This is a genomic window from Paenibacillus sp. SAFN-054 (assembly GCF_051966755.1).
Lineage (GTDB): Bacteria > Bacillota > Bacilli > Paenibacillales > Paenibacillaceae > Paenibacillus_AQ.
On the sequence record NZ_JBQCKS010000002.1, the window covers coordinates 173,015 to 230,685 of the forward strand.

Consider the following 57,671-nt stretch of genomic DNA (forward strand, 5'->3'; position numbering starts at 1 on the left):
ACCTCCTTTTCGGTCATGAAAGAAGAGAACACCGTAAAGATCAGCGGGTACAGGACCACCAGCGCCAAAACAGCCAGAAAGAAATAGGTGAGCGCAGCCGTTGTTCGTTTCGCCATCATTGATAGTGCACCTTCTTTTCCAGAACTTTAAACTGCACCACGGTCAGAACCAGAATAATGAAGAATAGAATGAGCGCCTGTGCGCTGCCGATGCCGAAACGGAAATTCACGAACGCATCCTGATAGATCGAATAAACGATGACGTTCGTCGAGTTGATCGGTCCACCCTTCGTCAGGATATGGATTTGACCGAAAGCCTGGAAAGCCCCAATCACCGACACGATCAAAGCGAAGAAAATCGTCGGCGACAGCAGAGGCAGCACAATTCGCACAAACGTGCGGACAGGCCCGGACCCATCGATTTTCGCGCTTTCATAAAGCTCCTCCGGGATCCCCTGAAGACCGCTGGACAACACAATGTACAGGAAGCCCATGTTCATCCATATGGTCATGAGGGAGATGGAGATCAAGGCCCAAGCCGGATCCGTCAACCAAGGAATCGGTTGGATATGTATCAAACTCAGAAAATAATTCAGCATTCCCGCCGTCGGGTGAAACAGCAAAAACCAGATGATCGAACCCGTACCGACAGATATCACGATCGGAAGCGAGAAAATAAACTGGAACACCTTCATGCCCCGCAGCTTGTTATGGGTAATGGCAGCAAGGAGCAGCGACCATATCAGAGATGTCGGCACCGTGTACAAGATGAACAGCAGGGTAACGCTCAGATTGGAATACAGCTGATGAGACTTCAGGAGCGTGACGAAGTTCTCGAACCAGACAAATTCGGCAACCTGCCCCCGCGGATCCGTAATGGTCATGCTCAGGTAGACCGACTTCAGCATCGGATAAAACAAGAACGTGAAAAACAAGACAATCGAGGGGGCCAAAAAAGCGTACGCCAAAAGATGTTCTTTCCAAATGCCCTGCTTCGCCATCCTTGTTTTAGTCTTTTTTACATTTAAAACGCTTTCATAACTAGGCAAACGATGACCTCCTCTTCCTTTTCCTTGCTGTTCAGTAAGTATATGCATGAAGATCCTGCAGTTGCTATTATCTTACAATCGTCATTTCTTCGTTGTCAACAAAAATTCACATTTAAATTTCAAACTTCCTTGACAAAATTAAATTAAATTTCAGAACTTCACAACGTCACTTGAATGAAGTATTTGAAAAATAACAAAAGGACCCCTGCGTAAAGTCTCTTGTTAAAGACTTTAGTGCAGGCGCCCTTTCATGGTTCTCCGGCGGTAATTGCAGCACTTCGAATTCTGACAAAAGAGAATCACCCCTTTGCATCGCCAAAAAGGCTGTCTCCTCAGCGTGTCGGACCTTCCGATTTCAGTCCAAGGAATCCGGCATCGTATTTTTGGATAGCAGACCTTTGAGCTCTTTCATGAACATGTTAATATCTTTGAACTGCCGATACACGGAAGCGAACCGCACATAAGCGACCTCATCCACCGGATACAGCTGTTCCATCACGAGCTCGCCGATCTGGCGGCTTTCCACTTCGGCCACGGCGGTATTACGCAGCGATTTCTCCACCTCGGAGACCATAACTTCAAGCTGCTCGACGGATACGGGGCGCTTCTCGCAGGCACGGATCAAACCGCGCAAAATCTTGTCCCGGCTGAACTCCTCGCGGCTTCCGTCTTTTTTGATAACAATGAGCGGCGTCTCCTCCACCATCTCAAATGTCGTAAATCGACGGCTGCATTTCTCGCATTCGCGTCTGCGGCGGATCGACTTGTTGTCATTGGCCGGACGGGAATCCAGCACCTTGGTGCCTGCGTAATCACAGTACGGACATTTCATGCAAACTCACTTCCTTTATCGTTCATGATGGTATTTGCGCTTGTACATTCCCGGTTTCCGAAAGTACTTACAGACGATGAGCCCAGTCCTGATACGGCTTCCGGGAAATAACTTATATTTCCAGTAAGAAAAATATAAAAAAAGTTATGAAGATTCGATCTTTGAGACATAATACTTTTACCAACAGCGAGGAGGTGAACATCAATGGCTCAAAACAACAGTTCGAACAACCTGGTAGTATCCAAAGCTACTGCAGCCCTCAACCAAATGAAATATGAAGTTGCTCAAGAGCTGGGTATCTCCATTCCACAGGACGGATACCAAGGTAACATGACTTCCTATGAGAACGGTTCGATCGGGGGACTCATCACAAAGCGTCTTGTAACCCTGGCTGAACAACAACTGGCTGGTCAATTCAAATAATACATGTGAACAACGAGAAAGTATTGGGGCAGCCCGTAAGCTGTTTCAATACTTTTTTGCTTGTCCGCTCAAAAATCGCTGTAAATGCGCGTGTATTGATTATAGTAGTAAATCACCCGCTGGATATAGTGCCTCGTTTCGCCGATCGGGATATCCTTTACGGATTCCAGCTTCCCGTCCCATACGCCTTTTTTGAGCCATCCGTCGACTTTGCCGGGGCCTGCGTTATACGCGGCAATGACCACGATCCGGTTCCCTTTGAACTGGCTCGCCAGGTTCTTCAGATACCAGGTTCCAATCTCAATGCTGGCTTCAGGCTTATGCTTGAGGTGGTCCATCGTAACCTCAGGAATTTTGGCCTGCTCCATGGCCCATTGCGCCGTGTCGGGCATCAGCTGCATCAGACCCAGCGCGCCCTTCTTCGATTCCTTGCCCAGCTTATAGTTGGACTCCACGCGGATGATGGATGCGATCAGGAAGGGATCCACGTCGTATCGCTCCGATTGCTCCCTGATATTCTCCTTGTAATAAATCGGATAGAACCATGACATCCAGTTCGTGCTGAAAAAAAGAACGACGACAAACCCGAGAAAGAGTACCAGAAGGACTCTTTTTTTGCGTAATAACTGTAAAAGCTTCATACGCATCCCGACTGAAGCCAGAATGCATCCAATTGGCGCTTGGTCTCTTCAGCATCTCCGCTGTTGTCGATCACGATATCCGCCCTCTGCTTCTTTTCTTCAATATCCATCTGCGACCCGATTCGGGCCAATGCCTCGTCTTCGGTTAATCCGTTGCGCATCATCAAACGCTCAATCTGAATCTCTCTTGGCGTGTAAACGACCATCACACGTTCAAACATGCCTTCAAGTCCTGACTCGAACAAGAGCGGAATGTCCACCACGACGAGCCGGTCCGGGTGCTCCCGCTCCAGGGACTCCATCTGCTGACGGATTTCCCGGCGGATCGCCGGATGGGTAATCTCATTCAGGGCTTGACGCTGGGAGGGATCGCGGAATACAATCTCGCCCAGCTTTTTCCGGTCTACATGGCCGTCTTCAAGCATCACGGCTTGTCCAAAATGATCGGAAACTGCCGCCAGAACGGGATGACCCGGGAGCATCACTTCCCGGGCAATGACATCGGCATCGACAAGCAGAGCCCCCTTGCTTACCAAGAGGGCGGACACCGTGCTTTTTCCAGATGCTATACCTCCGGTTAACCCGATATTCATATAGAAAAATCACCTCATAACAGCTTTATTATTCCCATGGCGATTAATAATAACGCCGGCAACGCGGTAAAATGCCGCATCCATGACCGGGACGAAAACCGGAACCCTGTCTTCATTCCGATGACCAGGAACGTCCCGCTGAATAACGCAATCACGAGAGCCGTCCAAACCGGGGAAAATCCAAGCAGGGCAGCTCCAAGCCCCGCCCCAAACGCATCCAGCGAGAGTGCAATGCCGAGCCACATCGCTTCCATGCCCGATATGCTTCCCGATTTGTCGATATCGGCAGACGACGGCGTCCGCAGAATGCGGATCACGAGGCCAAGCTTCCGGATTTCCAGCGAAAATACCGTTTGCTCGGGCCCCCCCGCCGGAGCCGTTGTCTGCGTCGCGCGGATCATAGCGGTATCCTTGTCGTCGTCACGGCTCTTTTCTTTTTGAATCAGAATTTGAATCAAGGACCAGGAGCCCATAATAATCAATATAACAGCCCCGACGATGGACGCAGCTTCTGGCGACACGACCTTGGCCAAAAGGACGCCCACCTGCATCGATATATAAATGATGATCCCGGAGCATAATGAAATGATCACTACGGACAGCGCTGAAATCCTCATTTGCCTGAGTCCATATGTAATCCCGACACCAAAACTGTCCAAACTTAAAGCAAAAGCAAGCAGGAGCAGTGAAAAGACATGACTGAGCACCCCCGGTTTCCCTCCCCTTGATGAAACGGTACGATCTCGGAGCCTGATAGGAAAGAAAGCCCCTTACGATCCGCTTCCCCTGATATGCGATACCGTATCAGTATATGGGAGGGACGAACAAGGGGTGCACGCCCATGCTTTTATTTACTTTTTCTTCTGCTTCACTTGATCGTTCTGGCATACCGGGCAGAAATGTGTTCCGCGGCCGCCCACCACCGATTTCTCGATCAGAGTTCCGCAGTTCACGCACGGCTGGTTTTGGCGTCCGTAAATTTTGAGCTGATGCTGGAACATCCCCATCTCACCCTGTCCGTTGACATAAGATTTAATGGAAGAGCCTCCAACCTCAACTGATTCCGACAGCGTCGCGATCACCGCCTGATGCAGTGCTTCGAACTGCTCGTCCGTCAGCGTATTGGCCAGCTGCTCGGGATGGATGCCGGCTCTGAACAGAGACTCATCCACATAAATATTCCCGATACCGACGATATATGCCTGGTTTAGCAGAACTGCCTTGATTTTTGACGTTTTCCCCGCAAGCGCCGCCTTGAAATTCGCAAGCGTAAACTCGGCGTCAAGCGGTTCAATACCCAGTTTGGATAAAGGCGGCATGCTCAATTCTTCTCCCGGCTGGAACAAATGCATTGTTCCGAATTGACGCACGTCCTTATAACGCAGCTCGGTTCCATCATTGAAATGGAAAATGACATGCGTATGCTTTTCCACCGGCTCAGAGCTATCGTACAGGCCATAGCGTCCCTCCATCCGCAGATGGGAAACCAGGACCAAATCATCCAGCAAAATGCGCAGAAACTTTCCGCGGCGCTCTACGCTTTGAATGGTATGCCCCGCGAGCAAAAATGCAAACTGATCTATATCGTCAGGACGCTGGATAATCCGCGCCAAATTTACGGTAACATGGTCAATGAATTTTCCTTTGACCAGCTGATTCAATGTTCTTTTGACTGTTTCGACTTCCGGTAGTTCCGGCATGATGACTTCACCTCATCCCCATTATAACGGAAGTTCGCCCTTTTTGGGGCATTATTTAGCCTCATACCAATTGGTACCATAGCTGACATCGGCTTTCAGAGGCACGGACAATGCAAGCGCCTTTTCCATCGTTTCAGGCACCAGCTTTTTCATGATCTCAAGCTCGTCCGCAGGCACTTCGAATACAAGTTCGTCATGTACCTGAAGCAGCATGCGGCTCTTCAGCTTTTTCTCCGCCAAAGCGGCGTCCATGTGAACCATGGCCAGCTTGATTATGTCCGCGGCCGTCCCCTGAATCGGCGTATTCATCGCGGTACGCTCGGCAAAGGAACGCAAGTTGAAATTGCTTGCGTTGATCTCCGGCAGGTAGCGTCTTCTTTCCAGCAGCGTCGTGACGTAACCGTCCCGCTTCGCGTCCCTCACGATGTCGTCCATGTAGCGGCGAACGCCGCCGAACGCATCGAAGTACTGGTCGATAAACCGCGCGGCTTCCTTCCGGGTAATGTTCAGGTTCTGCGACAAGCCGTAATCGCTGATTCCGTAGACGATGCCGAAATTGACCGCTTTGGCTGAACGCCGCATGTTCGAGTCCACTTCATCCGCTTGAACGCCGAATACGTCCATAGCCGTCTTGGTATGAATGTCCATATCATGGAGGAAGGCTTCCTTGAGCCCGGTATCGTCCGAAATGTGCGCAAGCACCCGCAGCTCAATCTGCGAATAGTCTGCCGCAAGGATATACCAGTCGGGTTCGGACGGCACGAATACCTTCCGGATTTTGCGCCCCTCTTCGAGGCGGATCGGGATGTTCTGCAGGTTCGGAAACTGACTGCTCAGGCGTCCCGTCGCGGCAATGGTTTGCCGGTAATACGTATGGACCTTGCCCGTTTCCGGTGAGATTTCCTTGAGCAGGCCTTCCACATACGTGGATTGCAGCTTCGCGATGGTCCGGTACTGCAGGATCAGGCGCACGATGTCATGGTATGGCGCCAGCTTCTCCAGCACCTCCGCATCGGTGGAGTACCCCGTCTTGGTCTTCTTGACGACAGGCAGACCCAGCTTCACGAACAGGATCTCTCCCAGCTGCTTCGGCGAGTTCAGGTTGAACTCCGTTCCCGCGATTTCATAAATTTCGGTTACGAGCGCAGAAATCTGAGCTTCGAATTCCTTGCCAAGCTCCGTCAGATCATCCTTATTGACCGAAATTCCCTGCTTCTCCATATCGGCCAGTATCCGGGATAACGGCATTTCGAGATCATGGAAGAGCGATGCCATTTCGTTAGCTTCCAGCTCCCTTTCCTGCTGCGGAACCAGATTTAGAATAGCCGAGCTCTTAGCAGCGAGGTGCTTGCTGAGAACGTCTGCTTCAGGCAGCTTGTACTTCGCTCCTTTGCCGAACACATCCTCATCGGCTGCGAGCATTTGAAGACCGTATTTGGCCGCAAGGGCATGAACGTTCTGATTCGATTCGGTCGGGTCCAGCAGGTATGCCGCCAGTTGAACATCAAACGATGCTCCAGCAAATTCGATTCCTTTCCAGTGCAAAGCCAGATCGGTACGGTGCAGGTCATAACCGCGCTTGGAAATGGACGGATCTGCGAGCCACTGCCGAACAGGCTCGGCCGCTTCTGCCCTTAAAAGCTCGTATGGCACGTAATAATGCTGTTCGGGAGTAGAGAATACAGCCCCAATCACATCGGCATGATGAGGATTTTCCCCGTTCGTCTCCACATGCAGCGCTTCGATCGCCTCGAGGGCCTCTATCAGCATTCCGATATTTCCTTCGTCCATGATTTCCACTTTGATCTCTTTCGCAGGCACCTGCTCCTGAGCCGGATGATCCGCACTGCTGCCGTCAGCTTTGAAGGACAGACGCTCGAGCAGCGATTTGAATTCCAGTTTGGCCAAGGCCGGACCCGCCGTCTCCTCCTGCAGGCCTCCGAAGACCATTTCGTCAAAGGACTTGTCCAGCGGCACTTCACGGTAGATGGTCGCCAGTTTCTTGCTCATCACGGCGTCATCCGCATGGGTCTCGATTTTCTCTTTCATCTTGCCTTTCAGCTCACTGGTGTTCGCCAATACGTCTTCGACCGAGCCAAACTGGTGAAGGAGCTTCAGCGCCGTCTTCTCGCCGACGCCCGGAATGCCGGGGATATTGTCGGAGGCGTCGCCCATGAGTCCCTTCAGGTCGATGATTTGCAGCGGCGTCAGGCCGTACCTCTCTTCGATTTGCGCCGGCGCATAGGTTTCGATTTCGGTTACGCCTTTACGCGTCAGCCCCACCTGCACATGATCCGAGGCCAGCTGAAGCATGTCCTTGTCGCCGGTGACGACGAGAATCTCATGCCCTGCTTCCTCGGCGATCCGGGAAACCGTGCCGATGATATCATCCGCCTCGTAGCCGCTCAACTCAAACTGCGAAATGCCGAACCCCTGCAGCAGCTCTTTGAGCAGCGGAAACTGCTCGGACAGCTCCGGCGGAGTCTTTTCGCGGCCGCCCTTGTATTCCTGGTAGCCTTCATGACGAAACGTGATTTTCCCCGCGTCAAAAGCAACCATCATATGTGTTGGTTTATGATCTTCAATCAGGCGCAAAAGCATATTCGTAAATCCGTACACGGCATTCGTGTGCAGTCCCTTGGTGTTCGTCAGTGGGGGCATCGCAAAAAATGCCCGATAAATGATACTGTTTCCGTCAATCAGAATCAGTTTGCTCATACAGCACCTTCCTTTTATATACTTCCTTCTATGCATCAAATCTTCGATCGTTGTGTTTATGCCTCTACATATCTTAACACATGACCCTTCATTCGAGAAAAAAATCAGGAACTTCTGCCGCTCATCGAAGCATAAATTTAATTTTCATGCAATGAACGCCAAAAACGCCGGAACCCTGTCCGGCGTTTCTTGTCTATATGGATATGGAAACCGGCATCACCGGTTGAGGTCAGGACGCTTTCCTGTAACCAGGTATACGGCGCTCTCCCCGATATTGGTCGCGTGATCCGCGATCCGCTCGATATACCGTCCGACCAGGGTCAACAGCAGTGCCTGCGGCAGCGAGTCCGGGTTCGATCGCATATGACCGTATAATTCCGTTAGAATCTGGCTGTACAGTTGGTCGACCTGATCGTCGTCCTGAGCCATTTTGTAAGCTAAATCCGTGTTTTCGTCCAGGTAAGAGGCAATCGCCTCTTCGATCATGACTTTGACGATGCCCGTCATCTGCGGGATGTCGATCAGCGGCTTGATCAGCGGCTCCCCCTGAAGGCGCAATGTCACCTTCGCTACGTCCAGCGCCAAATCTCCCATGCGTTCGAGATCGCTCGATATTTTGAAAGCAACGAGGATTCGGCGAAGATCCTTGGCTACGGGCTGCTGGGTGACGATCAGCCGCGAGCCGATGTCCATGATTTCTTCTTCCATCTGGTTCAGCCGGGCATCGGCCTGTACCACTTCCTGCGCCTTGGCACAGTCCTGCGTTTTCAAGCTGATCACGGCCTCATCCAGCGCAGCGACCACGTGCTCTCCCATCTTCACAAGCAGCGAGCGCAGCTGCTCCAGATCCTGATCCAATTCTTTTCTCCGAATCATGGCTGATGTTCCCCCTATTTCCCTGTATTGTTGATCCTTCCGTCAGCCGAAACGGCCTGAGATATAGTCCTCTGTCCTGGAGTCCCGCGGATTGCTGAACAGCGCATTGGTATCGTCCGCCTCGACAACTTCTCCGTTCAGGAAGAACACCGTGCGACCGGAGACGCGGGCCGCCTGGTGCATGTTATGCGTCACCATGACGATCGTATATTTCTCCTTCAGCTCCTGCACCAGCTCTTCGATTTTTAGCGTGGAGATCGGGTCCAGCGCGGAGGTCGCTTCGTCCATGAGGAGAATATCCGGTTCGACAGCCAGGGCGCGGGCAATGCACAGGCGCTGCTGCTGTCCACCGGACAAGCTGAGCGCCGATCGCTTCAGATAGTCCTTCACTTCCTCCCACAGCGCCGCCTGACGGAGGCTTTCTTCCACGATCTCATCGAGTTCCTTCTTGTTCTTGACGCCATGAAGCCGTGGACCGTAAGCGATATTGTCGTAGATCGATTTCGGAAACGGGTTCGGCTGTTGAAATACCATGCCGACGCGCTTGCGCAGCTCCTCCACGAACACGTCTTTGCCGTAAATGCCTGCCCCGCCGATTTTGACTGATCCTTCGATCCGCGTGCCGGTGATCATGTCGTTCATCCGGTTCAGCGTCCGCAGCAGCGTCGATTTGCCGCAACCTGAAGGGCCGATGAAGGCGGTAATCGTCTTTTCCGGAATATCCAGATGTATATTTTTCAGAGCATGAAATTGTTCATAATATAAGTTCAAACCTTCGATTTCAATGATATTTTCCATGTTCTATTCAGGTCTCCTTATCATTCAATGGGACATCCCTGCGGTCTCTGGCAATCGTATTGGACCTGTGACTCTGTCTATTGTAAATCCGCTATGTAAAGGCTGTGTGCCGTAATTGTAAACGCTGTGTAAAATGTGACCGGACGTCAGCCGGAGATGCACCTCAAGTTAACGTCCGCTCTAATTCGGCTTTTACGCCCTGGGCCTGCTTCGCTGTATCACTCGCCAGCCGGTGAACGGTCCGGCCTGTCTGTTCCACATGCCCTACCGCCTGCTCAAGCTCGCCGAACATCCGGCTGCCTTCCGTCAGCTGCGCCGCCCCCGCCTGAATTTGTTTGACACCCGAGGCCGTCAAGAGCCCCGTCTCCGCTGCCAATTGGCTGATGCGTTCGAGCAGCCCGGAAATATCCGCTGCCAGATTGCGGGTCTGCGACGCCAGTGATCTCACCTCTGCCGCAACGATCTGAAAGCCTTTGCCGTGGATGCCTGCATGCGCGGCTTCAATGGAAGCGTTAATGGCCAGCAGACCGCTCTGATCGGCGAGTTTGGCAATATCCTGCGTGAGCGAGGATATGTGGCCCGCATCCTCGATGAGACGTGCCACCTGCTTCTCGTTTCGGTTCATGTGGTCCACGGCTTCCGCGTACGAATGTCCCGCTTCATCAAGCTTCAGTCTGCCCTCCGCCGTCCATTGCTTCATCCGGAGGCATTCCTCCAGCGTATGGCTTGCTGCGGCAGCCACTTCGCCAAGGGAAATTTCCATGCCGCTGACATGGCCATAGTTCTCCGTGACCGTTTGCTTGCGCTGCACCTCCGCTTCGGTTTGGAGCCCTCCGGACATCATGAGCAGATCCTGCACCGTCAGTACGCCCGCCAGACGGCCTTGGATCGTCACGATGACGCAATCGTAGAACCGGGTCTCTGGCCTTTCCAAGGCACGCCGGATCAGGTAAGCCGGATCTTCGCTGATCTCCATCGCGAGGATCTCCTCCTCCGCAAACCTCTTCACCGGACGATCAAAATACAAATCTGCGGCAAACCGGCCCGTCAATTTACGATAGAATGCATCCTTCATCAGCAGCCCCTCCGGACGCAGGTCCTCGCCGCAAATCACCAGGCACGGAAGATGCGGCTGTTCTTTCAGCATACTAAGCGCCTCGCCGCAGGTCACGGTCTGCGCTAATGCAGGCACAGTACGGCGGCAATCGGCTGCCGAAATCTTCTTACTGGCAGATCCGCGCCAAGATGCAGCTTCTTCTTTCTGAACGATTTCAGCAATCTTGAGCGCGGCCTTCGTTTCCGTTCTATGGTTGATGCTCGTCTCTTTCTCGGCTTGCAGCGTGCTCACGGTTGACTCCCCCTTAGAACTCCTCTTTAGCCGCATCATAACGCTGAACTGTTAAGGCCATATTCGGCAGAAATATGCTGAATGTAAAAATCAAGCCGAACTCTTGCAAGAAGCGTTCATCCGGCTGCAATTGCTAACGTACGACAAAAAAAGAAGCCCCATCATGATTCCTGATGATGAGCGCTTCTTTTTTTGTTGATAACAAGCTTATATCCAACCCCGCGGATCGAATCGATATGCACGGATTCAGGATCCAGTTCAAGCTTTTTGCGGAGCGAGCTGACATGAACGTCCACCGTCCGCTGCCCCCCGATGTAGTCGAAGCCCCAGACCGCATTCATCAGGTCATCGCGTGTCAGCACCACCCCGGGCTTGCGTGCCAGGTAGAGCAATACCTCGAATTCCTTCGGCCTTAGAGAGATGCTTGTGCTGCCCAGCATGACCTCGTATTTTTCCGGATAAATTTCCAGCTGTCCCAGGCGGATGGCCGAACCCGAAGTGTCCGGCACGGCTTCCTCCCTCGCGCCCGATACGCGCCGCAGAACCGTCCCGACGCGGGCCAGGAGCTCGGAGACGCCGAAGGGCTTGGTAATATAATCGTCCGCTCCCAGCCTCAGCCCCTGCACGACTTCTTCCTCCGCATTCTTGGCTGTCAAAATTATGACCGGCGTCGTCACGGCTTTGCCTCTCAGCTTGCCGAGAATTTCGAACCCGTTCATTCCAGGCAGCATCAGATCCAGTACGATCAAGTCAAAAGGCTCATGCACCGCACGCTCAAACCCTGAGGTTCCATGATCTTCGATCGTGACTTCATAGCCCTCCTGCGTCAAATTGTAGGAGAGCAGTCTGGCCAAAGTTGGCTCGTCTTCAATCACCAGCAAACGCTGCGTCATTTATTTATCCCCCGTTCTATACAACCATGTATTCAGATGGCGACAAGCCTATCTTAACACTCAAGTGTTAACCCAGTGTAAACTTGGGGCGGCCGAGCCGCATCTTTTTCACACTTTCTCGGTTTCTGTAAAAATCCCTTTTAAATTTCGTATCCCGCCGATTCGTAAAATATCTTGGTTAGCCCCTCATTGCAAGCCCCTCTGGATCCTATTCCTGGAGCATCGGCAGTTCAACCGTAAACGTCGTGCCGATCCCAAGGTCGCTCTCCACGGAAATTTCGCCATGATGCAGCTCCACCAAGTGCTTGACGATGGACAGCCCCAGCCCCGTGCCGCCCGAGCTGCGCGACCTTCCCTTGTCGACCCTGTAAAATCGTTCAAAAATACGCGGCTGATCCTTTTTCGGAATGCCGATGCCTGTATCGGTCACCTTTATCTGCACCTTATCCGAACCTTCGGGGTCCTGGCGATCCGAGATCCCGAGCTCGACTCTGCCTCCGTCCTGTGTATAGCTTACCGCGTTGGATAATAGATTAATAAGGATTTGGCGCAGCTTGTCCTCATCCGCCTCCACGAACAGTTCTTCGGGAATATCGGCGTGAAGGGTAATGCGCTTCTTCTCCGCCATCGTGGAAATCGTATCCATGATCGATGCGCAGAATGAGGCCAGATGCACAGGCGCAAAATCCATCGGCGAGCGCTTCGATTCGATTTTGGACAAATCCAGAATGTCGCTGATCAAGCGGTTCAGCCGCTCGCTTTCGTCATAAATGATCTGCAGGAACGATCTCGCCGTCTCTTCGTCCTTCACTCCGCCGCCGAGCAGCGTTTCGGAGAATCCCTTGACTGCGGCCACCGGTGTCTTCAGCTCATGCGATACGTTCGCCACGAACTCGCTCCGCATATTCTCCAGGCGCCGGATCGCGGTGACATCCTGAAGCAGGAACAGCATGCCTTTAAAGGTATTCTCTTCGCCGAACATCGGTACGCCGTCCAGGTGAAGGATCGTTTCCTCCGGCTGGTACAAGCTGCGCTCCTCATGAATCATGACCCGCTCCGTGATCCCCTCCTTGATCAGACGGGTCAGTTCGTAGTACTGCTTCAGCTCTTGAAAAGAACGCCCGCTGAGCTGCCCGCTGCGGACATGCAGCATCCGTTCCGCCGCAGGGTTGACCAGCGCTATGCTGCCTTCCGAGTCGACCATCAGTATTCCGCTCGTCATATTGTCGAGGACGCTTTGGAGCAGGTCTTCATTGTCCCGGATGGTCTGCAGCTGGTTTTGCAGGCTGTCCGCCATGCCGTTAATGGCTTTCGCCAGCTCCCCGATTTCATCCTTCCGGTTCATGTCGACTCTGGCATCGTAATCCAGTCGGGAGATTCTTCCCGCAACCCTTGTAATTTTCTCCAGCGGAGAGGTGAGTCCGGCCGCTACGCGGTAGCTGACCAGCGCGGCCACAGCGAACAATATCGCGAGCCCTCCCGCCATGAGTGTCCAGCCTTGGCGGACGCCTTCATCCACGGAAGCCAGGCTGACCGACAACCGGATAAATCCGTCGTAATTCCCGGCGGAAACGACAGGCGCGGCGACATAGAGCATATCTTCTCCGAGCGTCGAGCTGTACCGGATCGCGTGCCCGGAACCCTTGGCGGAAGCGTCCATGATTTCTTCGCGCTTGCTGTGGTTATCCATCTGCTTCGGATCGCTTTCGGAGTCGCCGATCACGCTGCCGTCTTTCGCAATGAAGGTCACCCTGGAGTCCGTTAATGCTGCCAAATCCTGCGATTCGCGGGTATAGTAGGCTATCGCGCTTTCGCCCTCCTCCGGAAGAAAATCGAAGGTCCGGCTGAGCAGCTTGATTTCCCGGATCATATTCTCTTCCAGCGCGGTGATATGGGATTTTTTATACACCTGCGCCATGGTTATGCCGGCTCCGACCATCGATATGCCGATCATGATCATTAAAATCAGGGTGAGTCTGATGCGAAAGGGTCTCATTGCCGTCTTCCTTTTCCACAGTTTTCGTTCTATTATTGTATCCTATCTCGAATGCGTCCTGCATAAAAAAATGATTTCTTCCTTGAAAGACACGAATCATCAAGCCGCGAGTTTTCGGCTGGCCCGAAATTTCGTGATAAGAGTATAATAAGGGAGAAATGTTAAGGCTGAATTAAAACCTGATTATTATAAAAGGAGCGTAAATGATTTGAATTTCCCGCTGGCCGCTTATCTGTACCGTCTGCAGTATATCCGGCGCTGGAGCCTGATGCGAAGCACGAACGCCGAGAACGTGGCAGAGCATTCGTTCCATGTGTCGCTCTTAACCCATATGCTGTGCCTTATCGGCAACACGTATTACGACCGCAAGCTGAACGCGGATCATGCCGCTACCCTCGCCCTCTATCATGATGCGGCCGAAGTATTTACAGGCGACATTGCGACACCGGTCAAGCATAATAACCCGCAGCTGCTCGCCAGTTTCCGCGAAATGGAGAACATCGCTGCCCGGCGTCTGGCCGCAATGGCGCCGCCGGAGCTCCAATCTGTCTATGCCGATTTGCTCCAGCCGCATGCGGAGGATGCCGAACGGCGTGAGCTGCTCCGCTACGTCAAGGCTGCGGACTGCCTGGACGCCTATCTGAAATGCGCCTTCGAGGTGGCTTCAGGCAACCGGGAATTTGCCGTAGCCAAGGAACAAACGCTTGCGAAGGTCAAGCAAATGCGGCTCCCAGAAGCGGATTATTTCCTGGAGCATATGGCACCCAGCTTCGAGATGTCTCTCGATGAGCTGTCCGGAATTTCGCAGGATCCGGTTGAAACCAAAAAAGATTGAGCAGAAAAATCTGCCCAATCTTTTTTTGGTTTGCATAAAGCGGCAAACTGAGATCAGCCGTTAACGACTTCCCCGCCGTTTACGTGAATCACTTGGCCGCTCACATAAGAAGAATCGTTGGATGCCAGATATACGTAAGCTGGAGCCAGCTCTTCCGGCTGTCCCGGACGTTTCATCGGCTGGGTGGCGCCAAACTCGCTGACCTTCTTCGCATCGAAGGTAGAAGGAATGAGCGGCGTCCAGATCGGGCCCGGTGCGACCGCATTGACGCGGATGCCTTTTTCCACGATGCTCATGGACAAGGAACGCGTAAAGCTGACGATAGCGCCCTTGGTTGAAGAGTAGTCGATCAGGGTCGGGTTGCCTTTATAGGCGGTAATCGAAGCCGTATTGACGATGGCACTGCCGCTCTTTAAGTGCGGCATGGCCATTTTGGTCATGTGGAACATGCCGAAAATATTCGTGCGGAACGTGCGCTCCAGCTGCTCGGACGTAATATCCTCTAATTTTTGCTGCGGATGCTGCTCCGCTGCGTTGTTGATCAGGATATCGAGGCCGCCCAGCTCTTGAACCGTCTGGTTTACGGCGTTTTTGCAAAAACTCTCATCACCGATATCCCCGGCAATCAGCAGGCATTTGCGTCCCTCTTGCTCAACTTGACGCTTCGTTTCCTTCGCATCGTCATGCTCGTTCAGGTAGATGATCGACAGGTCCGCGCCCTCTTTGGCAAAAGCCACAGCCACGGCACGTCCGATGCCGCTGTCACCGCCTGTAATGATGACCTTCTTGCCTTTCAGTTTGCCTGCGGCCATGTAGTCGCTTGGCTCGTATTTCGGAAGAGGGTTCATCTCCGATTCGATCCCCGGCTGCTGGTTTTGATGCTGCGGAGGCAGCGTTTGTTTGCTCTGCTCGTTTCCTGACATGATTTCTTTCTCCTTTCCAAGCGAATCTCTATTGGTCTTCCCATCCATCCATACAGGCTGACTTTCCCATATTAGGATGGCGTAAAATAAATCCTTTATACTTCCGTCGATTGTTACTTACCACGTCTGCTAGAAAATCAAACAAAAAAAAGCCCCCCCCTGTGAAGGGAAAGGCGCTTCTTTACTTGCTTATTAAATGATGTCGCGATAGACCATAAAGAACAGCATCACGAGAACGCAGATTGCAATCAAAGCGCTCAGCGTACGGATTTTTCCGGTTTGAACCGAAATATCGCGGCTATTCTTGATGCCGTCCAGCGCAAGGCGCAGTGGTTTGCCCATCATGCCGCTGATGGCTCCGATGGCCAGGAACAGAATCACGATAACGATCATCCATGGTACGGAATAATCGCCTTTGCTCATCAGATATCCGCCTGTAAGCAGCTGAATTACCAAGGCAATTTGCGCGTAAGTATTCAGGGTGCGGATGGCAGCCGCACTGCCTTCTTGTGCCGGCAGAGACAGCTTGGTCACTTTGCCTACCGCAAATGGCAGAATCAGATAGAAGCCAAGTGCCGCGGCGCCGATGATATGTATGAACAACATTACCATTGCCATGTTCAGAATCCCTCCACGATTTCTATGATTTAAATTACATCCATTATCATTTTACACCAATCAAAAGAAAAGAAAACCTCTAAATATGAACAAACTTAGAGGTTTTCCCTTTTGACTGCCGATCTGCGAAGCGCGGCTTACACGTTCACAACGGAAATGACGCTGCGTACGGAGTCGGCGGATTTGTCCAAGGCCGCCTTCTCGTCGGACGTAAGCTCCAGCTCAAACACTTTCTCAATGCCCTCTCCGCCAAGGACGGCAGGAACGCCGAGGAACAAATCGTTGTAACCGTACTCGCCTTCGAGATAAGCGATCACAGGAATGATCCGTTTCTTGTCTTTGAGAATGGCTTCCGCCATTTGTACCAGTGAGGCTGCTGGCGCATAATACGCGCTGCCGTTACCCAGCAGGTTGACGATCTCGCCGCCGCCTACGCGGGTACGCTGAACGATTTCCTGAATACGCTCGGCAGGGATGAGCGTGTCGATCGGAATTCCGCCTACGTTCGAGTAACGAACGAGTGGCACCATATCGTCGCCATGTCCGCCAAGCACGAAGCCGCGGACGTCTTCCACAGATACGTTCAGCTCTTGTGCGATGAAGGTGCAGTAACGGGCCGTATCCAGCACGCCGGATTGGCCAATGACGCGGTTTTTGGGAAAACCGAGCGTCTTGTATGCTGCGTAAGTCATCGCATCTACAGGGTTGCTCAGGATAATAACGATGGATTCAGGAGCGACTCTTTTTACATTTTCGCAGACAGCCTTCATGATTCCTGCATTCGTGTTCACGAGATCATCGCGGCTCATGCCCGGTTTGCGGGCGACGCCTGCTGTGATAATGACGATGTCGGAATCGGCGGCGTCATCATAATTGGAAGTGCCGATAATTTGGCTGTCGAAGCCCTGTACCGGACTCGCTTCCATCATGTCGAGCGCTTTTCCTTTGGTCGGGTTTTCCAGTTGCGGAATGTCCAGCAGCACCACGTTGCCAAGTTCTTTTTGCGCCAGCATCAGAGCAGTCGTTGCACCGGTAAAACCGGCGCCTACGACAGTAATTTTTTTGCGAGTCAAAGCCATAGTTATTCCTTCTTCCCTACATGTTTTCGATGACTTGGTCCGCGAACTCCGAGCATTTCACTTGCGTTGCGCCCTCCATCAGGCGGGCAAAGTCGTAAGTGACGGTTTTATTGTTAATGGAAGTTTCCATGCCTTTGTAGATGAGGTCAGCCGCTTCCTGCCATCCCAGATGCTCAAGCAGCATGACGCCGGACAGGATGACGGAACCAGGGTTCACCACGTCTTTATCCGCATATTTAGGAGCCGTGCCATGCGTAGCTTCGAAAATAGCGTGTCCGGTTACGTAGTTGATGTTCGCTCCCGGAGCGATGCCGATACCGCCGATTTGGGCAGCCAGAGCGTCGGACAGGTAGTCCCCGTTCAGGTTCAGCGTAGCGATGACATCAAAGTCGGTAGGACGCGTCAATACTTGCTGCAGAGCGATGTCCGCAATGGCGTCCTTCACGATGATTTTGCCTTCGGCTTCTGCAGCGCTTTGTGCTGCATTCGCTGCATCCGTGCCGTCTTTTTCTTTGATGGCGTCATATTGAGCCCATGTGAACACTTTGTCGCCGAACTCCTGCTCAGCCACTTCGTAGCCCCAGTTTTTGAAAGCACCCTCGGTGAACTTCATGATGTTGCCTTTGTGAACCAATGTAACGCTCTTACGTCCATGCTGGATCGCGTACTCGACCGCAGCGCGGACCAAACGCTTGGAGCCTTCGGAGGATACAGGCTTGATACCGATACCGGAAGTTTCAGGGAAACGGATTTTGTTAACGCCCATTTCGTCCTGCAGGAATTTGATAACCTTCTTCACCGCTTCGGAACCTTCCTGATACTCGATGCCTGCGTAGATATCCTCTGTATTTTCACGGAAGATGACCATATCCACTTGTTCAGGATGCTTCACCGGAGAAGGAACGCCGTCGAAGTAGCGCACTGGGCGCAGACATACGTACAGGTCAAGCTCTTGGCGAAGAGCCACGTTCAGGGAACGGATGCCGCCGCCGATTGGCGTAGTCAAAGGTCCTTTGATGGCTACGATATATTCACGGATGGCTTCCAGCGTGTCGTTAGGCAGCCATTCTCCGTATGTATTGAATGCTTTCTCGCCGGCAAAAACTTCATACCAGGCAATTTTTTTGGAGCCGCCGTATGCTTTCTCAACAGCTGCATCCAGAACGCGTTTGGAAGCTTTCCAGATATCACGGCCCGTACCGTCACCTTCGATAAAAGGAATGATCGGGTTGTTAGGCACCTGAAGCTTGCCGTTTGTAATTTCGATTTTGTCACCTTCGGTAGGAAGTGCGAATTTCTCCAATTTCATTAGTACGTCCTCCTTCATTTTCATGAGTATTCTTTCATTTCAAAGACAGACAGCCGCATAGGGGCGCCGAAGCTTCGCGCGTAAGGCGCATGGCCAGCGGTTCCCCTATCCTTCATTCGTACATTACGAACGCTGTTCAACCGGTACGTAATTCTGATCGGTCAAGCCTACATATTCGGCACGCGGGCGGATGATCCGGTTGTTCTCGTACTGCTCCAGAATGTGCGCAGTCCATCCGGATACGCGGCTGATGGCAAAAATCGGCGTGAACAGCTCCTGATTGAACCCTAGCTGAGTATACACAGAAGCAGAATAGAAATCCACATTTGGTCTCAAACCTTTTTGCGAGGTTACGAGCTCATCGATCTTCACGGACATTTCATACAGCGTCGTGTCGCCCTTCATTTCGCCGAGCTCGCGGGACATTTTTTGAAGATGCTTCGCGCGCGGATCGCCGTTTTTGTAAACGCGGTGGCCAAAGCCCATGATCTTGTCACGGTTATCCAGCTTTTGCTGGATGTAAGGCTCGACGTTTTCCATGGTTTTGATCTCGTTCAGCATTTTCATGACTGCTTCATTGGCACCGCCGTGCAAAGGACCCTTCAAAGCGCCGATCGCCGAAGTTACGCCGGAGTAAATGTCTGAAAGCGTAGCCACAGTGACGCGAGCAGCAAACGTGGAAGCGTTCAATTCATGGTCTGCGTGCAGCACAAGCGCTTGATCCAGGGCTTTTACCGAAACTTCCTCGGGCTTTTCGCCTCTCAGCATATACAGGAAGTTCTCTGCGATCGACAGACCCGCTTGTGGAGCAACCGGTTCTTTGCCGTCACGGATACGCGCCAGCGCAGCGATGACGGTAGGCAGTTTAGCCTGCAGGCGGACCGCCTTGCGTTCGTTTGCTTCACGGCTCATATCATCGGCTTCGGCGTCATAGAGGGCCAGTGCCGATACCGCAGAACGGAGAGCAGCCATCGTGTTTGTATCTTTAGGATATAATTTCATTTGCTCGATCACTTGATCCGGAATCTTCGCTTCGTTGCTCAAATCCTTCTGGAGCTGCTGAAGTTCAGCTTCATTAGGCAGCTTTCCGAACCAAAGCAGATAGGCTACTTCTTCAAAACTTGCATTCACTGCAAGATCGTCGATGTTATAACCGCGGTATGTGAGGACACCGTCCACGATGGAACTGATGGAAGAAGCTGCGGCAACGATTCCCTCAAGCCCTTTAGTAGCTGTCATCGTACATCTCTCCTTTGTAAAACGGATTTTAAAACAGTTAAACGAGCCGTGAAAACAGTTACATTTTATTAAAAATAAAAAAGACGGCCGTCCGCCATTCTACCTTGGCAGCAAGCCGCCAAGGAATGGAATCACTATTATCATAAAGTATTTTGTCGGATATGTGAACATCCGTGCGCCTTATAAAAGCATCAAATTGTTTTATCAGATAGATAAAGATATTTTTATCACTCCGGAAAAACCTTCGTCTAACGGCGGTGGATCGTGATGTTGCCGTTTTTCATTTTGCGCTCCAGCCATTTAAGAATCAGGAATCTGTACAAAGGGCGCGTCAATGGAAAGACCATCGTAAACCCTATGATGTCCGTGAGAAATCCGGGAATGACCAGCAGGATGCCGCCGATAAAAACGCACAGCCCATCCACCATGCTTCTCCCCGGAACTTGACCATCATTCATTCGCAGCCGCGAATCCTCCAGCACCTTGCGGCCCTCGAAGCGCATCATGAGGAGGCCGATCGCCGAAGTCACGATGGTCAGCAAAAATGTATTCCCGCCGCCGACCCGGCTCGCTACCAGATTAAAGCCGTATATTTCGATTACCGGTACTAGAATAATAACGAGAAACAGCCATTTGCGCATTATAGACCTCCTCCTGTGAGCGATTGCATCAGAGCGTCATAGAGGCCGGGAGCCGCCTTATCCAGCCGTGCAGGCTGCCACTCGCGGTTTACCCATACATGACTGGTCGAACCCGACACAAGCAGCTCTCCGGGCATCTCCTGCCCAGCCAGGTAGATCTGTTCATGCAGCCTTCCGCTTTCCTCCTCAGAAAGCCTCCGAACCTCGTAAGCATATTTGATTCTTAGCTTGGAGAAAGCCGTCATTCTAGTGAAAATCGTGATCCGGTCGTCATAACAGGCCGGCTGGCTGAATTTCATGTCCAGATCGGTCACAGGCAGCAGAACGCCCTGCTCCTCCATGCTTCGATAGGTAATGCCCAACTCGCGGATCATTTCCGTCCGTCCAATTTCAAACCAGTTCAAGTAATTGGCATGATACACCACGCCCATTTGGTCGCTTTCTTGATAACGGACCCGCACAGAAGCCGTGTACCAACGGCCGAGCTTGTCCCCCATGTCTTTTGCCATGCCTGTCAAAGTCCCTTCCGTATAATTTAGAATATGATACCAAGTATAACATAGGGCTTGGCAACTCACGAATCCAGGTCTGTCCACCACAAATTAACCAGATAAATATACCAAAGCTTCACCCTATTTCTTGCCGGGGTTGCTTCTGGAATATCTGAGCAAGGCCTCCTCTCTCTACTTAGGCCCAGTTCATACATATATAGGTATTTTGTTCCGGTTGGCATCTGTTCATTCATATGAACATCGCGGCGCTATTCGGAGAATACAATAGCAAAAAGGCTGCACAGGAAAAGTCCTGTACAGCCTTGATATTCTTCTAATATAACGTTATCGGTAACCGCCGAATCGCAATTACGCGTTCGGAATCTGGCTGACTTTCACAAGGTTCGTCGAACCGGATTGTCCAAGCGGAACACCTGCTGTAATTACGACCAAATCTCCTTGCTTCACAAGTCCGGATTCCAGACCGCCCTTCAGGGAGTTCTCGAACATTTCATCCGTGGAGCTTGCTGTCTTGCCTTGGACCGGTGTTACGCCCCAAGTCAATGCAAGGCGGCGCAGCGTGCGCTCTTGCGTCGTAACAGCAATGATCGGAGCTTGCGGACGGTATTTGGATACCATGCGCGCCGTATGTCCGGATTCCGTGGAAGAAATGATCGCTTTCGCGTTCAGGTCCAGCGCAGAGATCGCTACGGATTGGCTGATCGCTTCCGTTACAGTCGTTTCCTGCGCGATTCTTTGCTTCAGGAAAATCTCACGGTAGTTCAGCGCGGATTCCGCTTTTTCGGCGATGCGGGACATCGTGAGCACGGATTCCACAGGATATTTACCGGCAGCCGTTTCGCCCGAAAGCATGATGGCATCGGTGCCGTCAAAAATGGCGTTAGCCACGTCACTTGCTTCCGCACGTGTCGGACGCGGGTTGCGCTGCATGGAATCCAGCATTTGAGTAGCCGTGATAACCGGCTTGCCGGCAACGTTACATTTTTCGATCATGCGTTTTTGTACCAACGGTACTTCTTCAGCAGGGATTTCAACGCCAAGGTCGCCGCGGGCAACCATCAGGCCGTCGGAAGCTTCCAGGATTTCATCCAGGTTGTCTACACCTTGCTGGTTTTCAATTTTGGAAATGATTTGAATGTGTCCAGCGTTATGCTTCTCCAGCAGTTCACGGATTTCTTGCACATCGCTTGCTTTGCGTACGAAGGAAGCTGCGATAAAATCGATGTCCTGCTCGATACCAAACACGATATCGTTCGCGTCTTTCTCTGTAATGCCCGGCAGAGAAATCGCAACACCCGGTACGTTCACGCCTTTCTTGCTCTTGATCGTACCACCGTTAACAATGCGGCATTTGATCTCGGTGCCTTCCACGCCTACAACCGTCAGACCGATCAGACCGTCGTCGATCAGAATGGTGGAGCCCACTTCCACATCACTAGGAAGATCCTGATATGTGATGGAGATGCGGTCTTTGTCTCCCAAAATTTCTTCGGTAGTCAGGGTGATATATTCGTCTTGAACCAGCTCAATCGGCTCTACGGACAGCTTGCCAGTACGGATTTCCGGTCCTTTCGTATCCAGCAGGATCGCTACGGTTTTGTTCAGCTCCTTAGCAGCCTGGCGAATGTTCTTGATCCGGTTTCCATGCTCTTCGAAGTCGCCGTGAGAAAAGTTCAGACGGGCTACGTTCATGCCAGCGAGAATCAATTTTTTGGTGTTTTCCAACGATTCACTGGAAGGTCCGATTGTACATACGATTTTTGTTTTACGCATTTTGGGTTTCCTCCGTTTTTCTTAAAATCTCTCTATCCATCCAACAATTAAATTTACTACAAATTAAAGATTTTGTATAGGAACTTTGTCATATCCATTCTTGACAAGAAGTGCCTATTCTATCACTCCGGCCGAAGAAGATTGCTCAAATGCGAACTTTCCGATTTTGCGGAATTTCTGATATCTGTCTTCTTTTAGAGCGGCACTGTCCATAACGGAGAGCTCTTCCAGATGGCGAATCAGCACCTCTTTGATGGCCGATGCTGTCCATTCGTAGTCTCTGTGCGCGCCTCCAACCGGCTCCGGAATGATCTCTTCGATCACCTCGAATCCAAGCAGATCCTTGGCCGTGATTTTCATCGCCTCGGCCGCCTGGTCCGCCTTGGACGCGTCCTTCCACAGGATCGATGCCGCCCCGTTCGGCGAGATGGCAGAGTAAATAGCATGCTCCAGCATCAGCACACGGTTGCCTACGGCCATCGCAAGAGCACCGCCGCTTCCACCTTCGCCGATGATGACACAAATAACAGGAACGCCGAGCGCTGACATTTCCCGCAAATTCCGGGCAATGGCTTCGGACTGTCCCCTCTCTTCTGCTGTATTACCCGGATATGCGCCTTTTGTATCGACAAAAGTAATAATCGGGCGTTTAAATTTATCCGCCTGCTGCATCAAACGCAGCGCTTTTCGGAAGCCTTCCGGATGCGCGCTGCCGAAGAAACGGGCGATATTATCCTTCGTATCTTTGCCGCGCTGCTGGCCGATGACGGTTACGGGTCTTCCGTCCAGCTTCGCAAGTCCGCCGATCACGGCAAGATCATCGCCAAACAGACGGTCGCCGTGCAGCTCGATAAAGTCGCTGAAAATCAGCTGAATCAGGTCAAGCGAGGTCGGACGCTGCTGATGCCTTGCGACATGCATCTTCTGATGCGGAGAAATATTGGAGTAAATCTCGTTCTCCATCTCCTCGTAGCGCTCTTCCAGCCTGGATATTTCATCAGTAAAATCAATACCCTTGTCCTGTCCGAACTGCTTCAGCTCATTGATTTTCTGCCGCATTTCAACAAGGGGCTTTTCAAAAGGCAATTCTCCCGCCACTTAATATCCCCCTTTCACGCTGTGCAGCTCAAGGAGCTTGTACAACATTCCGCGCAGTTCTTTGCGATGGACCACCAGGTCCAGCTGGCCATGGGCCAGATTGAATTCAGCCGTCTGAAAATCATCAGGCAGCTTCTGGCGGATCGTTTGCTCGATTACGATTCTTCCGGCAAATCCGAATACGGCACCCGGCTCGGCAATGTTAATGTCACCAAGCGTGGCAAAACTGGCAGAAACACCGCCAGTCGTAGGATCCGTAATTACGGAGATGTATAGTCCGCCCTTTTCGTTCAAACGAGCGAGGGAAGCGCTTGTTTTCGCCATCTGCATCAGGCTGAGAATGCTCTCCTGCATGCGGGCTCCGCCGGATGTGGAGAAGATGATCAGAGGAAGATCCTTCTCAGTCGCGACTTCAATCGCGCGCGTAATCTTTTCGCCTACGACCGACCCCATGCTGCCCGTGAAGAAATCAAAGCTCATCACGGCCACGACGACGGGCAGTCCTTCGATGGTTCCCTGTCCTGTAATGACAGCCTCGCGGAGTCCCGATTTCATCTTCTGCTGTTCCAGCTTCGTTCCGTATCCCGGAAACTGCAGCGGATCCACCGACACCATGCCGCTGTCAAATTCCTCGAAGCCTTCTTCGTCCAGAACCATGTGAATCCGTTCCACCGCGTTCAGACGCATATGATAGCCGCAGTTCGGGCAGACTTTCAGATTTTTCTCCAGCTCTTTGCTGTATTGAATCGTGCCGCATTTGCCGCATTTATTCATGAGCCCTTCGGGAACTTCCCGTTTGGGTCTCTCGCTTTCGCCAGGCTCGCTGCCTCTTCCTACACGATCTGAAGGAATGGTCGCGTACTTTCTTTTTTTCTGAAATAAGTCTTTAAACACAACTACACCTCTCCAGCCGTTATTTGCTCAGCCGCATCTTCCACTCTACCACTTTCAAACGCGCTCTCTCGTTATCCAGAGATCAAGGATGCAGGATGGAATTCAACACTTCCTGGACTTCCTCCAGCTCTCCGGAGGGCACCAGAATTTCGAATTGCTGCTTGGATAAGTTGACCGGACGGCTTTTCACCAAAAATCCTTCTTCCGTTAGCTTGGCCTGGATCATGTCCGCTACTTTCGCGGTTGGCGCGATATAAATGACCGTCCACATTCCTTTCAGAACCCCCTAATCTCATGTTCTGAGCCCGTATAATGAACCAATGATAACATAACTCTGTTTTTTCCCGCAACAAAGGGCTTTGAAACGGCTCGTGAGATCAAGGGGCGTCAAAAGGGGGTTAAATCGGCTTGGCATACCGGAAAAATCAGCTGCCGTGCGGGTACGTTTTAGCTCCCTTATAGCGGTGCGCAATGCGGGCGGAAGCCGCCGCAGCCAAGCCTGCCACCAGATCATCCAGGAAAACATGGATTTCACTTTTCTTATCGTTAAGCTTCGCGATAATGCCGGTCTTCTCTTTATCAAGATATCCAAAACTGGTCAATCCGATCATACCATAAACGTTCGTAATGCCAAGCGCAAGCGTTTCGTCGACCCCGTACAAAGGTTCGTCCGCTTCCATGATTGCCTGCAGAGGCTGAGGCAAAAGCCTGCGCTCCGCCAGCTCGTCGAGGGCTATTCCCGTAAACAGGGTATATTGAACCTCGCGCTTGCCAAGAACCGCTTTGACGCTGTCGATGCAATCCTGCATGGTCAAAAGCGGGTGGTACACCAGCTGCAGCCGGTACACGATATCGGCAATATCCTCTACCCCGACTCCCCGGCCCTTGAGCATGGCCACCGCTGCTTCGTATGACATAAGCAATCCCCCCGCATACGCGCTCAGGAAGCTCCGGTAATCAAAGCCTTGAGGCGCGTAAAATGTTGTCCTTGATAGGTGTTCCTAAGTGTATGCGGGTGAATGCGGAAACGTTCGTAAATATTGGGTAAAACCTGACACGCGGCGGAATCCCCCGAAACAAAAATCATTTGATTCGGACGGTCTCTCTACCGAGAATATCCTCCATCCGTTCAAACAGCTGCGGCGACGGCTTGATGCGGTAGGCGTCGCTCAAGGCAAGCAGCTTCTGGCTTTCCTCATAGAACAGCACGGTTTGAACGGGGCCCGGATGCTCCTGCAGCAGTACCTTCAAGCGGGTGAGCAGGTCCGGACTGCGTTCGGCCTGCGGCGTGATCTTGACGAACACGCGCTGCTCGGCTCCCTTGCTTCGCTTCGCACCGGGTGCAGAAGCTCCCGGCCCGGCAGCCGGAGCCGGAGAAGGTTCCTCCGCTGCGGACGGCTGCGGGCTGGTGCCGGCCGCCACCGGCGCCGGCTTTCCTTGGGCTTGTCGGGCAGAGGCCGCATAGCTTCGGCCCGGCGCAGACTTCGCCTTGGAGCGCTTGACCAGCTGCCCAAGCGCCGCCTCGTCCAGCGGCAGCACGTCCTCCACCAGCAGCTTGAAGCCCTCGTCCTGCTGCTGTACCTTGGCACGGAGCGCCAGCAGCGCCCCTTTGCCCACATGCTGCGAGCTTCGTTTCCATACCTCGGGGAAAAGCACGACCTCACAGCGTTCGATCTGGTCCTCCACTTCCATAAAGGCCATGGCTTTCCCCTGCTTGGTCGTAATCGTCTTGACAGAGATAACCATGGCAGCGACGACCGTATAGGATTCGTCTGCCGCTTCCTCAAGGTCCATCAGATGGTCGATGCCAGGGGCGTTCAGCGCCGCGTCGTAATCATCGAGCGGATGGCCCGACAGGTACAGTCCAAGCAGCTCCCGTTCCAGCTCCAGCTGCTGCCCTGCGGAGAACGCCGGTATCTCCGGGTACTCGATGTCCCAGTTCGGCGTCTCGACAAAATCAAACAGCTGAATCTGCAAATCTTCGCGTTCCTTGCGCCACTTCACGGCAGCTTCGACGGTTTCGTCGAGCATCGCCAGCAGCTGGGCGCGGTGTCCAGGCAGCGAATCGAAAGCTCCCGCTTGAATGAGCGACTCGATCACTCGCTTGTTGCAGACTCTCAGGTCGATCCGCCGGCAGAAATCAAGCAGGCTTTCGAAGGGCTTGTCTTCCCTCACCAGCATCATATTCTCGACGGCCTGTGTGCCGACGTTCTTGATGGCGCCAAGCCCGAAACGGATATGTCCGGGACCGCTTTGGTCCGCTGCATCCGCATTCCCTGCAGCCACGGGCGTAAAGAGTACCCCGCTCTCATTGACATCCGGAGGCAGCACGTGAATATCCATCCGCCGGCATTCCAGCACGTACTCCGCAACCTTGCGGTGGCTACCCATCACAGCCGTCAGCATGGAAGCCATGAACTGCACCGGATAATGGGCTTTGAGATATGCCGTCTGGAACGCCAATACGCCGTAAGCCGCGGCATGCGCCCTTGGAAAGCCATAGTCGGCGAAGCGCACAATCATGTCGTAGACCCGGTTCGCGTCTTCTTCGCCGTACCCCTGCGTTAAACTGCCCGCCACAAAGTGGCTGCGTTCCTGATCCAGCACCTCGCGCTTCTTCTTGGAGACAGCACGCCGGAGCAGGTCCGCTTCCCCGAGCGAGAAGCCTGCCATCAGGGAGGCAATCTTCATAATCTGCTCCTGGTACACGATGATGCCGTACGTATCCTGCAGGATCGGCTTGAGATCCTCATGCGGATAGTCAGCCTCCACCTGGCCGTGCTTGGCCTGGATGAACTTCGGTATGAATTCCATCGGACCCGGGCGGTAAAGTGCAAGTACGGAAATGACGTCTTCGAATACCGACGGCTTCAAGTCCTTCAACACCCTGCGCATGCCCGCGGACTCCAGCTGGAAAACGCCGGTGGTATCGCCGCTTCCCAGCATGTCGTAGGTCTGCTTGTCATCATCCGGAATGCTTCGGAAATCCGGGGTGCTTCCGGTCATTTCTCCAATCCATTTCATACACCGTTCGATGATGGACAACGTGCGGAGACCAAGAAAGTCCATCTTAAGCAGGCCGATGCTTTCCAGATTCTCCATAGAATACTGGGTGAGGGCGGTCTCCTCCCCGCCTTCCTGCAGCGGCACCGCATCGGTCAGCGGATCGCGCGAAATGACAACGCCCGCGGCATGGGTCGAAGCATGGCGGGGCATTCCCTCCACCTTCATCGCCATGTCCAGCAGCTCGCGTATTTTCGCGTTTTGTTTATATATTTTGTCAAGCTCCTCGCTGAGCTCCATCGCCCGCTTGATATTGATTCCATGCGCGCCAGGAATCAGCTTGGCGGCCTTGTCGACGTCGCCGTAAGGCACGTTGAGCGCCCGGCCCACATCGCGTACCGCTGCTCTCGCCGCCATCGTACCGAATGTAATGATCTGGGCCACGTGTTCCTTGCCGTATTTATCAACGACATAGCGGATCACCTCATCCCGCCGCTCATCGTTGAAGTCGATATCGATATCCGGCATCGTCACGCGTTCCGGATTCAGAAACCGCTCGAACAGCAGATGGTATTTGATCGGATCGACGTCGGTAATCTCCAGCACGTATGCCACCAGGCTGCCGGCCGAGGACCCCCGTCCGGGCCCCGTGGTGATGCCTTGGCTGTGCGCATAGGCGATGAAATCCCATACGATCAGGAAGTAGTCGCTGAAGCCCATACTGCCGATGACGCCAAGCTCGTAATCAAGGCGCTTGTCCAATTCTTCCCGGCCGCTGCTGGCTGTCCACAGCTCCGTCTTCTCGTAACGCTTTGCCAGCCCCTCGCGACAGAGCGAGCGCAAATACTGGGAGGAATCCATGCCTTCGGGCAGCGGGCGATACTCCGGAAGAATCGATCTTCCGAATTCCAGCTCCAGGTTGCATTTGTCCGCGATGGCGGAAGTATTCTCCAGCGCCTGCTTCACGTGCGGGAATAAGCGGGCCATCTCCTCCCCGCTTTTGAAATACAGCTGATCGGTCGGAATCTGCAGCCTTCCCTCATCTTCGACCGTCTTGCCCGTCCCGATGCAGATGAGCACGTCCTGCATGGCGGCATCCTCGCGCTTAAGGTAATGGACGTCATTCGTCGCAACCAGCTGTACGCCAAGCTCGCCTGCGAGCTCGATCAGCTGAGGATTGACGCGTTTTTGTTCAGGCAGGCCATGATCCTGCAGCTCAAGATAGAAGTCTTCTCCGAAAATATCGCGATAACGGATTGCGGCCCTGCGCGCCTCCTCGGTTCGTCCGTGCAAAAGATGCTGCGGCACCTCGCCGCCCAGGCAGGCGCTGAGGCAGACAATCCCTTCATGGTGGGCTCTGAGCGCATCCATGTCGATCCGCGGTTTATAATGGTAACCCTCCAAATGACCGATGGAGCACAGCTTCATCAAATTCCGGTAGCCGGTCTCGTCCTTGGCAAGGAGAATCAAATGGTATATAGGCTGATCCTTGCGGCTTCCGCGCTCCTTGCGCGAACCGGCCGTCAGATAGGCCTCGCAGCCGATGATCGGTTTGATGCCGGCTGATTTGCATGCTTTATAAAAAGGCACGGCACCGTACATGACCCCATGGTCCGTAAGCGCCAGCGCCTTCATCCCGTATTCGGCGGCTCCGCGGACAAGGTCCGAGATCCGTGCCGCTCCATCCAGGAGGCTGTATTCGCTATGCACATGAAGATGCACAAATGAACTCATATCTCTTCTCCTTTTTGTCCGCCTGAAGAGCGGAAATAAAGTCTTGATCCCTTTATATTATTTTATCATATTACGCAAGGCACCGCCCATAGAATGGATTAAGAGACCATCGGACAGGCGGTACGGGCAAATCGTGCCTCTTACGAAAGGACAGGATATGATGAGCGCTTTTTTATCCAAAGCAATTCTCGACTTCTTCATCGCTTTCGGCATTGTCATCGGCGGAGCCATGGTGGGCGGCGTGGGTGCCGTTATTTCTCTGCAGCCTCCAACCCAGACCATGCTCGACGTGGCGGACCGGATAAAGATTTGGGCTCTGGCGGCAGCGGTCGGCGGAACCATAGACCCGATGCGGGTCATCGAAAGCAATTTTCTGGGAGGGAACATGTCCCCTGCGATCAAGCAGATTCTGTTCCTCGTATCGGCTTTTCTCGGAGCCCATATGGGCAGCGAGCTGGTGAAGTGGGTATGCGGCGGTAAGGAGTAGCCATGAGAGTCCCCCCTTTTAAACGCTACCGCCACCTCTCGCAGATTATCGCTGTATTCGTGCTGGGTGCCGTCATCGGAAGCGTTGTTTACAACGCCATATTCCATACAGCTTATAACCTGCTGTGGTTATCCAATCAGGACCTCGAAAGCCAGATCAAACAATATGAAGACGATATCAAGACGCTAAAAAAATACAGAAATCAGCAAACCGTGATCCAGGAAATCAAAATCAGAAGCGAGCAGCAGGATCCCCCGATCGATCCGGTCGTCGTCAAGGCCCTCATTGTTCAGCTTGGAGATGATTTGGACGTGCTGCGCGGAAGGAACATATTCGAAATCGATACGTACAGCAAATTCGTGCGGGCGCTCTTGGACAAGAAAATCTACAAAGTAAGGGAGAAGGAGTACTCGGTCGAAGTCAAGACGATGCTGCTGATCGAGGGCATGCTGCAAATCTGGGTGGACATTCATCCCGTTCCGGTGCGAAATCCGTAGATTCATGGTACAATATTGCTGTTTAAGAGGGCTTTCCAATGCCTCGACTATGGATACGTAAAAAAGGAGCTGCAGCACCCGATGGTTTCTGTCATCCGTTATTTGCTATTCGCGCTGCTGGTCATCGCCTGCATCTGCGCCGCCCTGTACAGCAGCCGTTCCCGGCGTTCGAAGGATGCCCGCGAAAGAGGCCTGTACGGAGCAATCACGAATATTTTTATGGGGATCATGCTTGTCATGCTGGCCCTGATTTTCATGTTTATCTTCAGCGGCTCGACGGTCGCTGTCGTCATTGAAGCGGTCTTCCTGGTGCTGGGCGCTTTCAATATTTTCGCCGGCATCCGCAACCGCGGCTATTTCAGCCGCATGAAGTCAAACGACATGTAAGCACGAACAGCCGGACATCCCGATTAGGGGAGTCCGGCTGTTGTCATTTGCTATGGAATATTTATATATTTTGCCCCGCGCCTCTGCTGTTACCCGTGCTCGATCGACTGCAGCGTCAGCACGGCCTTGGCGACGAGCGTATCCATGTGCGTCATTTCGATCTCCAGCTTGCAGGTACGTCGGCTGGCCTCCAGCAGCCTTGGCATGACGGCAACCGGGTCCTCGATCTGGACCGGCCGCACGAAATAGGTCGACATGTTGTCGAGGACGAAGTCACTGCCGGTCATATCCTTGGCCGCCCGCAGCGCAGCCTGCGTCATCACGGTGGTCAGGATCCCCTCGGAGATGGTTCCGAGATCCGTCGCCATCTGAGGCGTGATGAACCCATGGAAGAAGAGCCTTCCTTCCTCGTCCCGCTCATCGGCAAAGCCGTTCCAGATCAGATGATCGAACGTTTCCCCGAGCTGCGGCTGCTTCCTGGCATCCCGCATGGCCTGCAGCACTTCCTTCCGGGATACGGTGGCCACCAGCTTGCGGTTGCGGTCCACGATCGGCAGGAAATCGATGCCCTCCCACATCATGAGCTGCGCGGCGGAAGCCAGGGACGTCTGCAGCGTGGCCGTGACCGGATTGCGGATCAGCACCTTCTCGATGCTCTGCTCCGGAGGCAGGCTTCTCATATCGCTCCGGTTGACGATGCCAAGCACCCGGTTCCATTCATCCACCACCGGCAGACGAGGATCCCCTTTCTGTTCAGACAGGGCCATGCTTTCGCCCACGGTGCTGGACAGCTTGAGGGCATGGATCTTCGGCTTGTTTCCTACGATGTCCTCCACGATCATGATCTTCTTCTTGATCAGTCTGTCGAAAATCGCCCGGTTAATCAGGGACGCAACCGTAAACGTATCATGGCGCGAAGAAAAAATCGGCAGGTTCAGCTCATCCGCCAGCGCCTTGACCTCCTTGCTGGTCCCGAAGCCCCCGGTGATGAGCACCCCCGCCCCCTGCTCCAAAGCGAGCGTATGCGCGTTGTCCCGGTTGCCGACGATCAGCAGGCTCCCTGCATCGATGTACCTGACCATCGCATCCACCTTCATGGCGCCAATCACGTATTTATGCAAGTTTTTATGAAGTCCATCCGCTCCGCCGAGCACATGCCCTTCCACGATATCGACCACGTCCGCAAAAGTAAGCTGCTCGGAAATGTTGCGCGGCTTCTTCTCGACCCGAACGGTTCCGATCCGTTCCTTCGTAATGACGATACCCAAATTCTCCGCATCTTTGAGGGCCCGGTAGGCCGTGCCTTCACTGACCGACATCTCCTTCGCCAGCTTGCGGACGGAGATTTTGCTTCCGACCTTCAATCCTTCAATATGCAGCAAAAGCTGTTCATGTTTTGTAATCGCATCATCGCGGCCTTCCAACTGTTACACCCCCATACATCTAACTGTACCATTCTGTATCTATATCATAGCACTCAAGCTCATACAAAAAAAGCTGAAGCAGCGGCTGCCCAGCTTTTTTTGTTCTCTCGCATGTCACATATTCTCTTGGCTGCGCTGCGGTTCCTCAGGCCATTTCATCTGCAGCTGGCGCAGCTTGGCGGCTTTAATGCGGTCCAGCGACTTCTGCTTCTCTTCGTCCACGCCCAATAAATAGTGAAGATGCGCTCCAATGACGAGAAAAGCGAACAAGGCCCAGGCACCGCCGAACGCCGATGTCCATGACCAGCCTCCGCTGAATGAAATCATGGGCAAGGCATACACCAGCATCGCAAGCGCCACGATCAGATACAGGAAATGTTTGAATTTCTTTCTTTTCTTCATTACGACAGCTCCTTCACAAAGTGAATCTATATTTCTACTCTATGAAGGTGTAACCGAAAATATGAGACAAGCTGCGAGAAAAAATAAACGAAGGACAAGCGGCTACGCTCATCCTTCGTTCGGTCTTCGCTTAAAGCATGCCTTTACAGGCTTTGTCCCCCGTACAGGCCCTGGAGGCTGTCCGAAATCATTTTATTGATATCCTCGATAATCGTGCTGAGGCGGCGTTCCGCATCAAACAGGCGGCGAATGTTTAAATTCAGGCTGAGCACGTCGAAGAGCTTTTCCATTTTTTCCATCTCTTCCTGGGAAGGCATGTCGCCGGACATCATGCGCTGCTGAATTTCCATTTGGCGATTTCTGAAATCGTCGAGCATCTGTTTGCTCTCCTGATCCTTCTCGATCAGGCTCATCGCTGATGTAATATCATGAACCTCCGGGCTCTCCTTAAGGGCTTTCGCCAATTCATTCGCTTTGTCGTAAATATTCATGTGTCCTTCCTCCTTTGAAAATGAAAGCTGCAAATCCCTTTATTTTAAAAAATGGGTCAATCACCAAGGGATATATGTCCTCATATGATGCATTACATGCAAAACGCAGATGCTCCTTATCTGCCCTGTGACATCAAGTTGCTGTTGGAAGGAGATCCACGATGTCCAAAAAAATGCTACCGGTCCAAATGTTCACTCCGGGCGCTTTTAGGGAAAACGCCATTATTCTCGGAGAGAGGCTGGTCAAACAGTGGAAAATTCCTACCGACCGTCCGCTGCAGTTGGCATTTGGTTCCTTCAGACAAGAGATCACCGTAGTGGCCGCACCCAAAACCAGCGGACTGCGAATCAGTGAGCCTCTGGCCCACCGAATGGGGCTTTTTTCTCGTCCGGTGCTGAGGGCGACCTACAACTCCGCAAGCCGTACGCTCAGGCTCGGACCCCTGATCAGTGTGCTCATCAGCCGGGATCATCCAGATCAGCCGGATAAACCGTTCGGCTCCATATCCATGTTTTGCCGGGAGCTCGTCAACGCCTGCCGGAAGCAGGGAGCATATGTATACTTTTTCACGCCGGATCACATCCAGGAAGGATCAAATAGTATACAGGGCTGGGTATATGATAGCGGATGGCGGCAAACGGAAATGCCTATCGCAGATGTCGTCAACAACCGGCTCACTACCCGCAAAATGGAGAATAAACCTAGCGTACAGCATTTTATGAAAGAAGTAAAATCCCGGTATGGCACACATGTGTTCAACGAAAGGTTTCTGGACAAAAACGAGGTCTTCGATATGCTCAAGACCGACTCTTCCCTTGCGAAATTGATGCCCGAATCCCATCTGTTAAGCGGGTTTGCCGTGTTCAAGAAAATGTGCCAGCAGTATCCCGTCGTCTTCCTCAAGCCGGTTCGCGGCAGTCTGGGCAAAGGAATCATCCGGATCGCGAGACAGCCTGACGGAACCTACCAGACGCTGGCAACATCCGCTGGTGGCCCCCGCAAGCAGAACTACCCGGGCCTAACCAAACTGTTTGCGGGCATATCCGGCAAGATGAAAACGACGCGCTATCAGATCCAGCAGGGACTCACGCTGATCGATCACGGCAAGAGGCCGATTGATTTCCGGGCGCTGGTACAGAAGAACGGCCAGGGCAGCTGGCACGTCACCTCCATCGTAGCAAGAATTGCCGGAGGCAACCATTTTGTATCCAACCTGGCCCGCGGCGGGACGCTCAGTTCCGTCAAAGATGCGGTCAGCAAATGCATGCTTCCCGCTGAGGTCAAAAATTCGGCCCTTGTCAAGCTGAACCGGGCTTCGCTCGACATCGCCCGGGGAATCGACAAATATATTCCCGCCCATTTCGGAGAGCTCGGCGTTGACCTTGCGATGGATGCGAGCGGGAAAATATGGATGCTTGAGGTTAACTCCAAGCCATCCAAAAATGATAATACGCCGCTTAATGAGCAGAAAATCAGGCCTTCCGTCAAAAGGCTGCTCGAATACTCCTGCTATTTGTCCGGCTTTTAAGGAGGGATCGCCATGAAACGCTTCACGGTTGGGACACTCGGCATCATGTGCTGCGCCAGCCAGAACGAGCCGCCGTTCGCGGGTGAAAGCTACTGCCGGCGGCTGTCCCTGCTCGGACACAAGTATGGCATCCGGGTACTCGTCTTCCGCCCGGGCGATGCAGCAAAGGACCGCAGCTTCGTGAACGGCTTTATCTTTGAACATGGCCGGTGGCGCGAGGACCGGTTTCCTTTTCCCGATATCGTCTACGATCGCTGCCTGTTCCATAAAGGGGCGGAATTCGCCGCGGCATCGAGCCTGCTGTCGGAAGCCGGATCCGCAAAGGACTGGGTCCTCTGGTCCCGGGGCCTCCCAGGCAAATGGCAGGTATACCGGATGCTGAAAAGGGAGTGCAGTCTTCTCCCCTATCTTCCTCCCACTGCGCTTTTCCGCGGGGATAAGAGCCTTCTCGGAGCGTTGAGCGCTTACGGCGGAGAGGTGTTTCTGAAGCCTAAAGGCGGTTCCCAAGGCAAAAACACGCTATACGTCCGGGAGCATCCGGGAGGATCCCTGGCGATCAAAGGCAGGGATGCCCGGAACGGGCATGTGGAAAGGGAATTTGCGGAACCCAGCGCCGCTCTCCAATGGATCAGGCAGTTTACCGGGAGCCGCGATTTTATTATCCAGCCTTTTCTGCATTTATATGGCAGGAATCAGCGGCCTTTCGATGTCAGGGTGTTAATGCAGAAGAATGAAAAAGGGTTGTGGATGCGAACCGGCATGGCCGTCCGGGAGGGGGCCGCAGGGAGCACGACCGCAAACCTTCACGGCGGCGGAAAAGCCCTTCCCGCTCTGCCGTATCTAAGCGATCAATTCGGAGCTAAGCAGGCAGAGCATATGACGGAAGTTGTTGGGCAGCTGTCGGATACCATTCCACCGATTCTGGAAAGCCATTATGGCAGGCTCGGAGAACTGGGCATCGATTACGGGATCGACACGAAGGGAGAACTATGGCTGCTGGAAGTCAACTCCAAGCCGGGACGTACCTCCATCCGGCAAGCTGTGGATCCGGGCAGCTCAGATCTCGCATCGGAAAATCCGCTCCGTTATGCCCGCTATCTATTGCTTCGACAACTTAGGAGGGTAAATTGATGAGTTTGACTTTTTGTAATGTTTCTTTTTCGCAGCAGCCCGAGAAAGTCGTCTATGTATCCAATACGCTCATGAAAAGTTTGAACCTCTCTGGCAAAAAGAACATCCAGCTCCGTCTCGGCAAGGATACGATTCATGCGGCCGTCAAAGCGATCAAGAAGCCTGGGAAGCATCTGATCCTCGGCTCGGCCGTCCGCAGCGGCATCCACGTTCCTGCGGCGGGCGGCATTTATATACGGAACCAGGATAATGAGTTTCATCTGGGGCCGCTGATCGGCGTGCTTTCGGATGGACCGACTAACACTTCACAACCCTTTTCATCCCGTACGGGGTTCATCAAACAGCTGCTGCGGGAAGGAAAACGGAAATGCTACATTTTCGCTTTCACGCCGCGCGACATCAACTGGCAGCAGGAGACGGTCAACGGCTATTTTCTGAATGACAACGGCTCCTTTTACCGGAAAACCGTCCCGCTCCCCGACGTCGTCTATAATCGTCTGCCGAGCCGCAAGGCTGAGCATTCGAGTTCCATCAACCAGCTGAGGGATCGGTTTGGACGCCGCAAGATCCCGTATTTCAACTGGAGCTTCTTCAACAAATCCGACATTTACCGCCTCCTTGAACATGACAACTCTGTAAACCTGTACGTACCGGAATCCCATATGAACCCGACGCCGGAACGGATCAAGGATATGCTCGAAAGACACCAGTTCCTCTACTACAAGCCTTCGGCCGGCAGCCTCGGGAAAGGCATCTATCGTCTGACCTATCTTCCCAAAAAAGGATACTTTGCCCGCTACCGCAAGGGAAGCGGCAACGTACTGCTGCGCTTCAGCACCTTTAACAGCATGATGCGGATGCTTGAGTCCAGACACGGGCGCACGCTCGATTCTTACGTTATCCAGCAGGGCATCCGCCTTGTCGAAATTGATAATTGCCCGATTGATTTCCGGTTTCATATGCATAAGAACGGCAACAACAAATGGGTTGTTGTCGGCATTGGCGCCAAGAAGGCAGGCCGCGGCAGCGTCACGACGCACCTGAAGAACGGGGGATCTCTTCTGACGCCGGAGCAGGCGCTCAGCCGTACTTTCGGGTCCAGGTCGGATGAGGTGCTGCAAAATGCCAAAAAGATAGCCATTACGCTCGCGGAGGCGATCGAATTCCATCACCAGCATCTGCTCGGAGAAATCGGATTCGATCTCGGAATCGACCAGGACGAAAAGGTATGGATGTTCGAAGCCAATGCCAAGCCTGGCCGGTCAATATTCAGCCATCCCTCTTTGCGGTCGGAAGGGAAAGCTTCTGTGGAGCACATCCTTGAACACTGCCTTTACCTGAGTAAATTCCGCAGGAGGGATGACGAGTGACGAATGTAAATGAGGAAGACAGCAAGCCCGTCGTCGCCATCCTGACCATGCCTGGAGGCCCTCATCATTTCCGGGGAAACCAGGCCAACTTCCAGGATATCGTCAGGACAGGACAGGAAATGGGATTTCCTGTCTATGTCGTGACGATCAGAGACCTTAAACTGAGCGGGGAGAGCATTAAGGGGTACACGCTGAACGCAGACATGGAGTGGGAACAGCAGCGCTTTCCCCTCCCCCATGTCATCTATAACCGCATTCCCCAGCGCGAGGACGAACGGAAGCCGGCCGTACGCCGTAAAATCATGGAATGCCTGGCTCATCCGGACATCAAGTTTTACAATCCGTACTTCTTCAACAAATGGCATTTGTTTGAATGGCTTAAGAAGTCCAAAGCAACCGAACATTTCGTCCCCAGAACGAGGAGGCTGCGCGGAGAAATCGGACTGCAGCAAATGCTCGACCGTTTTCCCTGCCTCTATTTGAAGCCCGAAAGCGGAAAAGCCGGCAAAGGCATCATGATGCTGAAATACCAGAGGGACAGACTGCTTCCCTACCGTTTGAAAGTCCAGAACCACAGAAATAGCACCACCTACAAGGGCGCCAATATTCAGCGCCTATGGGCGCGCATCAGAAACGAGACCGGAATCAGCCCCTACATTATCCAGCAGGGCATTGAGCTCGCCTCCGTTGACAACCGACCGTTCGATTTGCGGGTGCTGCTGCAAAAAACGGAAAAGGGCCAATGGGGCGTCACCGGCGTCGGAGCACGCATGGCCGGCTCCAAAAGCATCACGACCCATGTTCCCAGGGGAGGCAGCATCGAGGATCCGATGAGAATGCTGTCCATTGTTTTCGGTGCGGACTCCGCGTCCGGGATTATGAATCGTGTAAAAACGTCCGCCATCATTATCGCCAGACAAATTGAGAAAGCCTCGGGTTACGCTCATGGCGAAATGTCCATGGACCTTGGCATGGATGCCGCAGGCAGCCTCTGGTTTTTCGAAGCCAACGCCAAACCGATGAAATTCGACGAGCCCCATATCCGCCAAAAATCGCTTGAACGGATATTCCACTACTGCAAATACCTCGCCACCCATTAGAAGCCGTCATGTAAAAGGAAGTGAGTCTACGCATGCAAGTTACATCCCTGCTCTCCTTCCCTCCCGAAGAACGGAGCCGCCAGCACAGCCGCATCATGCGGTTTATGTTCGAGCATGGCGGAAGGCAGACTTTGCACGAAAATTACATCAGGCTGGCGGGCGCAGCCGGATCTGCATTGCAAAAGCCCGGCACCTCCCTGCTTACCGCAAGCGTGCGCGGGGAAGCCGGCCCCGTTTTGGTCGGAGCCAGCTATATCGAGGATTATGGAAAGGAGGCTTTCCTGATCGCCGTTCATCCGCTCTATCGGCGGAAAGGAATCGGTTCCTCTCTTTTGGCGGAACAGCTTTCCCGTCTTGGACATCTTCACTGCAGCGCCGGTCTGAACCAGATCCCTTTTCTGAGAATGTGCTTCCGTGCAGGACTTATCGCCTCCTCTCTGGTTCAGAAACCTTCGGGAAGATACATCCTGAGCCTTGAAGGCGATACGAACAATACGGCTCGCCTTCAGGCAGCCCCGGTTAAAGAAGGTGATACGTTGTGCCGCTTCCCGTCTTAGGAATTTTGACGTTATACCTGAATGATCGAAAGCATCTTGAAGAAAAGCATGTTTACCAAAAAATGATTATCGAAGGCCGTAAAATCGGACTCGATGTTTTCGTGTTCACGCCGATGGACGTCCATGAGAGCAAGCGCAAAATTTTCGCTCTGGAATATGACCAGAAAAAGGGGAGCTGGTTCCGCAGCTGGCGACCTTTCCCGGATATGATCTATGACCGCTGCCGTATCCAGAAAGGCCCACGGTTCACACAGCTCGTTGAATTTCGCCGTCGTCACAGCCATATGCTGTTCCTGAACAGACCGCTGCGAAATAAATGGACGATTTATCAGGTGCTGTCGCGAAGGGAGGAATTCAAGAGATACCTCCCTGAGACGCATCTGTATCACGGACTGATCGATGTGCACCACCTGCTGAAGAAACGGCCTGTCGTTTACCTCAAGCCCATCAACGGAACCGGCGGCAGAGGCATACTTCGGATTGAACGGCTGAATGACAGGCATCATTACTACATCCAGGGGCGGAATCAGCAGCGCAAAATTATTACGCCCCAAAAAATCCATGCCTCCCGGCTGGGATCTATTCTGCAGAGCTGGGATATGAAAGAACGCTATTTGGTGCAGGAAGGCATCCAGATCAGTCTGCCTGACGGACGCGTTCACGATTACCGGATGCTTGTGCAGAAGAACGAGGAGGGCAAATGGAAGCTTACCGGCATAGCAGGCAGAGTTGGTGCTCCAAGGAGCGTCACTTCCAATCTGCATGGCGGCGGTCGGGCCGTGTCGATGAATGCCATGCTCGAAAAGTGGATTGACGACGAGGAGAGTCGTTCGACCGTAAACAGAAGGGCTGAGGAGCTCGGAATCGGCGTCGCGGCTTTTCTTGAACAGCAGTACGGCGCCTTGTGCGAGCTGGCGCTGGACCTCGCAATCGATCGCAGAGGCCGTATTTATCTGCTCGAGGTGAATCCCAAACCGGCGAGGGAGGTATTCTCGCAAATCGGCGATGTCGATGCGTACCACGATGCCATCGTCAGACCTCTGGAATATGCCGTGTGGTTATACAGTCGTAAAAAAGAAACGCCCAATACAGACAAACCGCAGAATTAATGCGGTTTGTTTGTTTTGGGCGTGAATTAAAAATCATTATGTAGCGGGAATTGCTTCCTTATACAGCTTAAGCAGCTCTGAAAAAGACGTAATCAGCATATCGGAGCCCTTGAGCTCGTCGTGATTGCCAAACCCGGCATACGCGCAGCCGATGACCGCCAGATCGTTCTTCTTCCCTGCTTCGACATCGGACGAACGGTCTCCCACCATCCAGGCCGAATGAACCTGTTCCTGTTCCAGCAGCAGCTTCACCAGATCTACTTTCGTTAACGTACCGTGCTTGCCCGCGCTATACAAGCCGTCGAACAGCTCGGCCAGCTCAAACGTATCGACGATCCCGCTGATGTAATGCTCCAGTCCGTTGCTGGCAACGTACAGCTTCACGCCCTGCCGATGAAGCTCCACCAGCGTTTCCTTCACTTCGGGATACAGCAGCGTCTCGCCGCCGGCCAATCCTTCCAGCTCCAGCTGCAGCAGCAGCTCGTTGGCGCGGTTATGGGCTTCCGGACTTCCATCGGGCATAACGACCTTCCAGATATCCTCCAGCAGCATGCCCAGGCTGCCCAGCATCCGTTCTTCCGGAGGCGTGGGCGAGGTGTACAGCCCTTCGCTGCGCAGCGTATCGAACAGTTTATGATAAGCAGGCAGCAGTACGGATTCGGTTTGGAACAGCGTTCCATCCATATCGAAAATCATGGCTTCGGGCCTTGTCAACTTGCTTTGCGAATTCATCGTTAGCTTCGTCCCTTCTGTGTCTTCGGTGTGTGCGCCGCTCCGGCGCCTTCTTATAGCTATCATAAGGGAAGCTCCAAAGGATGTAAACCGAATAAAACAGGCGCCCCTGGACAGGAACGCCTTATCGCCGAGCCGGTTTGTGATTTAGAAAATTCTCTTTTGGGCACGATCATCCTTAATAATCTCCACGGCTTCCCGGAAGCGGGTGGAATGCACGATTTCACGCTCCCGCAAAAACTTCAGGCTGTCCTGCAGATCCACATCGTCGGTCATGTCAATCAACCACTGATATGTAGCCCTGGCCTTTTCCTCGGCTGCGATATCTTCGTACAAGTCCGCAATCGGATCTCCTTTCGCCTGAATATAGGCTGCCGTCCAAGGGACGCCGGCTGCATTTTCATAGAAGAGGGCCTTGTCATGATTCGCATAATGGGCGCCGAGTCCGGCCGCTATCAATTGGTCCACGGTGGCATCCTTCGTCAGCTTGTAGACCATGGTGGCAATCATTTCCAGGTGGGCGAATTCTTCTGTGCCTATGTCGTTCAATAAGCCGATAACTTTGTCCGGAATGGTGTAGCGCTGATTGAGATACCGAAGAGCAGCAGCCAGCTCCCCATCCGCGCCGCCGTACTGTTCCATCAAATATTTGGCCATCATCGGATCGCATTTGCTGACGCGAACCGGATACTGCAACTTTTTCTCATAGACCCACATGCTTTTGGACCGCCTCCTTCAAGAACATGATTAATAACTCGTCATACCTGCCACGGCCACGGTGTATTCGGCCATTCGAACGGAAATCTCGAATAGGCATGACCGAAATTCATCAGCGGTCCGTACAACTCCTGAAATTTTCTGACTAAAGGAATCCGCTCCTGGGCAAGCCGGTTGTACTGCTCCACGCTCTTCAAGTCATCGGGATGGGTGTCCAGGAACAAATTCAGCTCGACAAGAGCAAAATCCACCATCTGGATTTTTTCAAGCAGCTCATAATACTCCCGGTCGATCGCTGCCCCCTTCTGCGCATGTTCCGGCTTCATTCCTGTGCTTGCCGGGCTGACGTATTCAGGCTTCATGTTCGCACTTGCCGGACTCACGAACTCCGGCTTCATATTTTCCGACATCAGGCTCCTCCCTCCTGTCTGCCCCGATTCGGCGTATACGGGCTGTACAGATTCGGCCATAACGTTCCGAGCGTCAACGCTTCCTGCAGGCTGAACTGCGGCCAATCCAGCGGTTGAAATGTGATGTATTGATTGATGGGTACGACGTATGTGCGATAAAGCAATGGCGGACATGGATCAAACGGCCCGATAAAAGGCTTGTAAACGCGCATCTGGTTATAGTTGCTCACATTCACCAAAGGCTCCTCCTTTTCGCGTCATGATATAAGGCCGATGACAAGAGAGGCCATCAGTCTCTTCGTAACTAACATATGAGCCTTTCGGGAAATCTGAACAAAAACTTGCGAATAAATACAAAGAACCCCTCGAAACAAGCCGAAACTTGTCCAAGAGGTTCCTGTAAGAAGCCTACATATTTAAAATTTGATCCGGATCTGGAATAAGCCTGCCTTGCGGACAGCCGAGTAGATAATGACGACGAGCGGCCCGATGAAGACGCCGATGACGCCGACCAGCTTAAACCCGATATACATGCTGACCAGGGCCGACAGCGCCCCGATGCCGACGGAATCGCCGATGACCTTCGGCTCGATGACCCTCCTTGCCACCGTAATGACGATGAACAGCAGGGAAAGTCCAAAGCCGGTATAGGAATCGCCTACTATGAACAAATAAACGGCCCAGGGAACCAGGATCGAACCGACGCCGAGAATCGGCAAAATATCCACGAACATGATCAGCATCGCAATGGCAAGCGGGTAATGGATGTTCAGGATCAGCAGACCCGTCAGCGTTACCACATACGTAAAAGCACTGAGGATCATCTGGGCTTGAATGAAGCCGAAAATCGACCTTTTCAGGCTTTGAAGCACCTGCTGAATCTGATCCTGCATCTCTTCCTCGAATAGGGAAAGCAGCCCGGAGCGAATGGCCGGCAGGCCATAGCTGAACAAATATACCGCGACGAAGAATACGACGAAAAAGATAAACATGCCCGGTATCCCCTTGGCGAAATTCAAAAACGCAGAGGATAGCGTATTGGCAAAGGATTCAGCATACTGCGTAACGTTCGACAACAACACGCGCAGGCTCTCGGCCAAATCCGGCTGAATATGGTCGAGCCAGCCCCGGGCTTGTATCATCGTATTCTGCGCAAAATCATTGGCAGCCGCGAAATACGACGGGGCGTTCTTCCAGTACTCCACCAGCTGACCGAATACCTGCAGCCCCAGCATGTACACCAGAAGCAGAATCAGAAGCAGAAACAAGGTACACGTGAGGGAAGCGGCCGCGATCCGGTTCCATTTCCATTTCGCCATCATGATGCCGTGCACCGGCTCGAGAGAAATGGCAACCAGGGCAGCCAGCAGAAACGGGGCTCCGGCCGTAAATAAAATGTACAGCAGCAGCAGCCCGAATCCGATGAGAAGCAGCTGTTTCCCTGACACAGGGCTCCCCCTTAATCCGCGTCTTCCGCCCCTTTCTCTTCGGTGACTGTATCCGCAGCGGCAACGCGGTGGATGTTGACCCGGGTAATCCGGAGTCTTGTTGATTCCTCAACCTCAAATATGAAATTGTTCATTTGAACCGTCTTGCCCTTGACCGGATTGCCTTCCAGCTCCTTGAACAGCCAGCCTCCGATGGAATCCACTTCGTCATCCTCAATGACCACGCCGGTAAGATCATTCACATCCTCAATCAGCATGCGGCCATCCACGGAAATGAAGTCTTCCTGAATTTCCACGTCGGGCCGTTCATCTTCAAATTCATCGTAAAGCTCACCGACGATTTCCTCCAGAATTTCTTCCGCAGTGAGCATTCCTGCCGTGCCTCCGTACTCGTCCACAACCAGTGTGAGCTGGGCATGCTTTTTCTGCATCAGACGGAGGACATGACTGATTTCCATCGACTCCGGTACATTCAAGATTGGACGCACCAGGCTGGTGAGTTCCTTCTGGTGTTCCTCATCCGCCATAAGAAAATCCGTAATATGTACGAATCCCAGAATCTGATCCTTGTCCTCTACGGCAACGGGATAGCGGGAGTGCTTGGTTTCGCTGATGATTTGAAGATTCTCTTCGAGTGAATTGTTCGTGTACAGGCAGTCCATGTCCGTTCGAGGCAGCATGATTTCGCGGGCCAGCAAATCGGAGAATTCGAAGATGTTGTCCATCAGCTTCATCTCGTCCTTGTCGATGACGCCGCTTTTGGCGCTCTGATTCATTAATATGCGGATTTCCTCTTCAGAATGCGCAGCTTCCGATTCCGTCGCCGGCTGAACGCCTACCATTCTCAAAATGACGTTGGCGGACGCGTTCAGAAGCCAGATGAAAGGGAAAAATATTTTATAGAACAGCATGAGCGGAGCGGACAGCAGCAGTGCTGCTCCTTCTGTTTTTTGAATCGCCAGGGATTTCGGCGCAAGCTCGCCCAGAACGATATGCAAGAACGTAATGACGCAAAATCCAAGAATCACCGATACCGTCGCGATGAGCGTGGAGTCCGTGATCCCCGCTTTATACATGAGCGGCTGTACCAGGAGATGCGAGATGGCAGGCTCGCCAATCCAGCCGAGTCCCAGGGATGCCAGCGTAATTCCGAACTGCGTTGCGGACAAGTAGGCATCCAGCTTATTGTTTACTTTCAAAGCATAATTCGCCATGCGGTTGCCCTCGCTCACCAGCTGCGTCAGCCGGGACTGACGCATTTTGACGAGCGAAAATTCCGCGGCGACAAATACTCCGTTAAAGAATACAAGCAGCAAAACCAGGAAAAGGTTGAATAATAGCTTGCCTATTTCTAACTCCCCGTCCAAATGAAACGCCCCATTTCTTTATTATATGTTAGCTTTCCTTATGCTAAAGTCCATATCCTTATAATACATATCCTTCACCAGCAGATTCGGTCCGCAGCAGCCGGCCGCATCGCAGTGGCAGTTGATCGTCTTATTCAGCGGATGGTCGGTTTGCCACATCCCAAAAATGTCGTCAAGCCTGCTGCTTTGAATATTTCCGAATGGCGGAACATCCGAAAAATCGGTCACATACACATCGCCGGAGAACAGATTCACGTTCACGCGATTTCTCCCGTCCGGATCATTGCGGACCGTTACGTTCGGTTCCGACGCCAGCCGGCGGATCAGCCTCATATCTTCTGGGCTATCGCTGCATGCATAAACCGGCAGCGTGCCGAAGAGCATCCACATGTCCGGGTCACGAATATCGAGCAGCGAATGAATCGCCGCGCGGGTTTCATCCAGCGAAAGCACCGGCAAGGAGCTGGCGAAATTGGATGCGTACATCGGGTGAACCTCATGACGCTTGCAGCCCATTTCTTGTATTAGTTTGTGAATTCCGGCCAGCTTTGTATGCGTGCGATAATTAATCATTGATTCAGCTGAAATGAACATGCCGGCATCGCTTAGTTTGACGGCATTCTCCATCATCTTATCGTACATGCGGTACGCCGTTTCCTTCGGAACCGGATGATTGCTGTTGGCGAAGCCCACCTCATGGAAATCGTCGCCGTTTAAATAGTTGAATGAAATATGCATGACATCCAAGTATGGGAGCATTTTCTCGTATCGGCTGATATCCAGTGTCAGATTTGAATTGATCTGCGTCCGTATGCCGCGTTCCTTCGCGTAGCGAAGCAGGGGTACGATAACCTCGTTCACCGTTTTTTCACGGAAGGAGGGCTCCCCTCCGGTCAGGCTGATGGTTTGCAGATGCTCGACTTCATCCAGTCGCTTCAGTATCAAGTCCAGCGGCAAAAAATCCGCCTCTTTCATCACCAGCATATCTCCTACAGCGCAGTGCTCACAGCGCATGTTGCACAAATGGGTGACTGTCATTTCCACGCTCGTCAGCACATGACGGCCATATGCCCGGAGCGAACCGATCGGATCCCAAGGATCGTTCGTTGGCGACAGTTTTACAGTATTCATGTTTTTCCTCACCTTATTTCTTTATTTAAACCTATCCGGCAAGCATTATACCTTAGCTCCATGATAAGGCTTTGCATAGCCTGAAAATACAGCTTGGCACATCAGCTTCCTATTATCATACCATGAAGAGGACAAAAACTCTCCCGCCTGCCGTCATTGTGGCCTTGAATCCCCCTTGGAAGGCCCCGTTTCGGACCTGGCAAGAAACGATAGCCAGCCAGGAAGCCACCAGTTGGCCCTGCCCATCAGCTTCATCAGAGCAGGCACCAGCAAAATCCTAACGATGGTGACATCAATCAGCACCGAAGCGGTCAAGCCGAGTCCCAGCGCCTTCATCAGCTCATTGTCCGTAAACATGAACGCACCCGCGACAACTGCCAGTATCAGCGCTGCTCCGGTAATCATCCCCCCGGTTCTTTGCAATCCTATGGCTGTGCTGCGTTCATTATTCCTTTCTGTGCGATAGGCTTCTGCAATTCGCGACAGCATCATAACTTCATAATCCATCGAAATGCCGAACACGACGCAAAAGATCAGCACCGGCAGCACGGCAAACACGCTGCCGGTGTAGCTGACATGCAGCCATCCGGCCCCGTACCCCTGTTGGAAAACAAGCGTGACCAGGCCGAAGCTTGCGCCGAGGCTGAGCATGTTCATCATGACCGCTTTAAGCGGCAGCAGAACGGAACGAAAAGCGGCGAACAGGATCACATAGGTCAGCACCAGCACGGTGACAAGTACATAAGGAACACCGCCTTGAATTCGATCCATGATATCGAGTTTATAAGCCGGAGAGCCGGTGACATAGAATTGCTCTGCTCCTTCTGGCGGATGCTCCCGGAGCTCATTCACCAGGTTTACCGTCGCCGGGTCCGTTTCCCCGCCTTCCGGCACCACTGCAATGACCACCACGTTCTCCTTGGCGGCATGGCGTTTTTCGATCTCGCTGCGCAGCTCCCTGCCGATGATCGCCGTGTCGTCTTTCAGGAAGCTGGCATAGCTCTCGACCCGGTGAACCCCCGGCTGATTTCTTAGCCTGGACATATAGGACTTCACCACCCTGACCGATGCCGGATCGTCATAAGGCAGCTCCAGCTCGGCCGCAACCATGATCGCGTTTACTTCCTTCATATCGTAAGCCTTCTTCATCAGCTCCGCTCCGTACCGGGACGCATAGGATGGAGGAAGCACCTCCGCAGATGGGATTCCGAGCTTCATGTGCAGGGCTGGAAGCATGGCTGCAAGCAGCCCTGCCGTCACCAGCACGGCGACGATCGCGGGCCGCGCCATAATGAATTCCGAGATGCGAACCCATGCCTGACTGCTTAAGCCCCGTCCGGTTTTCTTACGAAGTCGCACCGGCCAGGCCATAATCCGGTGTCCAAGAATGCCCAGCAGCGCAGGCAGCAGCGTACTCGCGGCAAGCACGGAGACCAGCACGACAAGCATGCCGCCAAGGGCCAGCGAGCGGAATACGGGCAGCTGAATAAAGTTGAAGGCCAGCAGCCCTGCCACGACCGCTCCGCCCGAATACAGCACCGATCTGCCTGCCGTGCGGCAGGCCGTATTCAACGCTTCCTCGATACCTTTGCTCTTCAATTCCTCCCGGAAGCGGCTCACCATGAACAGGGCATAGTCGATCCCCACGGCAAGGCCTAGCATAGTGACCATGTTCGGTAGAAAGTTGCTTAAGGAAGCACCTCCTGCCGCGACAAAATAAAGGCCGCCCATCGTGACGGCCACGCTCCCCAGTCCGATGGCGATCGGCAGCAATGCGGCGGGAACGGTGCCGAACAGGAGCAGCAGTATAATCAGGGCCGCTGGAATCCCGAAGGACTCGGCCTGTACAATATCATGTCTGACCGCGCTGCTCATATCGTGATACACGGCCAAGTTGCCTGTTATGTAAATGTTGGTTCCGCTTACTTCAGGCACGGCCGCTTTGATTTCATCAAAATGCCCCAGAGCTTGATTGGAAGTCTCATTCAGAAGTACCGTAAATGCCGTTATGCCATCCTCGGCGGCTCTCCGGGAAACGATGCTGGCGTACATATCCTTCACGAATGGCTCGCTGCGCAGCGGAGCCAGTTGCTCCCATATTCTCGTCTGTGCCTCGGATGTGGTGATATTCTCGCCTGAAGTACTTTCAAGCACGATCTCCATGGTTGCGGCGGACATGCCCAGCTTTTCCTCCAGGAAGGCAATTCCCCGCTCCGATGAGCTTCCGGTCGGCGTAAAGCCGCTATCTTCGAGCATGGATGGCGTTCGAACGGCAAAAAAACCGAGGAAGCAAATCAAAAAGACCCATGCCGCAGCGACTGCCCACCGGTAGCGGAACATGAAGCTGCCCCACTGTCGAACCGGTGCTATGATCTGTCGCTCCTTCATGGATCTGCCTCCTTAATGCTCCAATGAAACGGTCTGCGCATCCGAGCCGTCTACATCCGTTATGATGACGGACAGCATGCGGGCCAGGTCCATTTCATATGGCGTCTGCAGCATTTGACCTTCCGCATCGCCAAGAATTCGAATGACGGGCCGATGCGGCATGTTCGGATGAATGCTGGAGACAACGCCCGTTTCCCCTGTGCTCAATTTCACGGTCAATCCGGGCGGGTAAATCGCTACCCTGTCCCGGAACAGCTCCAGTTTCTTCTGATCGTACAAGGTGCCTGAACCGGCATACAAAACCTCCACGGCCTGATGCGGCAGCATGGCGGGTCTGTACACCCGGTGTGAGGTCATGGCATCATAGGAATCCGCGAGGGCTACCCACTGGGCGTACTCATGGATACTGTTCCCCTGGATGCCGCGCGGATAACCGCTTCCGTTGAGCCTTTCATGATGCTGAAAAGCGCAGTGAGCCGCTAATAGCGGTATGTTCGGCTCATCCTTTAATATCTTATATCCAATTTCCGTGTGCGACTGCATCATCCGGAACTCTTCATCTGTCAGCTTCTGGGGCTTGAACAAAATCCGCTGTGGAATCTGCGTTTTGCCGATATCATGCAGCAATGCGCCCAGGCCCAGCATCATCAGCTGTTCTTCCGAGTATCCGTTCGCGATGCCAAGCACGAGCGAATACACGCACACATTCAGGGAATGCTTATACAAATACTGGTCAGCCGTGTTCATGTCCATCAGCAAAATCATGGATTCTTCCTGGGAGCTAACATCATTCAGAATGGACTCCATCACTTTGCTGAAATCCTTTCCCAAATGAAAATAGCCCTTCGCCATCTTGGACGTCTCCGAAAGGCGCTGGAAATTTTTGCGGATATTATGCAGCGCATGTCGGCGCGTTTCTTCCTGGAGCATTTCCGGAATTTGAATTCCTTCGGTCAAACCGTCTTCTATGTAGATGTAGCCAATGTCGAGCTCAACGAGCCGGCGGATCAGCGGAGCTGTTAAAGTGACGCCGTCAGCCAAAAGGATGATCCCTTCATCGCTGTAAATTTTTTTGCCGATCCTCATACCTTCCTGAAGCTTCCGAACGGGTACCAAACGCAAAGCATATCCTCTCCTGCCCTGAATAACGGACTAAAAGCGGCCAAGGCGCCGTCATTCGCTAATCTGTATGAATAAACCATGAAATGCCGATACCGTTAATCGTGATGCCCTCCTTGGCCGGGCGGTCAGACGGAATCTAGCGCATAATGAAGAGCCAAAATACGATGGCCAAAATAAACCGGTACACCGCGAAATGGGTAAGCCTGATTTTCTGGATGAGCTTCATGAATGCAAGAACTACCACATAGGCGACGACAAATGCAAGTACGAATCCGATCGCGAATAACCCTAACGTATCCTTGGTCAGGTTCTGGTAAGAGTCGAGCATTTCATACCCGGATGCCGCCACCATAATCGGAATCGCCATCAGAAACGAGAAATCTGCGGATGCTTTGTAGCTTGCTCCAGCCAGCATGCCCCCGGAAATCGTGGAGCCCGAGCGTGAGAATCCCGGCCACAACACGGACAGAATTTGATAAATGCCAATAAGAAATACCTGTTTGTAGGACAGGTCATCCATCGTTTCAGCCCTAATCCGGGCTTTAGACTTATTAAACCATTCCGCAAAGATCATAAACACGCCGCCGGCGATCAACGCCCAGATCACGGTACTGGCGCTGAACAGGCTTTTGATAAAGTCTCTTGCGAAAAAAGCGACGATAAGCGCAGGTGCGATGCCGATAATGACATGCAGCAGATTCAGCCGCTTGCCCGGTACAAGGCTGCCTGACTCGGCATTCATTCTTTTGATGCCAAACAGGTCGAGGATCCGCCGCCAGTACACCAGCGCGATGGCAAGAATCGCACCCAGCTGGATGACCACCTCGAACGTTTTCATGACCGGGTCCTGATCATCGTATCCAAGCAGCTTCGACGTAAGGATCATATGGCCGGTTGAAGAGACTGGAATGAACTCCGTAATCCCCTCTACAATTCCGAGAATAATTGCTGTAATTGTATCCATCGTTTCCTCCCCCAGGAAATCTTAATGGGCCTCTGCCCATCTGATGCGCTCACTTTCATCCAGACTTCCCGGACGCTGAAGCTCAAGCCGCAGCAAATCGCGAAGGAAATCAGGCAGCATGAATTCGGGATGTTGTCCCAAAGCGATGCGGTCATAACCGATCCCGAAAGTGAACATATCCAGTGTGCCAACCTCGTATTCTTGTTCGTCCCCCAGCTGCTCGCCATTGACCGTCATTTGGACAATCCTATCATAAGGGATACGGCCTGCATCATACAAGACTTCCAGTCCGTCAATCGCGACATTTCCGAGAATTTCCCCGCGGAACCCGAATCCCCTGATTTCCCTGCTCCAAAATTCCTCCAGGAGGCTCTGCTCAAGCGTACGGCGGATATCCTTGCCTTTCAGCCTGACAATGCATGCGTTAATCGGCGAAGGGCAAAGCGTATGCAGCAGCCCGGCCGATATCTCCCCTTCCGGCAGCGGACCCAGAAGCTGGCCTGTATTCACCAGCGATATCTCTGTTCCGGTGTACTGGCGAACAGCCTGCGCAAGGAAATTCCCGAACGGGGATTCCGCCGTATAGTCAAGGGACAACCTGCGGTCGGTAACAGCGACGGTTTCGCTCAGTGCTTCCTCGGCGTGCCCCCGATGTCTGACCAGAGCAGCGCTGACCGTTTCATCCAGCAAATTCGTGTCAACGGGCACACAGCCTCCTTCCGTCACCTGGTATGTGCCGTCCGGCTGCTCCTCCATTCGGACTTTGCCAACGTAGCCGCCGAATTTCCCCGCCCCGCAGACGGCCGTACGGCCAATCTGAAGCGGCTTTTCGAGCAGATGATGGGTATGTCCGCCCAGTATCAGATCAATGTCTTGAAGGTGTTCTGCAAGCCGCTGGTCGGTTGCCAGTCCCAGATGCGAGAGCAGAATCACGATATCCACCTGTGAACGAAGCGCCTTGACCTCCTGCTCAATGGCCGTTTCCGGATCCAGTGCCCGCAGGCCGAGCAGCTCGTAAAAGGCTGAAAACGGCGCCGTGGCCCCGGTAATGCCCAGCTTGATGCCGCCCTTTTCAATAATGGTATGCTTTTTCATCCAGCTCGGGGGCTCGTCTGTCGCTTCCTCCGTAATATTACAGCATACGACTTCCGCCAGGAGTCCGGAATAGGCCATGGCAAGGTCTTCCGGGGTCAGTGTTAATCCTTCGTTGTTCCCTATCGTAATCACGTCATAGCCGGTCAAATTGATGATATCAACGTTAGCCTGACCCATCGTGCCTTCGGTTTCCATCGCGGTCCGGTCCATATGATCCCCGATATCTACCATCAGCAGAGGACTTCCGACTTCCGCTTCGCGCTGACCGGCAGCATATGCGGCAATGGAGCTCACCTGTTCGAAATGGCTGTGTATGTCGTTCGTGTGCAGTATGGTGATGGATTTGGGCTGGTTCCCTTGCATAGCTGTAGTCCTCCCTTTCTTTCCGGGTGCATTCGGGCAATATCACGCGCTGCCCTATAGGCCATAAGCATAACATTTTCAAGGCGGATATGGTATATTGGAGACACTAACATCCATGTTCGAGGTGAAAAATATGCTTTTACGCATTCAATTATTCGCAGGTCTTGCAGAACGACTGCAAACCTCTTTACTTAACTATACGGTTCAAGCCGCCCAAATAACCGCCGATCAGCTGAAAATAGAGCTTTCCAAGTCCTATCCGGAGGCTGCCTCGCAGATCTCCGTTTCTTTTGTCGCCGTCAATCAGGAATATGCGCCCGGGGACTACCTTATTACGGAAGGTGCCGAAATTGCCCTCATTCCCCCCGTTTCCGGCGGGGACGGACAGGCCCCTGTGCGTACCGAATCCGAAGATGGCCTCTACTGCATTACGGACCAGCCGTTATCGGTCGATGAGGTGACAGGCAAGGTGCTGCATCCCAATCACGGTGCCGTCCTCTCCTTCGTCGGCACCACACGGGAAATGACCGGCGAGCAGCGTACCGTTCATCTTGAATATGAAGCCTACATTCCCATGGCCCTGGCTCAGCTGGAGGCGATCGGCAGAGACATCGACGCCCGCTGGCCCGGGACGCTTTGCGCCATTTTCCACCGGATCGGCAAGGTCGATATTATGGAAACCAGCGTCATCATCGCCGTTTCCACCGGCCACCGCGAAGATTGTTATGAAGCCAGCCGATACGCAATCGAGAAATTGAAGCAATCGGTCCCGATTTGGAAGAAGGAAATCTGGGAAGACGGGTCGGAATGGAAGGGACACCAAAAAGGCCCCTGGGACCCGACAGCCAGCGTGCAGCTTGAAAAATAACAGCATTGTCAATCCATTTTTTTCTTGATATGATAGTTGATAACAGATGTCGAATTTTGAAGAAATGGAGTGACTTACTGCTTGAAAGTGCATGTCACAGACTTAAAACCGGGCGACCGACTGCTTGCAGATACCTTTAATGAATTCGGTCTTCACGTTTTGCAAAAAGGAACGGAGTTGGATGATGAGGAGATCCGTAAGCTGATGCAGCATGGCGTGAACTATGCAGACGTAGACCCCGCTATCCATCAGCCTGTGATCCCTCTGATTCACACACAGCAGAATGAACTCCTGCTCAAAACCAAGCCTTTGCTGGAGCGAGCCGTGGACGGATTCGAATCCATGTACATGGAAGCGCTGGCAAGCGGGCGCTTTAACGAGGGCATGGTTGACGATATCATGGAACCGCTGGTTGACCAATTGAAAGAACATAAGGATATTGTGTCACTCATGCTCTGCTTTGACCAGAACGACGACTATACATACAACCACTCGATGCAGGTGGGCATTCTCAACTATTACATTGCATCCTGGCTTGGATTCTCCAAAGAAGAAGCTTACGAGGCTGGCCGGGCAGGTTTTCTCCACGATATCGGCAAGTGCCAAATTCCAGGCAGCGTGCTGAACAAGCCAGGCCGGCTCACCGCGGAAGAATTCGAAGAAATGAAACGTCACACGATCTATGGGCATGACATCATCCGCAGCTCCACCGAGGATACCATTCCGGCACTGGTTGCCCTGCAGCATCACGAACGGGATGATGGCAGCGGATACCCTCACGCCATCGACAAGAAAGAGATTCACCCCTTCTCGCGGATTACAGCTGTAGCCGATGTATTCAGCGCCATGAGCATGAACCGGGTATATCAGTCCAAACAGGAGCTGCTAACCGTCATGCGCGAGCTTCACAGCATGAGCTTCGGCAAACTTAGCGCCAACGCAACGCAGGCCTTCATCCGCCATATGCTTCCCAATTTTATCGGCAAACATGTTATTCTGACAACCGGGGAAACGGGAACCATCGTTATGACCAACCCGGCTGATTTCTTCCGGCCCCTCGTCAATACCGGAGACCGCTTTATCGACCTGTCCTCCGAGCGCGACATTGGCATCGATCAAATTTTCTTATAGTTTTAAATAACAGCTTCATAATCCAAAAAAAGTGTCCAGGCAGTATGCCGGGACACTTTTTTTATATCAAACTCGATCGATTAACCGATCGAGCCTTCCATTTCAAACTTGATCAGGCGGTTCATCTCTACTGCATATTCCATCGGCAGTTCCTTCGTGAACGGCTCGATGAAGCCCATGACGATCATCTGCGTCGCTTCTGCTTCCGTGAGACCGCGGCTCATGAGATAGAACAGTTGATCCTCGGATACTTTGGATACCGTTGCTTCGTGCTCCAGAACGATGTTGTCGTTCTTGATCTCGTTGTACGGAATCGTATCCGAAGTGGATTCGTTATCGAGAATCAGCGTATCGCATTTAATGTTGGCTTTCGCGCCTTCCGCGTTGCGTCCGAAGGAAGCCAGACCGCGGTAAGTCACTTTGCCGCCATGCTTACTGATGGATTTCGACACGATCGTAGATGTGGTATCCGGTGCCAAGTGAATCATTTTGGCGCCTGCATCCTGGTGCTGGCCTTTACCTGCAACAGCGATCGACAATACCATGCCCTTTGCGCCGCGTCCTTTGAGCAGGACGGCAGGATATTTCATCGTCAGTTTGGAGCCGATGTTGCCATCAACCCATTCCATCGTTGCATTTTCTTCGGCAACGGCACGCTTGGTTACGAGGTTGTAGATGTTTGGTGCCCAGTTTTGGATCGTCGTGTAACGAACGCGGGCATCCTTTTTACAAATGATCTCTACCACCGCGCTATGGAGTGAATTCGTGCTGTAAATTGGAGCCGTACAGCCTTCAACATAGTGAACGAAGCTGCCCTCATCGGCGATGATGAGCGTGCGTTCGAATTGTCCCATATTCTCGGAGTTAATCCGGAAGTAGGCCTGCAGCGGGATTTCGCATTTTACGCCCTTTGGAACGTAGATAAAGCTGCCTCCGGACCATACGGCACTGTTCAGAGCGGCGAATTTGTTATCGGATGGCGGAACCACCGTTGCAAAATGCTCTCTCAAAATTTCAGGATGCTCTCGGAGCGCCGTGTCGGTATCCATAAAGATAACGCCTTGATCTTCCAGATCCTTCTGCATATTGTGGTATACGACTTCGGATTCATACTGAGCGGATACGCCGGCCAGGAACTTCTGCTCCGCTTCCGGAATACCCAGCTTGTCAAAGGTTTCCTTGATTTCGGAAGGAACCTCTTCCCACGTCTTGCCTTGCTTTTCGGAAGGTCTTACGTAGTACTGGATATCGTTAAAGTCCAATTCATCGAGATCGCCGCCCCATTTAGGCATTGGCATTTTCTCGAACTGCTCCAGGGACTTCAAACGGAATTCCAGCATCCATTCCGGTTCGTTTTTGATCTTGGAAATTTCGGTGACAATCTCACGGGTCAAACCTTTGCCCGTTTGGAATACCGCTTTGTGTTCATCGCGGAACCCATATTTGTACTCTTCAATTTCAGGGGCCTTTTTAGCCATGGGTTTGAACCTCCCTATCATTTATGGTTATGCTGATCCTCGTCGATTCCTTTGCGAAGTGCATTCCACGCCAGAGTGGCGCATTTGATACGCGCAGGAAATTTATTCACGCCGGACAAAGCTTCAATATCTTCGTAATCGTCAAAATGGACGTCATCCCCCTGCATCAGCGAGGAGAAACGGGAAGCCAGATCCTGAGCCTCCTCGACCGTTTTGCCTTTGACGGCTTCGGTCATCATGGAGGCGGAAGACATGCTGATGGAGCAGCCTTCACCTGTATACTTGGCATCCTGTACGATTCCGTTATCCACCTTGAGCTGCAGCGATATTTTGTCGCCGCAGGTCGGATTGTTCAGATCAACCGTTACGGTTCCGTCTTCGAATTTACCCCGGTTGCGCGGATTTTTGTAATGATCCATAATCACGCGCCGGTACAAGTCATCAAGTTGCATTAGCCAAAATACTCCTTTGTCTGGATTAATGCGCTGATCAGACGGTCCACATCTTCTTGGGTATTATACAAATAAAAGCTTGCCCGGGCCGTAGAACTAGCCTCCAGCCAGCGCATCAGCGGCTGGCAGCAGTGGTGACCCGCGCGGATGGCAATACCGCTCGCATCAAGCACCGTTGCCACGTCATGCGGATGAACATCGTCCAGGTTGAACGTCACCAAACCGACTTTCCGCTCACGCGGTCCGTACAGCTTGAGTCCGTCAATCTCGGACAGACGGTTCACTGCGTATGCAGCGAGCTCATGCTCATGCGCCTCAATGGCATCCATGCCGATGCTTTCCAGAAAATCGATGGCTGCACCGAGTCCGACGGCTCCCGCGATAATGGGAGTGCCGCCCTCGAACTTCCAAGGAAGCTCCTTCCACGTGGAGTCGTACAGACCGACGTCATCAATCATTTCACCGCCGAATTCCACGGGTTCCATGGATTCAAGCAGTTCTTTTTTGCCATACAACACGCCGATGCCGGTAGGGGCACACATTTTGTGACCGGAGAACGCATAGAAATCGCAATCCAGATCCTGTACGTCCACCTTCATATGCGGGGTGCTTTGCGCTCCGTCAACGACCATAACAGCGCCGTGGCGGTGTGCGAGAGCCGCAATTTCCTTCACCGGGTTCACGACGCCCATCACGTTCGATACGTAAGCCATGGATACGATTTTGGTTTTGTCCGATACCACGTTCTCGACCTCGGACAGGATAACCGAACCGTCTTCTTGTAGTTTAACATATTTGAGCACGGCACCGGTGGCTTTTGCCACCTGCTGCCATGGAATGAGATTGCTGTGATGCTCCATCGGGGTCAGGACGATTTCATCGCCTTCGCTCAATATGGAGCGCGCGTAGGACGACGCAACCATATTCAAGGCTGTCGTCGTTCCCCGTGTAAAAATAATTTCTTTGGTGCTCTTGGCATGGATGAACTTCGCCACTTTTTCGCGTGCCCCTTCATAAGCATCGGTAGCACGGCTGCCGAGCGTATGCACACCGCGGTGCACGTTCGCATTATCATATTCATAATAATGGCGCAGCGCTTCAATCACGGCCAGCGGCTTCTGCGAAGTCGCCGCGCTGTCGAGATACACCAGAGGATGGCCGTTAATCTCCTGCTTCAGAATCGGAAACTGCTCGCGAATGGCGTTGTTCATTGTCCCAACTTCCCTTCAATGACAGCCTGCAGTTGCTTCTGAAGGCCCTCGAGCGGAATTTGGGAAACGACCGGTGCCAAGAAACCGTAGATGATCAGCGATTCGGCGACCTCGCGAGAAATGCCGCGGGACATCAGGTAGTAAATTTGCTCCTGATTGACCTGGCCGACAGAAGCCGCGTGACCTGCTTTAACGTCATCCTCGTCGATCAGCAGAATCGGATTGGCGTCTCCGCGGGCTTTCGGGCTCAGCATGAGCACTTTTTCCGTTTGTTGACCGTCGGATTTCGTCGCGCCATGTTCGATCTTCGTGATGCCGTTGATGATCGCCTGGGCTTCTTCGCGCATGACGGCGCGGGTGATCATTTGGCTCTCGGAGGATTTGCCGAAATGGTTTGCGCGGGTCGTATAGTTCAGCTTCTGGGAGCCGGAACCGACCGCGATGATTTTGGAATCGGAGGTCGATCCGTTTCCTTTCAGAATCGTATGTGTATCGCTCATCGTGTCGCCGCTGTTCATTTCGCCGACGATCCATTCCATGGACGCATCGTTGTCGATGATCGCACGGCGGTAGCTGAGGTCCGTTACGTTCGTTCCCATTTGGTGAATGGTCGCATAGCGTACCTTCGCGCCCGATTTGGCGAAAATCTCGACCGCACCGTTGTGGGTAACAGCTTTCGTGCCGTCGCCGGATACGTAGTTATCCACGTACGTTACGGAACTGTTCGTGTCGGCGACGATCAGGATATGCGGCGCGAACGTAGCTTCCTCGTCGTCCGTCAAGAGC

The 57,671-nt window shown here is 52.9% G+C and carries 57 protein-coding genes (2 of these 57 running past the window's edge); 13 read left to right on the top strand and 44 right to left on the bottom strand.

Annotated features, from left to right (window positions below; genetic code table 11):
- The 3 genes from ACTHPM_RS12230 to nrdR all read right to left on the bottom strand — a co-directional run.
- Window positions 1–116: the start of a carbohydrate ABC transporter permease gene (locus ACTHPM_RS12230; protein WP_440396088.1), read on the bottom strand. It extends 706 nt beyond the left edge of the window; only the first 116 of its 822 coding nucleotides appear in the window; the start codon lies at window positions 114–116; its stop codon lies beyond the left edge, outside the window.
- Entirely contained in the window at window positions 116–1,000 is an 885-nt protein-coding gene (locus ACTHPM_RS12235; RefSeq protein WP_440396260.1) for a carbohydrate ABC transporter permease, read from the bottom strand. Before ACTHPM_RS12235 ends, ACTHPM_RS12230 begins: the two co-directional genes overlap by 1 nt.
- 403 nt (window positions 1,001–1,403) lie before the next feature.
- Window positions 1,404–1,880, bottom strand: coding sequence for a transcriptional regulator NrdR (gene nrdR, locus ACTHPM_RS12240; RefSeq protein WP_440396087.1), 477 nt, complete (start codon window positions 1,878–1,880; stop codon window positions 1,404–1,406).
- A gap of 204 nt (window positions 1,881–2,084) precedes the next feature.
- On the opposite strand from nrdR, the gene ACTHPM_RS12245 reads away from it, so the two are divergent.
- Window positions 2,085–2,303, top strand: coding sequence for a small, acid-soluble spore protein, alpha/beta type (locus ACTHPM_RS12245; protein ID WP_440396086.1), 219 nt, complete (start codon window positions 2,085–2,087; stop codon window positions 2,301–2,303).
- 68 nt (window positions 2,304–2,371) lie between these two features.
- On the opposite strand, the gene ACTHPM_RS12250 is transcribed toward ACTHPM_RS12245, so the two are convergent.
- From ACTHPM_RS12250 to pnpS, 10 genes are all read right to left on the bottom strand, one after another.
- Window positions 2,372–2,944, bottom strand: a complete 573-nt coding sequence (locus ACTHPM_RS12250; RefSeq protein WP_440396085.1) for a lytic transglycosylase domain-containing protein — start codon at window positions 2,942–2,944, stop codon at window positions 2,372–2,374.
- On the bottom strand, window positions 2,941–3,537 hold the full coding sequence (gene coaE / locus ACTHPM_RS12255) for a dephospho-CoA kinase (RefSeq protein ID WP_440396084.1): 597 nt from the start codon (window positions 3,535–3,537) through the stop codon (window positions 2,941–2,943). The genes ACTHPM_RS12250 and coaE overlap by 4 nt, the downstream gene beginning before the upstream one ends.
- 14 nt (window positions 3,538–3,551) lie before the next feature.
- Window positions 3,552–4,244 carry a sporulation membrane protein YtaF gene (gene ytaF / locus ACTHPM_RS12260; RefSeq protein ID WP_440396083.1) on the bottom strand — a complete coding sequence of 231 codons (693 nt, stop codon included), beginning with the start codon at window positions 4,242–4,244 and terminating at the stop codon, window positions 3,552–3,554.
- A 144-nt stretch (window positions 4,245–4,388) separates the two neighbouring features.
- Window positions 4,389–5,237, bottom strand: a complete 849-nt coding sequence (mutM, locus tag ACTHPM_RS12265) for a DNA-formamidopyrimidine glycosylase (protein WP_440396082.1) — start codon at window positions 5,235–5,237, stop codon at window positions 4,389–4,391.
- A 51-nt stretch (window positions 5,238–5,288) separates the two neighbouring features.
- Window positions 5,289–7,955: a DNA polymerase I gene (polA, locus tag ACTHPM_RS12270; RefSeq protein ID WP_440396081.1), complete on the bottom strand. Its 2,667-nt coding sequence runs from the start codon at window positions 7,953–7,955 to the stop codon at window positions 5,289–5,291.
- Window positions 7,956–8,171: 216 nt separating this feature from the next.
- Window positions 8,172–8,831 (bottom strand): phosphate signaling complex protein PhoU, encoded by a 660-nt coding sequence (phoU, locus tag ACTHPM_RS12275; protein ID WP_440396080.1) that lies wholly within the window; start codon window positions 8,829–8,831, stop codon window positions 8,172–8,174.
- 42 nt (window positions 8,832–8,873) lie between these two features.
- Complete coding sequence (gene pstB / locus ACTHPM_RS12280; protein ID WP_440396079.1) at window positions 8,874–9,629, bottom strand: phosphate ABC transporter ATP-binding protein PstB; 756 nt, start codon at window positions 9,627–9,629, stop codon at window positions 8,874–8,876.
- Window positions 9,630–9,792: 163 nt separating this feature from the next.
- Window positions 9,793–10,977, bottom strand: a complete 1,185-nt coding sequence (locus tag ACTHPM_RS12285; protein WP_440396078.1) for a methyl-accepting chemotaxis protein — start codon at window positions 10,975–10,977, stop codon at window positions 9,793–9,795.
- A gap of 161 nt (window positions 10,978–11,138) precedes the next feature.
- Complete coding sequence (locus tag ACTHPM_RS12290; RefSeq protein ID WP_440396077.1) at window positions 11,139–11,870, bottom strand: response regulator transcription factor; 732 nt, start codon at window positions 11,868–11,870, stop codon at window positions 11,139–11,141.
- Between the two features lie 208 nt (window positions 11,871–12,078).
- The gene (pnpS, locus tag ACTHPM_RS12295; protein ID WP_440396076.1) at window positions 12,079–13,866 is read right to left on the bottom strand and encodes a two-component system histidine kinase PnpS; all 1,788 of its coding nucleotides are present in this window, start codon (window positions 13,864–13,866) and stop codon (window positions 12,079–12,081) included.
- 208 nt (window positions 13,867–14,074) lie between these two features.
- Between pnpS and yfbR the strand changes: the two genes are divergently transcribed.
- Window positions 14,075–14,701, top strand: a complete 627-nt coding sequence (gene yfbR / locus ACTHPM_RS12300) for a 5'-deoxynucleotidase (RefSeq protein WP_440396075.1) — start codon at window positions 14,075–14,077, stop codon at window positions 14,699–14,701.
- Between the two features lie 53 nt (window positions 14,702–14,754).
- On the opposite strand, the gene ACTHPM_RS12305 is transcribed toward yfbR, so the two are convergent.
- The 13 genes from ACTHPM_RS12305 to ACTHPM_RS12365 form a co-directional block, all read right to left on the bottom strand.
- Entirely contained in the window at window positions 14,755–15,624 is an 870-nt protein-coding gene (locus ACTHPM_RS12305) for an SDR family oxidoreductase (RefSeq protein WP_440396074.1), read from the bottom strand.
- Between the two features lie 192 nt (window positions 15,625–15,816).
- Window positions 15,817–16,242, bottom strand: coding sequence for a hypothetical protein (locus ACTHPM_RS12310; protein ID WP_440396073.1), 426 nt, complete (start codon window positions 16,240–16,242; stop codon window positions 15,817–15,819).
- A gap of 137 nt (window positions 16,243–16,379) precedes the next feature.
- Window positions 16,380–17,321 (bottom strand): malate dehydrogenase, encoded by a 942-nt coding sequence (mdh, locus tag ACTHPM_RS12315; protein ID WP_440396072.1) that lies wholly within the window; start codon window positions 17,319–17,321, stop codon window positions 16,380–16,382.
- Window positions 17,322–17,337: 16 nt separating this feature from the next.
- Window positions 17,338–18,630, bottom strand: coding sequence for an NADP-dependent isocitrate dehydrogenase (icd, locus tag ACTHPM_RS12320; RefSeq protein WP_440396071.1), 1,293 nt, complete (start codon window positions 18,628–18,630; stop codon window positions 17,338–17,340).
- A gap of 123 nt (window positions 18,631–18,753) precedes the next feature.
- A complete protein-coding gene (gene citZ / locus ACTHPM_RS12325) occupies window positions 18,754–19,869 on the bottom strand; it encodes a citrate synthase (RefSeq protein ID WP_440396070.1) in 1,116 nt (371 codons plus the stop codon).
- Between the two features lie 248 nt (window positions 19,870–20,117).
- Entirely contained in the window at window positions 20,118–20,510 is a 393-nt protein-coding gene (locus ACTHPM_RS12330) for an FxsA family protein (protein WP_440396069.1), read from the bottom strand.
- Window positions 20,510–21,019: an acyl-CoA thioesterase gene (locus ACTHPM_RS12335; RefSeq protein ID WP_440396068.1), complete on the bottom strand. Its 510-nt coding sequence runs from the start codon at window positions 21,017–21,019 to the stop codon at window positions 20,510–20,512. The genes ACTHPM_RS12330 and ACTHPM_RS12335 overlap by 1 nt, the downstream gene beginning before the upstream one ends.
- 351 nt (window positions 21,020–21,370) lie before the next feature.
- Window positions 21,371–22,795, bottom strand: a complete 1,425-nt coding sequence (gene pyk, locus ACTHPM_RS12340) for a pyruvate kinase (protein ID WP_440396067.1) — start codon at window positions 22,793–22,795, stop codon at window positions 21,371–21,373.
- A 114-nt stretch (window positions 22,796–22,909) separates the two neighbouring features.
- A complete protein-coding gene (locus ACTHPM_RS12345) occupies window positions 22,910–23,893 on the bottom strand; it encodes an acetyl-CoA carboxylase carboxyltransferase subunit alpha (protein ID WP_440396066.1) in 984 nt (327 codons plus the stop codon).
- On the bottom strand, window positions 23,894–24,787 hold the full coding sequence (gene accD / locus ACTHPM_RS12350; protein ID WP_440396065.1) for an acetyl-CoA carboxylase, carboxyltransferase subunit beta: 894 nt from the start codon (window positions 24,785–24,787) through the stop codon (window positions 23,894–23,896).
- A gap of 82 nt (window positions 24,788–24,869) precedes the next feature.
- On the bottom strand, window positions 24,870–25,058 hold the full coding sequence (locus tag ACTHPM_RS12355; protein ID WP_127600270.1) for a glutamate decarboxylase: 189 nt from the start codon (window positions 25,056–25,058) through the stop codon (window positions 24,870–24,872).
- Window positions 25,059–25,212: 154 nt separating this feature from the next.
- Window positions 25,213–25,704 carry a phosphatidylglycerophosphatase A family protein gene (locus tag ACTHPM_RS12360; protein ID WP_440396064.1) on the bottom strand — a complete coding sequence of 164 codons (492 nt, stop codon included), beginning with the start codon at window positions 25,702–25,704 and terminating at the stop codon, window positions 25,213–25,215.
- A 166-nt stretch (window positions 25,705–25,870) separates the two neighbouring features.
- Entirely contained in the window at window positions 25,871–29,524 is a 3,654-nt protein-coding gene (locus ACTHPM_RS12365; protein ID WP_440396063.1) for a DNA polymerase III subunit alpha, read from the bottom strand.
- A gap of 160 nt (window positions 29,525–29,684) precedes the next feature.
- Here ACTHPM_RS12365 and ACTHPM_RS12370 point away from each other — a divergent pair, with 160 nt between their 5' ends.
- From ACTHPM_RS12370 to ACTHPM_RS12380, 3 genes are all read left to right on the top strand, one after another.
- Window positions 29,685–30,011: a YtrH family sporulation protein gene (locus tag ACTHPM_RS12370; protein ID WP_136604165.1), complete on the top strand. Its 327-nt coding sequence runs from the start codon at window positions 29,685–29,687 to the stop codon at window positions 30,009–30,011.
- A gap of 2 nt (window positions 30,012–30,013) precedes the next feature.
- Window positions 30,014–30,508 carry a hypothetical protein gene (locus tag ACTHPM_RS12375; protein ID WP_440396062.1) on the top strand — a complete coding sequence of 165 codons (495 nt, stop codon included), beginning with the start codon at window positions 30,014–30,016 and terminating at the stop codon, window positions 30,506–30,508.
- Between the two features lie 81 nt (window positions 30,509–30,589).
- Complete coding sequence (locus ACTHPM_RS12380; protein ID WP_440396061.1) at window positions 30,590–30,895, top strand: YtpI family protein; 306 nt, start codon at window positions 30,590–30,592, stop codon at window positions 30,893–30,895.
- 89 nt (window positions 30,896–30,984) lie between these two features.
- Here ACTHPM_RS12380 and ACTHPM_RS12385 read toward each other — a convergent pair whose 3' ends face one another.
- The 3 genes from ACTHPM_RS12385 to ACTHPM_RS12395 form a co-directional block, all read right to left on the bottom strand.
- Entirely contained in the window at window positions 30,985–32,319 is a 1,335-nt protein-coding gene (locus tag ACTHPM_RS12385; protein WP_440396060.1) for a DRTGG domain-containing protein, read from the bottom strand.
- Between the two features lie 114 nt (window positions 32,320–32,433).
- Window positions 32,434–32,721, bottom strand: a complete 288-nt coding sequence (locus ACTHPM_RS12390; RefSeq protein WP_440396059.1) for a hypothetical protein — start codon at window positions 32,719–32,721, stop codon at window positions 32,434–32,436.
- A gap of 143 nt (window positions 32,722–32,864) precedes the next feature.
- Window positions 32,865–33,212 carry a YlbF family regulator gene (locus ACTHPM_RS12395; RefSeq protein ID WP_440396058.1) on the bottom strand — a complete coding sequence of 116 codons (348 nt, stop codon included), beginning with the start codon at window positions 33,210–33,212 and terminating at the stop codon, window positions 32,865–32,867.
- Window positions 33,213–33,373: 161 nt separating this feature from the next.
- On the opposite strand from ACTHPM_RS12395, the gene ACTHPM_RS12400 reads away from it, so the two are divergent.
- Genes ACTHPM_RS12400 through ACTHPM_RS12425 form a run of 6 tightly spaced genes read left to right on the top strand, consistent with a single transcriptional unit; the run spans window position 33,374 to window position 40,008 of the window.
- Entirely contained in the window at window positions 33,374–34,741 is a 1,368-nt protein-coding gene (locus ACTHPM_RS12400; protein WP_440396057.1) for a YheC/YheD family endospore coat-associated protein, read from the top strand.
- Window positions 34,742–34,753: 12 nt separating this feature from the next.
- On the top strand, window positions 34,754–35,872 hold the full coding sequence (locus ACTHPM_RS12405) for a YheC/YheD family endospore coat-associated protein (protein ID WP_440396056.1): 1,119 nt from the start codon (window positions 34,754–34,756) through the stop codon (window positions 35,870–35,872).
- Entirely contained in the window at window positions 35,872–37,242 is a 1,371-nt protein-coding gene (locus tag ACTHPM_RS12410; RefSeq protein ID WP_440396055.1) for a YheC/YheD family endospore coat-associated protein, read from the top strand. Before ACTHPM_RS12405 ends, ACTHPM_RS12410 begins: the two co-directional genes overlap by 1 nt.
- Window positions 37,239–38,342, top strand: coding sequence for a YheC/YheD family endospore coat-associated protein (locus ACTHPM_RS12415; protein WP_440396054.1), 1,104 nt, complete (start codon window positions 37,239–37,241; stop codon window positions 38,340–38,342). Before ACTHPM_RS12410 ends, ACTHPM_RS12415 begins: the two co-directional genes overlap by 4 nt.
- Before the next feature lie 32 nt (window positions 38,343–38,374).
- Window positions 38,375–38,899 carry a GNAT family N-acetyltransferase gene (locus ACTHPM_RS12420; protein ID WP_440396053.1) on the top strand — a complete coding sequence of 175 codons (525 nt, stop codon included), beginning with the start codon at window positions 38,375–38,377 and terminating at the stop codon, window positions 38,897–38,899.
- A complete protein-coding gene (locus ACTHPM_RS12425; RefSeq protein WP_440396052.1) occupies window positions 38,881–40,008 on the top strand; it encodes a YheC/YheD family endospore coat-associated protein in 1,128 nt (375 codons plus the stop codon). Before ACTHPM_RS12420 ends, ACTHPM_RS12425 begins: the two co-directional genes overlap by 19 nt.
- A gap of 36 nt (window positions 40,009–40,044) precedes the next feature.
- Here the strand turns inward: ACTHPM_RS12425 and ACTHPM_RS12430 are convergent, their stop codons facing one another.
- The 11 genes from ACTHPM_RS12430 to ACTHPM_RS12480 form a co-directional block, all read right to left on the bottom strand.
- Complete coding sequence (locus tag ACTHPM_RS12430; protein ID WP_440396259.1) at window positions 40,045–40,740, bottom strand: HAD family hydrolase; 696 nt, start codon at window positions 40,738–40,740, stop codon at window positions 40,045–40,047.
- A 147-nt stretch (window positions 40,741–40,887) separates the two neighbouring features.
- Window positions 40,888–41,457 (bottom strand): manganese catalase family protein, encoded by a 570-nt coding sequence (locus ACTHPM_RS12435; protein ID WP_440396051.1) that lies wholly within the window; start codon window positions 41,455–41,457, stop codon window positions 40,888–40,890.
- A gap of 41 nt (window positions 41,458–41,498) precedes the next feature.
- Window positions 41,499–41,783 carry a spore coat protein CotJB gene (locus ACTHPM_RS12440; protein WP_440396258.1) on the bottom strand — a complete coding sequence of 95 codons (285 nt, stop codon included), beginning with the start codon at window positions 41,781–41,783 and terminating at the stop codon, window positions 41,499–41,501.
- An 83-nt stretch (window positions 41,784–41,866) separates the two neighbouring features.
- A complete protein-coding gene (locus ACTHPM_RS12445; protein WP_440396257.1) occupies window positions 41,867–42,079 on the bottom strand; it encodes a spore coat associated protein CotJA in 213 nt (70 codons plus the stop codon).
- 204 nt (window positions 42,080–42,283) lie between these two features.
- On the bottom strand, window positions 42,284–43,315 hold the full coding sequence (gene ytvI, locus ACTHPM_RS12450; RefSeq protein ID WP_440396050.1) for a sporulation integral membrane protein YtvI: 1,032 nt from the start codon (window positions 43,313–43,315) through the stop codon (window positions 42,284–42,286).
- An 11-nt stretch (window positions 43,316–43,326) separates the two neighbouring features.
- The gene (locus tag ACTHPM_RS12455) at window positions 43,327–44,682 is read right to left on the bottom strand and encodes a hemolysin family protein (RefSeq protein WP_440396049.1); all 1,356 of its coding nucleotides are present in this window, start codon (window positions 44,680–44,682) and stop codon (window positions 43,327–43,329) included.
- A gap of 21 nt (window positions 44,683–44,703) precedes the next feature.
- Entirely contained in the window at window positions 44,704–45,813 is a 1,110-nt protein-coding gene (gene yfkAB / locus ACTHPM_RS12460) for a radical SAM/CxCxxxxC motif protein YfkAB (protein WP_440396048.1), read from the bottom strand.
- Between the two features lie 153 nt (window positions 45,814–45,966).
- On the bottom strand, window positions 45,967–48,201 hold the full coding sequence (locus ACTHPM_RS12465; RefSeq protein ID WP_440396047.1) for an MMPL family transporter: 2,235 nt from the start codon (window positions 48,199–48,201) through the stop codon (window positions 45,967–45,969).
- A 12-nt stretch (window positions 48,202–48,213) separates the two neighbouring features.
- Window positions 48,214–49,323, bottom strand: coding sequence for an HD-GYP domain-containing protein (locus tag ACTHPM_RS12470; protein WP_440396046.1), 1,110 nt, complete (start codon window positions 49,321–49,323; stop codon window positions 48,214–48,216).
- 136 nt (window positions 49,324–49,459) lie between these two features.
- Window positions 49,460–50,287, bottom strand: a complete 828-nt coding sequence (locus tag ACTHPM_RS12475) for an undecaprenyl-diphosphate phosphatase (RefSeq protein ID WP_440396045.1) — start codon at window positions 50,285–50,287, stop codon at window positions 49,460–49,462.
- 21 nt (window positions 50,288–50,308) lie between these two features.
- Window positions 50,309–51,745: a bifunctional metallophosphatase/5'-nucleotidase gene (locus ACTHPM_RS12480; protein WP_440396044.1), complete on the bottom strand. Its 1,437-nt coding sequence runs from the start codon at window positions 51,743–51,745 to the stop codon at window positions 50,309–50,311.
- Window positions 51,746–51,878: 133 nt separating this feature from the next.
- Here ACTHPM_RS12480 and ACTHPM_RS12485 point away from each other — a divergent pair, with 133 nt between their 5' ends.
- Both ACTHPM_RS12485 and ACTHPM_RS12490 read left to right on the top strand, forming a co-directional pair.
- The gene (locus ACTHPM_RS12485) at window positions 51,879–52,613 is read left to right on the top strand and encodes a molybdenum cofactor biosynthesis protein (RefSeq protein ID WP_440396256.1); all 735 of its coding nucleotides are present in this window, start codon (window positions 51,879–51,881) and stop codon (window positions 52,611–52,613) included.
- Window positions 52,614–52,694: 81 nt separating this feature from the next.
- On the top strand, window positions 52,695–53,744 hold the full coding sequence (locus ACTHPM_RS12490) for an HD-GYP domain-containing protein (RefSeq protein ID WP_440396043.1): 1,050 nt from the start codon (window positions 52,695–52,697) through the stop codon (window positions 53,742–53,744).
- Between the two features lie 80 nt (window positions 53,745–53,824).
- Here the strand turns inward: ACTHPM_RS12490 and sufB are convergent, their stop codons facing one another.
- The 4 genes in view from sufB to sufD are tightly spaced (at most 17 nt apart) and all read right to left on the bottom strand, a layout consistent with a single transcriptional unit that may run on beyond the window.
- Window positions 53,825–55,222, bottom strand: a complete 1,398-nt coding sequence (gene sufB, locus ACTHPM_RS12495; RefSeq protein ID WP_440396042.1) for a Fe-S cluster assembly protein SufB — start codon at window positions 55,220–55,222, stop codon at window positions 53,825–53,827.
- Between the two features lie 17 nt (window positions 55,223–55,239).
- The gene (gene sufU, locus ACTHPM_RS12500; protein WP_440396041.1) at window positions 55,240–55,674 is read right to left on the bottom strand and encodes a Fe-S cluster assembly sulfur transfer protein SufU; all 435 of its coding nucleotides are present in this window, start codon (window positions 55,672–55,674) and stop codon (window positions 55,240–55,242) included.
- The gene (locus ACTHPM_RS12505; RefSeq protein ID WP_440396040.1) at window positions 55,674–56,885 is read right to left on the bottom strand and encodes a cysteine desulfurase; all 1,212 of its coding nucleotides are present in this window, start codon (window positions 56,883–56,885) and stop codon (window positions 55,674–55,676) included. Before ACTHPM_RS12505 ends, sufU begins: the two co-directional genes overlap by 1 nt.
- On the bottom strand, window positions 56,882–57,671 hold the 3' portion of the coding sequence (gene sufD / locus ACTHPM_RS12510) for a Fe-S cluster assembly protein SufD (protein WP_440396039.1). It continues 515 nt past the right edge of the window; the window shows 790 of its 1,305 coding nt (coding positions 516–1,305); the start codon falls outside the window, past its right edge; it ends in the stop codon at window positions 56,882–56,884. The genes ACTHPM_RS12505 and sufD overlap by 4 nt, the downstream gene beginning before the upstream one ends.

Bases quoted from the DNA above. Each gene is read 5' to 3' on its own strand.
- ACTHPM_RS12380 (WP_440396061.1), top strand. From the start codon at position 30,590: ATGGTTTCTGTCATCCGTTATTTGCTATTCGCGCTGCTGGTCATCGCC.
- ACTHPM_RS12405 (WP_440396056.1), top strand. From the start codon at position 34,754: ATGAAACGCTTCACGGTTGGGACACTCGGCATCATGTGCTGCGCCAGC.
- phoU (WP_440396080.1), bottom strand. From the start codon at position 8,831: ATGATTCGGAGAAAAGAATTGGATCAGGATCTGGAGCAGCTGCGCTCG.
- ACTHPM_RS12445 (WP_440396257.1), bottom strand. From the start codon at position 42,079: ATGCGCGTTTACAAGCCTTTTATCGGGCCGTTTGATCCATGTCCGCCA.
- ACTHPM_RS12370 (WP_136604165.1), top strand. From the start codon at position 29,685: ATGAGCGCTTTTTTATCCAAAGCAATTCTCGACTTCTTCATCGCTTTC.
- ACTHPM_RS12250 (WP_440396085.1), bottom strand. From the start codon at position 2,944: ATGAAGCTTTTACAGTTATTACGCAAAAAAAGAGTCCTTCTGGTACTC.
- polA (WP_440396081.1), bottom strand. From the start codon at position 7,955: ATGAGCAAACTGATTCTGATTGACGGAAACAGTATCATTTATCGGGCA.
- ACTHPM_RS12235 (WP_440396260.1), bottom strand. From the start codon at position 1,000: ATGGCGAAGCAGGGCATTTGGAAAGAACATCTTTTGGCGTACGCTTTT.
- ACTHPM_RS12465 (WP_440396047.1), bottom strand. From the start codon at position 48,201: ATGAAGGAGCGACAGATCATAGCACCGGTTCGACAGTGGGGCAGCTTC.
- ACTHPM_RS12485 (WP_440396256.1), top strand. From the start codon at position 51,879: ATGCTTTTACGCATTCAATTATTCGCAGGTCTTGCAGAACGACTGCAA.
- pyk (WP_440396067.1), bottom strand. From the start codon at position 22,795: ATGCGTAAAACAAAAATCGTATGTACAATCGGACCTTCCAGTGAATCG.
- sufU (WP_440396041.1), bottom strand. From the start codon at position 55,674: ATGCAACTTGATGACTTGTACCGGCGCGTGATTATGGATCATTACAAA.
- yfkAB (WP_440396048.1), bottom strand. From the start codon at position 45,813: ATGAATACTGTAAAACTGTCGCCAACGAACGATCCTTGGGATCCGATC.
- pstB (WP_440396079.1), bottom strand. From the start codon at position 9,629: ATGGAAAATATCATTGAAATCGAAGGTTTGAACTTATATTATGAACAA.
- ACTHPM_RS12365 (WP_440396063.1), bottom strand. From the start codon at position 29,524: ATGAGTTCATTTGTGCATCTTCATGTGCATAGCGAATACAGCCTCCTG.
- ACTHPM_RS12400 (WP_440396057.1), top strand. From the start codon at position 33,374: ATGTCCAAAAAAATGCTACCGGTCCAAATGTTCACTCCGGGCGCTTTT.
- ACTHPM_RS12305 (WP_440396074.1), bottom strand. From the start codon at position 15,624: ATGTCAGGAAACGAGCAGAGCAAACAAACGCTGCCTCCGCAGCATCAA.
- ACTHPM_RS12245 (WP_440396086.1), top strand. From the start codon at position 2,085: ATGGCTCAAAACAACAGTTCGAACAACCTGGTAGTATCCAAAGCTACT.
- mutM (WP_440396082.1), bottom strand. From the start codon at position 5,237: ATGCCGGAACTACCGGAAGTCGAAACAGTCAAAAGAACATTGAATCAG.
- icd (WP_440396071.1), bottom strand. From the start codon at position 18,630: ATGAAATTGGAGAAATTCGCACTTCCTACCGAAGGTGACAAAATCGAA.
- ACTHPM_RS12395 (WP_440396058.1), bottom strand. From the start codon at position 33,212: ATGAATATTTACGACAAAGCGAATGAATTGGCGAAAGCCCTTAAGGAG.
- ACTHPM_RS12440 (WP_440396258.1), bottom strand. From the start codon at position 41,783: ATGAAGCCGGAACATGCGCAGAAGGGGGCAGCGATCGACCGGGAGTAT.
- mdh (WP_440396072.1), bottom strand. From the start codon at position 17,321: ATGGCTTTGACTCGCAAAAAAATTACTGTCGTAGGCGCCGGTTTTACC.
- citZ (WP_440396070.1), bottom strand. From the start codon at position 19,869: ATGACAGCTACTAAAGGGCTTGAGGGAATCGTTGCCGCAGCTTCTTCC.
- ACTHPM_RS12310 (WP_440396073.1), bottom strand. From the start codon at position 16,242: ATGGCAATGGTAATGTTGTTCATACATATCATCGGCGCCGCGGCACTT.
- ACTHPM_RS12435 (WP_440396051.1), bottom strand. From the start codon at position 41,457: ATGTGGGTCTATGAGAAAAAGTTGCAGTATCCGGTTCGCGTCAGCAAA.
- nrdR (WP_440396087.1), bottom strand. From the start codon at position 1,880: ATGAAATGTCCGTACTGTGATTACGCAGGCACCAAGGTGCTGGATTCC.
- ACTHPM_RS12430 (WP_440396259.1), bottom strand. From the start codon at position 40,740: ATGAATTCGCAAAGCAAGTTGACAAGGCCCGAAGCCATGATTTTCGAT.
- ACTHPM_RS12410 (WP_440396055.1), top strand. From the start codon at position 35,872: ATGAGTTTGACTTTTTGTAATGTTTCTTTTTCGCAGCAGCCCGAGAAA.
- ACTHPM_RS12355 (WP_127600270.1), bottom strand. From the start codon at position 25,058: ATGTGGACGGTCATTTATATCGCGCCAACCGCGAAAGTAGCGGACATG.
- ACTHPM_RS12475 (WP_440396045.1), bottom strand. From the start codon at position 50,287: ATGGATACAATTACAGCAATTATTCTCGGAATTGTAGAGGGGATTACG.
- ACTHPM_RS12480 (WP_440396044.1), bottom strand. From the start codon at position 51,745: ATGCAAGGGAACCAGCCCAAATCCATCACCATACTGCACACGAACGAC.
- ACTHPM_RS12390 (WP_440396059.1), bottom strand. From the start codon at position 32,721: ATGAAGAAAAGAAAGAAATTCAAACATTTCCTGTATCTGATCGTGGCG.
- coaE (WP_440396084.1), bottom strand. From the start codon at position 3,537: ATGAATATCGGGTTAACCGGAGGTATAGCATCTGGAAAAAGCACGGTG.
- ACTHPM_RS12335 (WP_440396068.1), bottom strand. From the start codon at position 21,019: ATGGCAAAAGACATGGGGGACAAGCTCGGCCGTTGGTACACGGCTTCT.
- ACTHPM_RS12330 (WP_440396069.1), bottom strand. From the start codon at position 20,510: ATGCGCAAATGGCTGTTTCTCGTTATTATTCTAGTACCGGTAATCGAA.
- sufB (WP_440396042.1), bottom strand. From the start codon at position 55,222: ATGGCTAAAAAGGCCCCTGAAATTGAAGAGTACAAATATGGGTTCCGC.
- ACTHPM_RS12360 (WP_440396064.1), bottom strand. From the start codon at position 25,704: ATGTCATACGAAGCAGCGGTGGCCATGCTCAAGGGCCGGGGAGTCGGG.
- ACTHPM_RS12420 (WP_440396053.1), top strand. From the start codon at position 38,375: ATGCAAGTTACATCCCTGCTCTCCTTCCCTCCCGAAGAACGGAGCCGC.
- ACTHPM_RS12505 (WP_440396040.1), bottom strand. From the start codon at position 56,885: ATGAACAACGCCATTCGCGAGCAGTTTCCGATTCTGAAGCAGGAGATT.
- pnpS (WP_440396076.1), bottom strand. From the start codon at position 13,866: ATGAGACCCTTTCGCATCAGACTCACCCTGATTTTAATGATCATGATC.
- ACTHPM_RS12290 (WP_440396077.1), bottom strand. From the start codon at position 11,870: ATGACGCAGCGTTTGCTGGTGATTGAAGACGAGCCAACTTTGGCCAGA.
- ACTHPM_RS12375 (WP_440396062.1), top strand. From the start codon at position 30,014: ATGAGAGTCCCCCCTTTTAAACGCTACCGCCACCTCTCGCAGATTATC.